Raw genomic sequence first — 57,671 nt, 5'->3', positions numbered from 1 at the left:
CAATTTTCACCTTGGGTAAACTGCCCCGGGCCGGTAACCAGCGAGCCAGAATCAATGCTTAAAATATCTCCTTCACCATAACCATGGCGCATTTTTGCTGTTGCTTTGGCTCGTGTGGCACGAACTTGCCCGGTAAGCGCGCCGCCGTCATCATAGTTTAGCTCAAGGTTAAAGTTCTTAGACGTTTCGTAGTTATTATTCACCTGGGTAAACGACTGCATCCGCCACGAATTAAGTTCAAATGCGTTTACCGCGCCCCATTCGTTGCCATCAGCATCTACGAAACTGTCATCAGTCCAGCCGTTTTCAGTAGGGTAGGCGTAATCATTAAAGGAGTACCAACGATTATTTTGTGAAAACCCGCGGCGGTGATTGAAGCGATCCTGGTCGGTATAAAATGCATCAAATACAAGTTCAAAGCCTTCACTGAGATCAGCCTGAAAGGAAAACTGCACAGCGTTGCGCTCGCGTTTTTCCCGTTTGTTAAATGCCGCGAATCCCTGCGGTACAACGTGATAAACTTCCTCACCACGCGGATTAGGGCCCCAGGTGAAATTGTTATTCGCCGCGCCGATACCGCCGTTTTCCGAGGTATCAAAATAGCCGTTATAGTCGGTTGCAAGATTGACCTCGGTACTGACGGCAGAAAGCAGTACACCGAATTTTTCTGCGTTATAACTGATCATGCCGTGGTAAGTCGGGTCGGTTTCTTCGCTAATAGAGCCTTGACTAACCTCGGCACCCACTGTGGAGGTAAACCCTTCTTCCATGTCAAACGGGCGGCGGGTTTTGAGATTAATGGCGCCTGAAATTCCCATAGCGGTGTTGCGCGCATCAGTCGATTTATAAACTTCAACGCCAGAAAACAATTGCGAAGGCAAATCACCAAAATCTGCGCCAGATGAATCGATAGTGGTAGCGCTCAAAAACACTTCGCCATTGAGCGTGGTGTCTACCTGAGGTAATCCACGAATCTGAATGGGACCGCCTTCACCAGCCGTACGTTCTATCTGCACGCCCGTAATACGCTGCAGAGAATCTGCAATGGTGACATCGGGTAACTTACCGATATCTTCTGCTGCGATCGCATCAACAATCGAACTGGAATAACGTTTTAAATTAATGGAAGCTTCGGTTGAACCTTTTATTCCCCGTACTTCAATTCGTTCCAGATCTGCTGGAGAGTTTTGTGCAAATACTGGCGCAGCAACAGCACTGCCAATAAGTACAGACAGATGTATGCACCGCGTAATTTTATTAAGTTTAATAGTGTTCATGAGTTCCCCTCGTCCGTATATTCGCAATGACAGCGCTGTCTTATTGGTTGTTTTAAAAAGCCGGTTACAGCTATGGCAACGTTGTCAAAATCAAACATAGCGTATAAATTTTAGCCGCGCAACATCTGATTAACGCAAATTAATAAGAATATGGCTGTTTCATTACAGCGTTGTCTTTTAATTCCGAGGGGGCGTGCGGGTCGAAGAGGGTGTTGACCAGTTCACAGTCCAGCGAGAGAATTTTCTATTGTTTCCCCCAAGGTCACAGCGTGAAATAATCAGTCGGGTAAATAAGTCGATTCGCGGATCACTAGTTCAGGATGGAAATGCACATGCTGTACTTTGCCTGAAGAACCGAATTTTACATTGCGCGCTGACTGAATAATATCAATTAGCGTTTGTGCTGCCTGTCGGGCTATCTGATCGGTGGGCTGCGCTGCAGTGGTCAGCTTTGGCCAGGTTTGACGAGAAAACGGGCTATTCTCAAACCCGGCAATGGCCAGTTTACCTGGCACGTCTATGCCGTTGAGTCTGGCGGCAAACAGTGTGCCCGAGGCAATCTCGTCATTACAGGCAAAAATTGCGCTCGGCGGGGTTTCTAAATCAAGTAAGCTTTTTAATCCTTTAACGCCGCTTTCAAAAGAGTAGCTGCCGTCTATTTCCAACTCTGGGTCAACACTCAATCCTCGATCGAGCAACGCCTCGCGATACCCCAGTTTACGTTCTTCCGTGGAGCGGTGGCCCTTATCTCCTGAGATAAACGCAATGCGCTGGTGGCCCAGTGAAATCATGTGATCAACGATATTTTTTGCCGCATCGCGGTCGTGTACAAATACACAGGGACGGTGGCTACGTTTGGTAGCGCTTCCAGAGACAATGCGCACGTAAGGAATATCCAGATCGTCCAGCACATCCATTACGCTCGCCATTTCCGATAATGGCGGAGAGAGAACCAGGCCAGCCAGTTGAGAGCGCTTTACCATCTGCAGAATTTCGTCAGTCACATTGGCACTGCTTGCGTTGCACGGGTGAATGATAAGTTCGTAACCCCGGTTACGACACTCATTCAAGATGCCATTTTGCATGTTGATAATATAGTATGCGTTAGGGTTGTCGTAGACATAACCGATAGCATACGCCTTGGTTCCGGCCAAATTGCGAGCGGCGGTGTTAGGTTGATAGTGTAACTGCGCGATAGCCTGATGAACTTTTTCAGCAGTATCCGGTTTGACCGAAGGCTCTTCATTAATCACCCTGGATACTGTTTTAAACGATACGCCTGCTAGTTTTGCTACATCTTTAATCGTTGTTTTCACACCATCTTTCCTCAGAATATACATCCCCTGGACAGGGAAAATCCGAAGGACTTAAGTTCGGATTGTTTTCCCGCGTGATTCTGCCATAAACCAGCACTAATGAGGACGATTTGTATTATAAAACTTTCGTCGAGTATGTGACGTGCCTGATTAATACTAACAGCTAAACATAGTGACTCCCTCAGGAGGCGTCCAGCAGTTTATACACAGCGCCGCTGTACACCGATGGCTGCGCCTGTCGGACCGATAGCTCAAGTTCGATAGCAACTGTGGTAGCGATTTACACTACTTCAGGGGAATGCTTCTTGTTTATGCCGAAGTATTAAAATTTCCCATCACAGGTTTGCAAATAGGTAACTGGTCAGGTATTGTGCTTTATGACAGCGTTGTCAGTTTTTTGTTGCATTTTCTCTTTGCTGAGAATAAGAATAGGAGAAGTAAAGACGCTGTAAGATGAACCAGCGCCAACAGCAAAAAACGTTTCCTGGTGTAAAATAGGGGAAGTCATAAAAAAATGAAGAAAGTATTAATCGCTCCAATGTTCGCTCGAGCAGCACACGAGTCAATTTGGCGGGATAAACTGCGGCCAGTGGCCCACACCTTATTGGCACCGCGCCTCATTTTCGATGTACTTCCTATCAAGTACAAAAGACATCCAATTCCTGCTACAGCATTTCTTACCGCAGTTGGCGATGTAGAATGTCGGTACGCTACCGACGGATTGTGGCAGAAATCATTACCTGCGCAAACGTTACTATTGAAAAACTTTTATCGCACAATACTGCCGCAGCTTCGTCGCATTCTTATGACATCAAGTGGCGTACAGAAAATCGCACAAAGCCACTTACGCGGCAGACGAGGACATTAAGTTGCAATCAAACATCACCTATTTTGTCGGTATCGATGGGGGCGGCACCAAGTGTCGCGCAGAGGTTTTCGACGAAAACGGCCTCTCATTAGGTGCGGGAGTTTCCGGGCCGGCGAATGTCGCGCGCCAGGGAGATACCGCTCGCAATTCTATTTTGCAAGCCGTGACTTTGGCGCTTACTAACGCCGGGTTAGACGCTAAAACTGAACTGGCTAATTCTGCCGTAGGCGCGGGACTGGCCGGCGCCAATTTGCCGTCTGCCAAAGCAGCGCTTAAAAATTGGCGTCATCCATTTGCAGGCTTTTCGTTCACGTCAGATCTACACGCCGCCATGCTTGGCGCTCACGGCGGCAGTAACGGTGCCGTATTAGTGGTAGGTACGGGTTCTTGTGCGGCAGCATTGGTGGAAAGCCAATTGTATCAGTATGGCGGTCATGGTTTTACTATAGGCGATAAAGGCAGTGGCGCATGGATGGGAAGGCAAGCGGCCATACACACTCTCGAAGCACTTGACGGCGTAGCCCCACGGGGCGCGTTGTGCGAAGCGGTTTGTGCGCACTATCAAACCAATTCCACAATTAAGCTGGTGGACCGGCTAAATCATGCGCCGCCAGCTGATTTTGGAGAACTGTCTCCGGCGGTAATTTCACTGGCCGAGCAAGGTGATAAGGTGGCAAGCGCTATTGTTATTACAGGAACAGACTATCTTACGGCCATTGCCCGAAAGGCACTGGCGCAAAGTCCAGGGAAACTAGTTTTAGTGGGCGGCGTAGCCGGTGCCATTGTGCCCTGGCTCGCAAAAGATGTGGCCGATGCCATTGTCAGCGCAAAGTACGGGCCGGAATGGGGCGCGTTTTATTATCAGCAATCGTTATTTCAGGAAGCCTAATATGTCCAATAGCATCATGGCGCAGGAGGCTGGCTCCAGTCCGGCCGTTATTGCCAACCAACGGGCCGAAAACCAACAAATATGTCGTACCCTCGGCGATAAGTTCCGTCAATCACCACCTGCTGGCGTTATGATGATAGGCAGGGGTACATCGGATCATGCCGGCGTGTATGCTAAGTATCTGTTTGAAATTGGCTGTAACGTGCCGGTTTTTGCAGCCGCGCCCTCTGTGGCAGGGGTTTATAATGCTACGCTGAACTTGCACAATTTTGTCGCTATCGTTATTTCGCAATCAGGGAAAAGCCCGGACATTCTGCATCAGGTAAAACTGGCGAAAGCAGGTGGCGCATTTTGTATCGCGTTGGTTAACGATACCCATTCTCCCTTAGTCGCTTTAGTCGATGCCGTTATTCCTTTGCATGCGGGCGAGGAAAAAGCCGTCGCCGCGACGAAAAGCTACTTAAGTAGTTTAAGCGCCATCTGCCAGCTTTACGCTTATTGGAAGCAGGACGACGATCTGAAAGCGGCTTTGCTTACCTTACCAAAACTAATGACGACAGCCGTTGAAGCATCACCACTTCTCACCGCTGACAAACTTGCAGGTGTGGCGCATTGTGTGGTGCTGGGCCGCGGTTTTGGTTACGCCATTGCCAGAGAAATTGCCTTAAAATTAAAAGAAGTGCTGGGGATTCACGCCGAAGCTTTCAGCAGCGCCGAGTTTCTGCATGGGCCCGTGACGCTGGTAGAGAATAAACTCTGTGTTTTGAATGTGTCCATAAACGATGAAAGCGCACAGGTGCATAACAAGCAGGTGGAGGACGTTATTCAGCGTGGCGCGCGGGTGGTGAATATAAACCTCTTATCTTCTTCGCATCCACGTATTCAGGCACTCGCCATTATGCAACGGTTTTATTTAGACATAGAACAAGTAGCGCAAGCGCGCGGCGTAGATCCTGATACGCCCCCGGGCCTGAAAAAAGTAACGGAAACAGTATGATGTTTATATGCAAGCAAGTACTCACCTCAGAAGGGTGGAAAGAAAATCAGCTTATTCGCATAGCAAACGGGCAAGTTGCAGGAATTGAAGATGCGCCCAATCAGGCGGACGTGCCTGTTTATCCTTATCGTCTTATACCCGGTTTTATTGATGTGCAGGTGAATGGCGGTGGCGGTGTGTTGTTTAATCAGCAGTGCGAAGCTGGTGCTTTGCGCAAAATGATGGAAGCGCACAGGGCTTTTGGTACTACTGCACTGATGCCAACCCTGATCACTGACACAACTGATGTCATGGTAGCGGCAGCACGCGCCATTAAAGACGCGCGGGTAGAGGGCGTGCCGGGAATTATCGGGGTGCATTTTGAAGGCCCCTGGTTGAGCAAAGCCCGTAAAGGCGTTCACAGTGAAAATTTTATTCGTTTGCCCAGTGATCAAGAACTCGCCATTCTCAATGATGACGCACTAGGCGTGGTAATGGTGACACTGGCGCCAGAATCGACGCCGGTAGAAATGATAAAGCAACTGACAGCAGCTGGAGTGCACGTTTTTTTAGGGCACTCCAACGCTACTTCAGAGCAGGTGAATGCAGCGCTTGAAGCTGGTGCGGTTGGATTCACCCATCTTTACAACGCTATGTCGCCCATGCAATCTCGCGCTCCGGGTATGGTTGGCGTCGCGCTGGCAAATAATAACGCTTACGCAGGCCTTATTGTTGACGGTTTTCATGTAGACGCGCAATGCTGCAAAGTGGCAATAAATGCAAAAGGCAAAGAGCGGATAATGTTGGTGACTGATGCGATGGCTGTGGCCGGTACCTCCTTATGCGAAGTGCCTTTTTTTGATACTAAAATATTGCGCGAAGGCAACAAACTCACTACGCCGCAGGGCACTCTCGCCGGTTCCTGTTTAACCATGATAGAAGCAGTCCAAAACACAGTGAAGTGGTGTGGTGTCAGTGTGGAAGATGCCATTGCCATGGCATCAAGTACTCCTGCTGCAATGTTAGGGGTTAGCGATCAATACGGTAGTATCGCGGTGGGGCAGCAAGCAGATTTTATGTGTGTGGATGACGATTTGAACATTCGTCACTTATGGCAACAGGGCAAACCTATTGCCCTGAGCAAGGAGTAATTTGTATGACAACCACCGTTACCCCATCACGTTCTGAACCGACCAGCGCGCTGGTCCCCATGATAGCTATTGGTACATTATTTTTTATCTTTGGCTTTATCACCTGGTTAAATGGCGCGCTTATCCCGTTCTTGCAGATCATCTGTGATTTGAGCGAAATACAAGCGCTGTTTGTTGCTTTTTGTTTTTACATCGCTTACGTGGTGATGGCACTGCCCATGTCGTGGATATTGGATAAAACCGGATATCAAAAGGGAATGGTGATTGGATTAGGATTGGTGGCACTGGGATTATTACTATTTGTTCCCGCAGCTAAAACTCATTATTTTTCGATTTTCCTATTGGCGCAGTTCGTTGTTGGCTCGGGGCTGACAATTTTACAAACCGCATCGAATCCGTATATCGTTAGAATCGGGCCTCATGAATCTGCAGCCGCGCGAATTGCGGTGATGGGATTGCTCAACAAAGCTGCTGGTGTGCTTGCTCCGATATTATTTACTCTCCTAATACTGTCAGACTTTCCTGATGTCAGTAAAGCCAGTGTGGATGCAATGAACGATGCTGCCCGCACAGCGACTGTTACTGAAATGGCGCAAAAAGTCATTGTGCCTTATGTTGGAATGGCCATTGCGATGCTGGTACTCGCGGCTGCGTTATTCAAGGTAAACCTGCCAGCTATTCGCGAAGAAGCACCCAGCGACGTACCCAGTCACGAGAGTATTCTGCGCTACCCACAACTGGTACTAGGCGCCCTAGCGTTATTCTTTTATGTTGGAGTGGAAGTAATTGCTGGCGACACTATTGGATTATATGGATCGTCCATTGGCATTAGTAACGTTACCAGTCTTACCGCCTACACGATGGCGGCCATGGTAATGGGATATTTACTGGGTTTAGTTTTAATACCCAAAGTGCTTACGCAAAACCGCGCTTTGTGTGCATCAGCAGCCTTAGGGCTGATACTCACAGTGTGCATCTTGTTTGCCAGTGACAACACAACGGTTATTTCAGACTTACTTTGGTCCAACTTCGGGGTTCCTGCCGTGCCTGATTCCGTTGCCTGCATTGCTTTACTTGGATTGGCTAACGCAATGTGCTGGCCAGCTATTTGGCCACTGGCGTTAGCCGATTTAGGTAAGTTCACTGCTCGTGGCTCAGCATTGTTAATAATGGGAATTGCGGGGGGAGCAATATTGCCCCTGGTATATGGTGGGTTGGCTAATATCGCCGGTCAAAAAGAAGCTTACGCATTACTGTTGGTGGGTTATGCAGCGATGGGTTGGTATGGCATGACAGGCTACAAAAAACGTAGCTGGTAATAAAAAGGCCTACAAGAGTAGGCCTTTGCTATAAATTTAGCTGTTTTGTGGATGCATGTCAGACGCAATCTCAGCCTCGCCAGTTTCGGCTTTTACGCGAGTAGGTAATGTATAGCGTTCTGGCCGGTGGTTAAGCGATATCACCATATTCAGACAAAAAGCGGCGAGTACAGAAACCAGTACCAGCGGCCAGGCGATAAAAATTAAGGCACTGGTAAGTATAATGCTGTCTACCAACAACTGAAATGATCCCGCACGAATCCCATAGCGAGACTGAAGAAAATACGCCAGAATCCCCACCCCCCCTAAGCTTGACGTATGGCGAAACATAATCAACATTCCTACGCCAATTAAGATGCCACCGAAAACTGCAGCGAAGAACGGGTTGGCACTACCGATATCCACAAACCTCGGAATCAGTTCCGTCAGCAGCGATACAGTGGATACAGAAATGAAGGTATTGATAGTAAAACGCTTACTGATTCGCGTCCACGCCAGAGCGTAAAACGGGAGATTAATCAAAAAAAACAGCATGCCGAAATCCAGATCAAATGCGTAGGTACTTAACAACGCCAAACCTGCCGCTCCTCCAATCATTAAATCCTGAGATTGGAACAGGTGCACCCCGAAAGCAACAAACAAGCCGGCGCACACAAGGGCGAAAATGTCTTCAAGAACACTATGATTTGTTTTATGCATAAGAAAGGGAAAAATGAATCAGTGAATCAGGCGAGGATTATACGTGGTAGGCTAGTTTGACGCAGGGGGTCATACATATTCCTGTTCAGACATAATAGGTTACGAGGTATCGTCTACTTTACAGATTTAAACAAATGAGTAAATGCGTTGTTGCGAGAGTGTAAACCTGCTCGGTGGTTGCACCACAATTGTACGAATACGGGCCCTCATCCGATATCGTACGCGCAAATGCTAGAGCAGGTGGGTGTATTGCTGGTAAAGTTCTTCATTAAAGCAAACCAGATAAATATCCTGGATGCTTTTCAACTGAGGGAGCCTGTGTTGAATTGCGGTTAGGGCGACCTGACACGCTTGATCGGTCGGATAACCGTAAATGCCACAGCTTATTGCAGGAAAGGCAATAGAAGAGAGTTGGTTTTCTTCGGCCAGATCCAGACAGCGACTGTAACAGCTTGAAAGAAGTTGCGCCTCGTTTTGCTTGCCGCCCTTCCATACCGGGCCTACAGTGTGAATAATAAATTGAGCCGGTAAGTTAAAACCCGGAGTAATTTTAGCATCACCAGTTGTACACCCATTCAACGATTTGCAAAATTCCAGCAGTTCCGGCCCTGCTGCTCTATGAATGGCACCATCAACACCGCCACCGCCCAACAGACTGCTATTGGCGGCATTGACTATCGCATCAACGTGTAACGTGGTGATATCTGCCGTTTGCAGATGGATTGTTGCCACTTATGACCTCTCGATTAAGAATCAGGTACAGGAACGCGTAAACTCGGCTTCTGGGAACAGGGTTCTGGCGTAGCTGGCGTTAGGGCCAATGAACCGCTGGGACAACCAAATTTCGATAGCGTTATTGCCGTCGGTAATAAGAGTAAGACACTCATCTGAAACTTCAATTTTACTGATATGCCCCTTTTGTACCAGCATCGCAAAGCCCGTAAAATAGCGGGAAAGAGCATTATGACGAATAGTGATGAAGTCATCTACATCGAGAAGCACATGGGAAGGTCTGTTAAAACACTGCGAACGCATAACCCATAAATAAAAAATGGTAAAAGCGACAACTACAAAAACAACAGCAGATAAATAGACTGACATAAACATACCTTTGCGTGTAATTAGGTACAGAACTTCCTGTTATCCGTGTCGCCTCTTTAGACGATAAAGTAAAGCATTTCCTTTAAGACATCAGAAGTGGTTATAAATTCGTTTTTTACTGCGCTTCCACAATGTTCACTCATTTGCCTATCGCAATAAGATAGCCAAAGCAGTGGTAAGTGACACCTTCAACAGTAAAAATATAACATAGTTATAATAATAATCATCAATAAAATCATCATTAATAAAACACTTTGTTAACACGTTGTGGCGATTGGTAAAACGCCAACTTATCTGTGAGGCGGGTTTCCTTGAATATGAGCTTTTACTATAGGAAGCGGGGCGGCTACGCTCAACGGATCCCTTTTTCTGCATAGCAATTTCGGGAACGGTCAGGTACCACCCCTCAGGGATAAATCGCGAATAATTTTAAGCGATAAGTGAAGATTTCTTAGCCGAGCTTCTGGAGCATGTATACTTTGCTTATACCCTGAGACTGCTGAATTTTCACTCATTCATGCACTTGCCCTAAGGTATCCGTTCATGAATGTGTCTTTCATTACACTTTCTGCTTTCTCTACGCTGATCACTTCTTGATGCGGTTCGACGTTACTTAGCGCTGGCCGGAAGCCAGCGCTAAGCGTGGCGCTATTTCTTTTCAGCTAGCTTCTTTTTCTTAAGTGCTTCGTACTCTTTAAAATCTACATAGCGTTGCTCATAACGCAAAACTTTAGAAGCAGGGTCCGCTATAACAGTATCTATAGGAGTAATAGGTAACTGCTGCGGGCTACTTAGATCAAGAGTGTGAACTTTTCCATTTACGCTTACCTCCAATGGCATGGGAAAGGGGAGGCCGCTATCAGTTTGCCACGCAAATGTTACGCTGGTATCGGTTCTGGTGACCAGTAACTTCGGTAACGGCGCGTGGTACAGGTAGACATCAAAAAACCAGTCCAAGTCCTGCCCGGTATTGCGGTTTACAATATCGATAAAGTCCTGGGTATTTTTAAATACGGGTGAAAAATTGCCGGGCTTGGGAGCGGGCGTGCCGTAGACAATCTCTTTTACCGAACGGAAAAATGCGTCGTCGCCTATCAGGTAACGTAAAGTATGCATCACCCAAGAGCCTTTATAGTAAATATCCAGTCCAGGCCCGTTTTCATATACATCTTCTTCTTTAAGACGTTTATTGCTGACAATCGGATGCTGGTTGATAATCCCTTTGCGCTGATTATTCAGGCTAGACATATAGGCAAGGTCACCATGAAGATACTGAGCATAAAGCGGCTGCATGTAGCTTCCAAGTCCTTCATGAAGCCACATATGGTCCCAGTCGTCATTGGTAAGCTGATTGCCGAACCACTCATGAGAAAATTCATGCTGCATTAGCCAGTCATAACCGTACTCGTCCTTTTTATAGTCGTTACCGTAGGCATTGATAGTTTGATGTTCCATGCCCAGATGCGGCGTTTGCACAATACCCACTTTTTCTTCGCCAAAAGGATAGGGGCCAATCATGCGTTCAAAAAAAGTGATCATTTGCGGAAGCTCATCAAACAACGCTTTAATTTGTTTGGTGTCGCCAGGCAAATGGTAATAGGTGATAGGAAAATGGTTGCCGTAGATGCTGGTAAATTCAGTGGTCATCACTTCGTAGGGGGCAATGTTCAAAGCAATGCCATAGGTATTGTGTAACGAAACCGTCTGCCAATGAAAGGTGTCTGCATCCTCCTTTTTAATTACCTCAACCAATTTGCCGTTACTTGCGGCCACTAATCCTTTGGGGACCGTTATTCTTAAATCAACAGTCGCGGGCTCGCCGAACGGTTGATCAATGCAAGGCCAGAACAAGTCACACCCTTCGCCTTGCACTGCAGTAGCAAGCCAAGGCGCGCCAGAAGGCGTTTTTTCCCACATTACGCCGCCATCCCACGGCGCGCGTATCGGCGTTCGTGGATGTCCAGAATACTGAATTTTTAGCGTAGCGGGAAAGGTGAATAGTTGATCCTGTGCAATGAATACTTGTCCGTCTGAATTGCTGTATTTTGAAGGCGGTAACAACGTATCGTTTACCCACAGCTTTTCAATGGCAAAGCGGGTATCCAAGTCTACAGATAGCCCCTGTTGCTGTGTATCGCTATGCAATGTCAGCGCGGTTAAGCCAAATAATATTTCGCTGTCAAAATCAAAAGAAAACGAAAGATCAGCATGACTGATCGTGAGATTTTTCTGCAGAGGTTCGATGTCGCCGCCGCTTTTTAATGTATAAGCGGTGGAAAGTTCTTTTTTGCTTTCCGCTTTTACAGTTTGTGAGTTGCCATGCGCAGTGCAGCCGCCAAGTAGCGCCAAGCCTGTAAAAAGAGCAAGAATTCTTTTAGCCATATAAGTTCCAGTAGTAGCGAGTACAACGCCTTATTATTATGTAGTTGGGATAGTGGACAATTTACCACAGCGTCTACAACCTTTATTCGGCTAACTCACTATTTAGCAGGATCGCTGTCGATACCCAGCTTTTTCCAGTCCATTTTTTACCGACTGTGGATAACCTGGGATGGCGAGGGATAACTAGATGACTTAAACGTAAAAGTGCAGAATTTCAACGCCTAATCTATGCATATTGTGGGTTGTGCAATGCCCTTGACAATGGGTTGCGAACAGCCGCATGGGTCATTGTTCTGACTGCAAAAGCCGGTGGTGATGGTACCTGCATCGACAAACTCTGATTGGCGTAAACAGCGCCCTTCACACTCTGAATGATCTTTACAGCTTTGACCTGCATCACTGAATGTTTTTACACAAGCTGGCATTCCCAAACGGCAAACTTTAGTAATAACGCCCCCATCGTCCAAGCAAGCCAACACATCAATTTCCTTTAAAGCTTGTTGTTTTAAATCGCCTTTCGATGCAGATTCTGATGAATCACTTTGAAAAGCACTACAGCCGACCAGAGAACAAATAAATAACGCAGTCAAAATGACTTTCATGTAACGACCTGACAATGTTTTGATAAGCATAAATGATAACGCGCAACAGTAGCAGCGGAATTTTTTGCTGAGGCCTGCTGCAATTGCAACTTCAGCAGGAACGGCTTTGTTATGATGTGTCTATCGCGACATCAATTCACATCAATGCGGATCAGTGTTACCGGTAAACACCTGGCGGCATGACGTTCATTATAGTATCACTTAATGAATACAAGCTTCTTCAATGTTCATTTCGGCGGCTTCAATCTCGTCGCTATCGTTTTTCGTTTGCGCTTCAACAAGTTCAAATCTTGCCTGCTTGCAAGCTTCAATTTGTACGCGCTCTTCATGGTAGGCGCCGCCTTCCTGCGTCTGTGAAGCAGATTGGCGACTATCGGCGCTTTGAGAACGTTGCGGGCTTTCCTCTGGAGAAGACGTTGTAGCGCTGCAAGCCAATAACGGAAGAGATAACGTACTGAGCACTAATGAACGAATCATAAAATATCCTTTGTAAGCAAAAGCGTAGGTTAGGTATTCAGAAGCCCGAATTGCAAAAAGCCACATACAGTTGATTAATGTAAAGCGGGTGATTAGCGTTCACTGTGTTGGCACAGGGCTGCAAATCATCCTGGTTAGAATATGTACTGATCGCGGGTGCGGTTGGGTCATTTCAGTGTTTGATTTAGAAACATAAGCCGCCGTCCGAGATGCTTATTTCGCGAAGAAGGTACCGTTGGCCAGTTCATTATTGCGGATGCAAAGGTCGGGGTGAAATAGTCAAAATTTTTCTCAGCTGATGGTTTTTTGCTCATTCATGCGGTTGCCCTGATGCAAAAGCGGGATTACGCCTGCGATAGCGGATTATGTTGAGTAAGCGGAATACAAATTATCAGGACTAAAGTTACTGCTTAACAATACCAGTTAATTACATAATGGGCCGTTAAACCTTAAACCAATCAGGCATTTTTCGTTTAGTCCATTTCGCAAAGTGCGCTTTTTCGCCAATGTAAAATTGACGATAGGCGCTTACAGGATCGTCTTTAACTTTATATTCGTCTGGCATTGCTTGTGCGAAAGGGCTAAGTCCCTTGCTGGAATAACGCAGATCTCTTATTTCATTAAGTACTGCGATAGATTTGTGGCCTTGTGCTTTTTCGTAGCGGTACTGGTATTCAGCGTTGAGTGCCAGAGTAAGATTGCAGAGCCACTGAAAATTATCATACGACTCTTCTACCCAATACACGCAAGGGTGCTTAACATGAGTGGATTTATAGGGGGTAGAAAACCCTTTTTTATTTAATGCCGTGCACAGTAACTGAACACTTTCTAAGATCATTTTTACTACGTGTTGATCGCAATGGTATTGAGCGCACTTTTCAATGTCAGTATCTAATACGAATATGTTCATATGCTTTTAAACGGGCTCTTTTTTATATTTAACCGGTTTTACATCTAATAATTAACCAATTATCGCAAGCATTCATACAAAGCGTCTCTTCAACTGTATTTTTTCAGTTACCTAACCCGGTTTCTTAACGCGGCGTGTAAAAGAATAGAAAATCGATGATGCTCAGCTGTTCGTATAGATTCCGCTAAACATTAAATAGGGATCAGTACAACCGCTTAGCAATAGACAACCCGGCCTGCAGTGACGACTAAGCGAAAATACGGCTGAACACACGCATGTTCACGCGGAGATAAGCTGCGGGCAGACTGTTGCTGTGATCTGAAATATTTTCGATAGTAATTGAGCTATGAAAGTAAAACTTACATCGACTTGAGAAGCAGCATGGACGATGGCAGTCTCATTTAAGTAGCTCGTCAGGTGAAAAATGATGTGAGTCCCCTCCGTATGAGGGCAACCGCATGAGTGAGCGAAAGACGAACAGCTGTGAAATCATGTAAAAGTTTCTTATCCGAAACGCCATAAAATCATCCCTGATGGCTCTGCTGGAGCACTGCGCTCCAGAAGTGCGACTAAGAAACTTTCACTTACTGTTTAATAAAATATCCACGATCTGTCATCCGGATGATCAATGGGATGCGGCAAAGAACTTTGCCGCTGGAGAAAACGGGCTTTTTTGGTGTAGTTAACAATAGCATTCGTCTCGCACCTGAAACGGTGTGGAAAAATTCGGACGGTTTGTTCCCTGGGATGACGTGCAGTCAAGCATTTAGTTGGCCGCCTATAGATGCGATTGCTTAAGGAATACCGATCCAAGCGAGGTTTACTGAAGTAAACATGCTACGTTAACGCCTGTCTGCCGTCATTCTGGTACTGGGGCTACGCAATATGCATTGAAATAACTGTGGTGGAGACAGCATCTTATACTAATCCACCTTGATCAGATGGATCCTCTATTTCTGAGCTGATCACGCATCAAAGCGGGTTAGTATTATGGCCAGAACACGCAGATTTTCGCGTTATTTAAGGAATTATATGAATACCAAACTGCTGGCGAAGCGTACTTTTATCCAAGCCAGTACCGCTGCGCTTGTCGTGCTTCTGGTATGGGCGCTGGTACATAGTGGAAAAATAGTATTAACCTTGTTTGGCGGGATGTTAATTGCAGTGCTGTTTCGAGGTTCAGCGAATTGGTTAGGAAAGAAAACTAACGTTTCGACCAAAATCTGGCTTCCGGTAACCATTATCGCGCCTTTTTTATTACTTGGTCTTTTCTTCGGATACACCGCGCCAAAAGTTGCCGCCCAGGCTAGTGAGTTAACCGATCGTTTGCCTCAGGCTGTCGATTATATTCAGGAACAAATCTCTGATCTACACTGGACAGATCAGCTCAACGACAATGTAAAAGATTTAAGCTCGTATGATCCGAAAGTCAGTACGATAGTAAACGCAGTTTCCGGGTTCTTTTATTCAGCCATAAATGGAATTGGAAATTTCATTTTTGCGCTTTTTCTCGGGCTATTTCTTGCAGTTAATCCTAAGGGTTATATTAATGGTGCTGTAACGCTTGTTCCTCCAATACATCGGCAGAGAGTTCGGGAGGTGCTTAATGGATGTGGATCTGCGCTAACAGGATGGTTTGTTGCGAAAATTGCTTCTATGATTTTAGTTGGCATACTGACCACTGGAGGTTTATGGGCGCTGGGCGTTGATTTAGCGTTAATATTAGGGATTATTGCAGCGCTGCTTTCCTTTATTCCTAATCTTGGGCCCATTATTGGTTTTATACCCGCAGCAATGATCAGCGTGATGAGTGGCGTGGATGCGCTTCTTTACGTTACCTCTTTATATGTCGCTGTACAGGCGGTGGAAAGCTACGTACTGACACCGGTACTTCAGGCAGAAATCGCCGATCTTCCCCCCGCGCTTACCCTGTTTGCGCAGGTAACGTTGGGCGGAATGGTTGGCTTAACTGGTATTCTGCTGGCGGCGCCGCTTATGGTTACATTAATGGTTATCGTGAGAATGTGGTACGTGGAAGATTTGTTGGAAGCCAAAACGGCAAAAGGGGCTTCATAGGAAGCCTTACTCCCAAAGCACTAAAAAATAATAAGAGCAAGCACGGCCAGTTTCGGTATTGTTTGGTTGAAGTACAGTATTAATTCACAACAAAACCTGTATAGAATTAGTTCAGTATAAACCAAAATTGCAAGGATGCAGTGATGATAAAATTGTCTAAACTTCTTTATATTCTTTCGGTATTTCTGTACCTCGCCGCTTTTTTCACATGTGCAGCATCGCCGATGCACGTTCAACTGGCTAATGTGTATGAGCAGGACAACGCCCGGCCTATTAGCGATTATCTGGTTAGTGAAAAATATGACGGTGTGCGGGCCATTTGGACGGGTGAAAAATTCCTGACCAGACAAGGCAACCCGATACCGGCGCCTGGCTGGTTTACTGCGCCATTACCTGCCGTCTGGCTTGACGGAGAACTATGGACACAGCGCCAGGATTTTGAAGGCCTCACTTCCATAGTACGAACTGAAACACCCAACGATGAGCGGTGGCGCCGAGTAAGTTATAAAGTTTTCGATATGCCTGATGCGCAGCTTCCTTTTGAGCAGCGGTATAAGAACTATTTAAACTTAATTAAACAAATTGATGCTGAGCATATTAAAGCGGTAAAACAGCAGCGCTTTTCATCAAATCACGCGTTAAGCGAACACCTGCAAGCATTAGTTGAAGCTGGCGCAGAAGGTCTGATGCTGCACCTGGCAACGGCCCGTCATCACTCCGGCAGAAGCAGCGCACTATTGAAGCTAAAGCCGTACTTCGATGACGAAGCCGAAGTAATCGCCTATTTGCCAGGCAAAGGCAAGTACACAGGGATGCTGGGCGCATTACGAGTGAAAAACACACAAGGGGTTGTGTTTTCAGTGGGTTCCGGTTTCACTGACAACGGACGCGCTAATCCCCCGCCTATAGGAAGTATTATCACCTATAAATATCATGGCTTCACCAATAATGGGCTGCCACGTTTTGCCAGCTTTTTACGGATTCGAAAAGACTTCGGATACGAATCAGGGTTTGCTGAGTTACCCCAACCATAAAAAGGCTTATGGCAGAGTTTGCAAACGCGGCTTGTGCGTGTACTAGTCTGTATCAAGAATTTGTTGGCGCTACTCTTTACGTCGGCTGCAGCGCTTAGTTATGCTAAATACCATCAAATACAGCGGACAAATTACCTGCTATATTTCCTCAATCTCTGAATAGCCGGAGGACATATCTCCTGACAGCCACTGCCCGGATTCTCTGAACTTCAGCCGACCATTCGGCAACAGCTCTGATGTGGATAGGCATCTTCCAAGCATTAGTTCGCCGGCTTTATTTATATGGTGGTACCGCATGTCTAACTCTCCATTTGGCAGTACCTTGGCTATTAAATGGCCATTCGCGATGCTGCCGCCTTGGTACGTCGCAGTAACGACATCTTTGTGCTGTTGATAATGGAAAATTGTATCAGCCCCAACTTCACCATTCCCGGTATTAGTAACAGAGCGAAAAACCTTTGTATGTAAATTGAGGTTCATTTGTTCTCCTTGTTTTAGTCCGAACAATTAGGCACAAGCTGTAGGCGTTGTACGATAGCATTCCGCTGGTAGGCCGCAACGAACCACGCGAGAATTTAAAATAGGCATCACTATTGCTGATTGTTAGTAGTTTGAACAACGTCTTTCAACACCAGAACATTTAAAAAATTTTTGCCACTGGCGCCATTCTCTACCCAATCCTTTACTTCGCATTCAAGGTTCGCCGCCAAGCCTCATGTGCTCCCCGAGGCCGAAGTTAATGACTTTAACGTTACGTCTCACTTTCTCCCGCACATCCTCTCGGAAGCCATGTTCCAATATTCTTGTGCTGTCGTCATATTTAATGATTTTCTACGAGTATTAATGTCTTCGATATTTTCTATAGGAAATGGTTTAAATTCATTCCCCTCGCATTTTCCCTGGGTCCCGTATAACTGCGGGCGGTGGATTCGATCGTATAAATAGGCGTAGTTCGCAGGAGCAATTTGATTATTCATAGCAAGAGGCTTCATTATTCTTAGCATCCTGCGCTGAAATTCTTTGTCATAATCGGCGTGTTGTACAATGATCCAGGCAGCCTGAGAAGCATCTTCTCCAACCATTTCTATCGTTGGCCATCCATAAGTAGAAACTATTTCCTCAACTCTTTTTGCGTGATCTATTTTTATAACATCAAAATCTAAATCGGTTTTCCCGTGCAAAGCCTTCTGATCTACATCCATCATATGATTCAATTCAGCGGCTAGCTCAGTAAATTCGGACGAGGCAAACGAATTGTTACTGCAGAATAGTAGCGCCAATATAAGAAAACTGAGAGTTAGAAGCTTAATCATTATACTCCTCCTTGAGATTAACGCCTTTACAGCAAAGGCATTGGCTTTAGCTGATGCGTTCCCGTTAGAGCCGTTAAACGGCTAATTACGCGTTAGTGCACCGCATGAGGTGGATGCCACCGACGTTTGACGTAAAGCCGAACCCCTCATAGAAGGATTCCATTTCTGGTAAGCAGTAAAGTTCGAAATGCTTAATTGAATGTAGCTTGGGATGTTCCTTAACAGCAATAATCAGCTTTTTACCAAGGCCTTTACCTCTGTGCTTTTCCGATACAATCACGTCAAAAATTATCGCTTTGAAAATGAAATCGGTAATAGCCCGCGCAAATCCTACCAGGTCTTCGTCATCAAAGAGCCCAACGGTAATTTGAGAACCTTTTATACAGTTTGCTGTTTGGTCGAGAGTCCTGTTTTCTGCCCACCAGGTTTCCTTGTAAAGAGAAAAGACTTGAGAGGCATAATCTTCAGTGAGGTCTAGTTTTACTTCCATGTTTATTCCTAAGTATGCAGTACCGTTCAGGCACAAAGTCGAGGGGCTATAGTCGCGAAGCGCCCATGTGATTTTTGCGTCCCAGTGACCGAAGGGAACGCCAACAGCGTTTTTTATGTACTGTGCCAATACTGCCTTATAACTATAAAGCCTGCTATAGCTAAAGAAATTACAGATGCGAAATACAAAGCACTTAAATATAAAACGACAGACGAGGCTAATACGAGAGAATAGCCAACTATGAAATTCAGAATGGTAAAGCCCGAGACTGCGGGAAACTTTAACCCAGAGTACAAACCCAAGCCGATAGAGCCCAGGCCCACGATTATAGCAAGAAAGTAACAAGTATCGACTAAATCTACATATTCTATTGGGGCAAAGATTTTTGCTGCAGACAAGGTAAAGGGAATCCAGCCAAGAGCATTCGCTATGAGAATTGTTAAGAGAATAATTTTTTGATTTCTAACTTCCATGAAATCCCTCTAAGTACATTGACACAATGACTCCCTGTGAAATGCTATTCTCCGCATTTTTCGTGGGTTAACTTTTCAGCCACCGGAGCGCCAGCCGAAACCATAATTAGTTTATTCAATACCAAATCAAATTGGAGACTAGCATGAACAAACATAGCATGATTTTTATCGTATTGGATACGCAAAACGAATTTCATTCAGCAGTGCAGAGACAGTGCATGCTCTTATCTGGGTGAGACTGGCCTCCCGGAGATCTGCTTTACGAGCGGTCGGTAACTACCGGTGAGGCTCTGATATACAAGTGCTTTGGCGCAGAGGAAATGCATCAACTACTGCGAGCGAATTCGATGCAAACCGATAGCGTCGCCACAGGTAACTATGGCGGTGATAAAGCAGAAGTCAGCAGACGGCATAGTAGCCAAACGCCCATCGTAACGGTTGGGACAGGGTGAAGGCCTGACCCTGAAAATCAATTAGGAGCCTGTGTAGCTCACTTGTTCCGTATCCGACGGGTTTAAGTACAGTGGCGCAAAATCAGAAGCCATAATTGGGCATGAGAGAGCTAATCGGCCATCATATTTTAAACGTTTTCAGGAAACGTCCTGTGCGGAGCCGCATGCAGGGGTTGTGGGGGCTGGAGGCTAGATACCTCCGGCTACCCGATTAGCTGCCCATACGATCTAAAGACTGTAAATGTTCAAGCCTTTCGGCCAGCCATACTTTAATAATTGATTGACGCGTTACTCCAACGCGACTAGCCTCTTTATCCAGTGAATTGATCATCCACTCAGGAATGTCAACATTGATCCTTTTCTGTTTTTGTAATGGACGCTTAGCTTTTGCCAAATCAAGGTGCTGAAGCACGTCATCGCTATTTTCAAACTTGTCTTCAAAGTCCTTAGCTTTCATATAAGTTTACCTCTGATTTTCTCGAGCGCCGAACAGATATAATCCTAATACTCTCACTTCTGTAAGTGATTACCGCTGTCCAGTGCTTCCTACCAATAAGACCGATGACGACATACCTTGGTTCATCTTCCGTTTTAGCGGGAATCTCGAGAAGCAAGGGATCATTCCAAAGTTTCTGTGCTTCAATAAAGTCGATCCCGCGCTTTGTGAGATTGGAATCACTTTTATTCTGATCGAATTCGAATGTGTGCATGAGTAAAAAATATACCTTTTTCACTCAAACAGCAAGGGTAAGAATCTTGAAGCGGCTAACATCCAACTTTTTTGTGTCCCAGCGAACGTGGGGAGTGCCAACAGTTGTTCGTTAGCTGCCACCGTTAAATTGAAAAGTGATAGCATATACGCTAGCATATAAAGTATGAATAAAGTAGTTATTGACACCAGTGTACTTATTAGCGCCCTGATTGGCAAAACAGGCCCTGCCCGAGAAGTGATAAGGCATTGCTTGTTTGGGCAGCTAAAACCGCTGATTAGCACGACCTTATTTTTGGAATACGAAGCAGTAAGTAAGCGGGACAAAATCAAAGAGCTGTGCCCGCTTACCGAGGATGAAGTGAATGAGTTGCTAGCAGCATTTTTTAGTGTTTGCGAATGGGTGCAGATACATTATTTGTGGCGTCCAAATTTAAAAGATGAAGGCGATAACTTTCTTATTGAACTTGCAGTAGCAGGAAATGCCGAGAGCATTATTACGAATAATCTAAAAGACCTGCGAAATGCGGAACTACAATTTGATGGTTTGAAAGTGTTAGCACCTGAAGATTATTTGAGAGGAGTTTAATATGTCCACTTTAACCGTACGTTTACCAGACGATAAGCATAATCGATTGAAGGCTTTGGCTGCGCATAAAAAGTTGAGCTTAAACAAATTGATAGAAGAATTGTCTACACAAGCGATAGCTGAATTTGATACTGAGGTAAGATTTAAGGCGATTGCTGCTACTGGAGACAAAAATAAAGGTTTAGAGCTTCTAGATAAGCTTGATTCACATTTTGGCAGCTAACGCCTGTATCTAACGAATCCCCTCATAAATTAAAGGAGATTCAATCACATAGACACGCATGGCGCGATTTGATCTAATTCATTTCGCCAAAAACCAACCAGACAACCCCACCATGCGTGATATCACTATCTTACACGATTTGCTTCAGTTTCAATGCCCGAATTTACATCAGAAGCGGCTTTGCTCTTTGATGGTGGCGGTCAAATCCTTGCTGGACGGGCAGCAGTTGTCACTGACAGAACTGGGTCGCGATATTGGCGGCAACGTTGCCGCGAAGCACAACATTAAGCGCATTGACCGCCTATTGGGAAATCAGGCGTTATACCAGGAACGGCTGGAGATTTATCGATGGCATGCGCGGCTGCTTTGCGGGGCCAACCCAATGCCCATTATTCTTGTCGATTGGTCGGATGTACGTGAGCAGATGCGCCATCAGACGTTGCGGGCTTCGGTATGTTTTGAGGGGCGGGCGGTGACGTTATATGAGCGGGTGTTTCCCTTTTCAGAATATAACTCTCCAGTCAGTCACAATACGTTTCTTCGGGAACTGGCGTCGATATTGCCGGATAAATGTTGCCCGCTGATTGTCACTGACGCAGGGTATCGCAACACATGGTTTCGTGAAGTTGAGACGCATGGCTGGTTCTGGCTTGGCAGAGTGCGGGGCGAGGTCGGGTTTAAGCGGCGAGGAAGCACAACCTGGCGCAGTAATAAATCATTTTATCCCTCAGCGAACGCGAAGGCGCGTTACCTCGGGCATGGTGACCTGGGACGTAAGCGCCCCATTGACGCCCATCTGCATCTGTACAAAGCCAAGCCAAAAGGGCGAAAAGACAGTCGCTCCTCCAAAGCAGGGAGGCACCATACCGCTCAGGCCAGTTACCGGGCTGGCAGCAAAGAGCCCTGGCTGCTTGCTAATAATTTACCTGCCTGCGCCATGACATCTAAACAGCTAGTTAACCTCTATGCCAAGCGGATGCAGATAGAAGAGAGTTTCCGGGATATTAAAAGTCCCCAGTACGGGTTGGGTCTGCGCCACAGCAACAGTCGTTGCACCAGGCGCTTCGATATCCTGTTACTCATTGCCATGCTCGCGGAATGGGTACTAAGGCTAATCGGGTTAATCGCCACCAAACACGACTGGTCACGCTGTTTCCAGGCCAACACCATACGCCACAGACCGGTTTTATCTTTAATTTGACTAGGCAGGGAAGTAAGGAAACGATGGCGAGACTACATCATCAAAAGTACAGATATTTCACTGGGCTATTGGGCATTACATAGAGCGGGTTCACCAGACTGGAATGCCAAAATTATGAGGGGATCCCCCAGCGCGGAGCTTTGCGGCAATTTTGGAACCGCGAAGCGGTGGAAAAATTGTCCGACAACAGCGAATTGTTATATTTCATGCCTCGTTCTCCACTCTGAAACTCTTTCACCATCTTCGGTGACGGACTCATAAGCCCTAACGTTGCTATGAGGGGCATCCAGATCGAACGGCCTCTCAAGGTCTTCCAAAAACAATATATGCTCTTGGAATATCAGTTCACCCTTAACGGGGTAACACGCCCAAGAACGAAAAAAATTTGAGATTATCGGTTCAGTGATGGAGGTAATAAATACAACCGGGAAACCTTCACCTAGAGCTTTAGCCGCTTGAGACCAATGACGCTCATAATCAGCTTTAGACCAGAATGAAAGATCGGATCGGAACGACTCTTTGAAGTCATCTATCTGAATTTTTCCGACTCCACTATCTGAGATACTTATCGTCCACATGGCTTAGCACCGAAAATATAAAACTTCCAACTTTGGGGCGCAGATACGGGGCTACAATCGCGAAGCGGCCCCGTGTCTGCGTCCCAGCCCGCGCCAGCGGGCGACAATAGTTGTTTGTTATACACAACCGACGTTGAACCGCCAGCATGTTTAACGGTTTTTAGAATATGGTACCGGCCAAGCAGGGTGATGATGCGGAGCTGTTACCAGTAATTTTACGACGACGCGATGCTGAAAAACGTATTGATGCACGACTCTTGGATTAACTGAATTAGTCCCAGAACATGCCGAAAGCGCAGCCTTGTTGCTAAAAAAAATCTTTGCCGCTGAACCCACTTTTTTATATTGAAAAAGGGTTTATGTATAACGCCCGCATAACGGACAATAACACGTAGGCTGAAATTAGAGCGAAGCGACTGAGCCTACGTGTTATTGTCCCGGCGAGCTTGCGAGCAAGTTTATGCGTTTGTTAGCTCTGCACCTTGCGCCTTCCTTGCAATAAATGCGACTGACCCCGAGTAAACATCCATAAATATGTGCGCCAATATAGCAACAACAATACTTTCGAAATACAAATATATACCGCACAGCAAAAGGCCTACAACAGCTGTTTTAGTAACATGCTTCCAACCAAGGTATGTGTGCCAAAGACCAAAAATGATGCTGCTACCAATAACGGCAACCAGCCCGCCTGTATGTTGCTCTATGAAGCTATACAAATACCAGCGGAAAATAAGCTCTTCGCACACTCCAGCACTAACTGAGACCAGTAGTGTAAAAAATAAAAACTCTTTATGCGACGTGGGCAATATCTCTACGAATGATTCACCGCCTACTTTAAATGCTTTTAAGACCTGAAGTCTAACACTTGCATCTTTATGGATTGAAGAAAGTACATATTTCATATACCCAATAAATACCGCAAACATAAAGATCGCCAAATAACCTTTCCAACTAGCAGACGGTAGATATTGAGGAGGATCTATTTTTAACACCCCAATTAAAAAGCAAAAAAACAAGAATCCCGTGACAACCCACAACATGACCGAGGTTTTTATATATTCAGCACACTTATTTCTGAATTTATATTTTTCCAGGACTAAATCGACTAATGGAAATAGTAGTAATGTAGACAGTAAAGCAATCTCCAACGTTTGCACGGAAATCATCCTCGTGTAGAGCTAACGCTAAGCTTTGGGGCGCAGGCGCGGGGCTATATCGCGAAGCGGCCCCGCGTATGCGTCCCAGCGACCGGAGGGAGTGCCAACAGCGTTTTGTTAGCTGCGTTTTTGCCAAGCCCTAGGAGCTCTACTTGTGTGAATAACAGCAAAAACAAGAATTTTGTGTCCATATATTTTGTAGAAAACACCAAACGGAAAGCGACTAATTAGCAAGCGACGAAACCCCCTATGAACTTCCTGATACATTTCAGGGTGTTCAGTGATTTTGTTAAAGGCTGCTTCAACAGAGATTATAAAATCATTGCCAAGGCCAACTTGGCATTGTTGATAATATGAATAGGATTCTCGGATATCTTCTTCAGCCTCTGGTCTAATGTATAAAGCAAATTTCATTAACCAGTTATTCTTCTTTTAACGTCAGACCAACTTGAACCGAAATCTTGGTCATCTTCAAATGCGTTTAGTCTCTCGTTTAAAAGTGTAGTTTGCTCCTTCGTTAACTCGATAGCACCTTGGTTCGCAGCTACTGAGTCCCAGATCTTCTGGGCAAGCTCTACTTTTTCTAAAGCTGTAAGATTTTCTATTTTCACAACTTATCTCCTGAGTAAGCGATTTCTACTAGTATAATGGCCTATCGGAGTAAAAGACATTTTTCATTCCTCCAAGTAGCTAACGCCCGCGTAAAGCGCGCGAGGTACGAGCGTCGCCTTTGACGCGTTTGTTAGCTACCGGACTCACGTAAACTGCCTGATGACACTGTTAAATAGGCTCGTATCATTCTTCAACGCGGCGTAGTCGTCATGCGATATCTGCCGGACTATGAAATTGGATGCGAAGTGACCGACGTCGAACTCGATAAAGCACCTGTGATCCTTGTCCACGAAAATTGACCAGTAGTTTCCGTAAAAGTAATCCAGATGTTCTGCGTGTTTCTTCCGCCTAGTTTCGGCTACCTGCTCATCTGTAGGATATACACCTTTTTTCATAGTGTAGAACTTACTCATCGAACTCTCCGACTCAAGGCAGCTAACTTCCGTTTAAGGGGCACAAACATGTGGGCGATAATCGCGAAGCGCCCACATGTTTTTGTCCCAGTACCCGCGCCAGCGGGTACACCTTGAAACGTTTGTTATCTTCTGCTGCGGTTGCCTATAAGAAGACCGCCAACACTTAGGTCTTCGTCAAGCTGTGGCCAGTGGATTCCTTCACCATCACCCAACAACTCCCAATCCTGTAACTGAGATTTGCTAGCCTGAGAAAGGCTAGGAAACCAAGACAAAGGTACGGAAATAGTTCTGCCGTCAATGAGCTCGACAATTAAAGAGCCATCGTCGAAAGACACCGACAAAGCTTGTGGGTGATGTTCAACTGCTAAAGTAGCCATTCCAAGCCTCCAAAAAAGCATCTCTATTATCGACAACTAGCTTTTCCAAATTCCTCAGCTCTTTGGGAGAAAAGCGAGTTGAACTTGCTAACGCGACTGGTCGAAGCCAGAATTTAGCCAGCATTCTTTCGCGTTGAATGTGAATGTGGGCAGGTTCGCCATTCTCGTTGCTATAGAAGAAAAAGCGATAAGGCCCTATTTTTAATACTGTTGGCATGTAGAAAGATTATATGAAAAGCGCTGGATTGCCAACGAGAAGATAACTTCCGTTTAAGGGGCGCAAACATGTGGGCGATAATCGCGAAGCGCCCACGTGTTTGTGTCCCAGTACCCGCGCAGCGGGTACGCCTTGAAACGTTTAGCTGATTATTTGCTCAGGAGTACAACTAACTCGTTAGGATTTGACACTATGAATTGAAATGTACTGCCATCAAGTAATGAAACTTCGATTGCATCAGATGTTATAGGCAGAATACCCGCACCTTTACCTAAACATTTTTCTACTTTTGAAATTGAGCTCCTTTCAATTTTAAGAGGCCCAAGCCCATAATCTTTATTATATGGGGCAAAATGAATATCAGTTTCAGTAATCCAAAATTTCCCATCTGCTTTTGCAACACCATTTTGAACTGTGGCTGTAATCGATTTTAAAGTGGCATCTTGCATTTATATTCCTTTTGAACGGTTGCACTAATCAGCTAACGCGAAGCACAGGGGCGATTGCTTGTAGGCAGCATTTTTGCTCTGCAAAAAAGATGACTGCGAGTAATTGTCCCGCTGCTGCGCTTTGTTAGCCCCACCATTGAACTGTCGCGGCTTGCCGCCAACAGATGCCAATACTGCCGTTTAATTAATTTGTTAAAACTTACTTTAAGACAACACCGCGCAGATTGAAACAACGTTGATACTGAAAAATGAAAATTGAACAGCAGGTTAGCAGAGAGGGCCCTGGTGGGCACACGATTGGTTTGAGCAACTGACGATGATGACTTTGGCTTACGAAGAACCGATAACCCAACCACCAAAATTTTGGTACTGACACGACCGTAATGCTTCCTTGTTGCCACTGCCATTAATCCTTTTTCTTCAGCCTTTCCCTACGGGAGCTAACAATTTACTATCTTTCAAAGTGGTGTGATATCCCGTACCACTTTGGTGTATTTTTACTGTTGATGCTTGCCAGTATGCCATAACTTTTTGACGTATCACCAAAAATTTAGGTGGGGCTTTTTAAACATGTGAAAAAGCACTAAAGCAGGTGTATATATCCGTGGGAGTTGTTGAACCTGTCTTAAAGCCAGTATTCGCTTTCTGCGAGAGAGCGTAAGATTAGCGCTTTTGGAAAGTCAGGCTGCAAATGAAGTCGCCATTTTTAAACGTTCTGTATGAGCATATGATGCTTAAGCGATATGCAAAGCGCACCATTCATACTTAGTTAACCTGGATTACAGACTATGTACGATTTCATGGTTATAAGCATCCATAAAAGTTAAATGCGACTGATGTTGAAGCTGATCTCACTCATTTATCGGTCAGGCGCAGGGTGGCAAAATCGACCCAGATAACAGCGTTGAATGCCTTGGTATTTTTATACAATAAATATCTTGGCCGGCCGCTTCCAGAAACTATGTGCTTTGTAGGTAGCCATAGAGAGCGTAAATTGCCTGTAGTACTTACCCAGGCAGAAGTGCGGGCGCTCTTGGCCAGGGTTGGGAAAAATCATTACCTTGCTGTCGCTATGCTCTACGGCAGTGGCTTACGGCTGATGGAGTGCATCAGGCTGCGGACGGGAGACATCGATTTTGACTACAAATGTGTGCGTATCTGGTTTGGAAAAGGCGGTAAACACCGAGTGGCGACATTATCTGAAGCGCTTATACCTCTGTTAAAAAACCAAATAATTCAGACTGGGGAGCTGCTAGGACGGGACCTGAATGTACCTGAGTTTGCTGGAGCATGGATCCCGCACGGGTTGCGCAGGAAGTATGCGAACAGAAACAAAACCCTGGAATGGCAATATCTCTTTCCCGCTCAGCATCTAAGTATCGACCCCGAAAGTAAGGTGTTGCGCCGCCACCATATCGATGAAAAACAAATTCAGCGAGCGGTGAAAAAGGCCGCGTCCGAAGCCAAAATAACCAAACATGTTACTCCTCACACACTGCGCCATTCTTTTGCAACCCATTTGCTGCAGTCGGGAGCTGACATCAGAACGGTGCAGGATCAGCTTGGTCACGCCGATGTCAGAACCACACAGATTTATACTCACATCCTACAGCAGGGGCAAGTGGAGTAATAAGCCCGTTATCCAGCCTGGTGCTTTAAGCGAAAGAGCCCGCAGGCTCTTTCTATAAATGCGAGTTACACCCGCTCAAATATCGTCGCGATGCCCTGACCTAACCCGATACACATGGTCGCCAGACCAACAGATTTATCGTTTGCTTCCATCAGATTAAGCAAGGTTGTGCTGATACGTGCGCCCGAGCAACCTAATGGATGCCCAAGTGCTATTGCACCGCCGTTTAAGTTCACGTGGTCGTCATACTTGTCCAGCCAGCCGAGTTGCTTAATGCAGGAAAGCGCTTGTGCGGCAAAGGCTTCGTTAAACTCTGCCAGCTCGATATCATCCATGGACATACCTGCGCGCTTTAGCGCCTTTAGGGTGGCCGGAACCGGTCCGAACCCCATAACGGCCGCGTCGCAGCCTGCCACGCCCATGGCGCGGATTCGTGCTCGTGGTGTTAATCCTAACGCCTTCGCTTTGTCAGCAGACATTAACAGCATGGCCGATGCGCCATCTGAAATTGCCGATGACGTTCCGGCGGTTACCGTGCCGTTAACAGGGTCAAACACCGGGCGCAACTGAGACAATGTTTCAACTGTGGTCTCTGGGCGAATGACCTCATCGGCAGTAATTTGCTTAAGCACGCCATCAGCATCATGCCCTTCTGTAGGCACAATTTCATTGTCCCAGCGGCCTTCAAGATGCGCTTTGTGAGCCCTTTGATGCGAACGCGCACCAAAGGCATCCTGCATCTCGCGGCTAATGCCGTTCTGACGTCCCAGCAGCTCCGCAGTCATACCCATATTGCCAGAAGCCTTCGCAGTATATTTGGCTAATCCAGGATGAAAATTCACATTGAATGTCATAGGCACATGGCCCATATGTTCTACGCCGCCAATCATAAAAATATCGCCGTTGCCGGTCATTATGCCTTTGGTTGCATCGTGCAGCGCCTGCATGGATGAACCACATAAGCGATTTACGGTGACTGCGCTGGTAGTGCGGGGAATATTAGTAAGCAGTTGCGCATTACGGGCAACGTTAAAGCCTTGCTCTTTGGTTTGTTGAACGCAGCCCCAGATAATATCTTCAATTTCTTTCGGATCGATATCCGGATTACGTTCCAGCAAGGTTGTCATTAAGTGTGCTGATAGCGTTTCTGCACGCACATTGCGAAATACACCACCCTTGGAACGACCCATGGGCGTACGAATACAATCGATAACTACGACTTCTTTCATGTTAGTCTCCTTGGGTTTAGGCGAAGTAAGATTTACCGTCGGCGGCCATTTGGCGCACGCCGTCAGTAACTTGATAAATCGGGCCTAGCTCAGCGTATTGATCAGCTAATTCCACGAACTTCGCTAGCCCCATTGTTTCAATCCAGCGGAAGATACCGCCACGGAACGGCGGAAAGCCTAAACCGTACAACAGCGCCATATCGGCTTCGGCCGCGCTGGCTACAATACCTTCTTCAAGGCAACGAATGGCTTCGTTTGCCATGGGGATCATAAGCCGGGCAATAATGTCCTGTTTCTCAAACGATTGTTGTTCCTTCACATGGGGCGCCATAAGTTCATAAGCTTCGTCGGCAGCATTTTTGGTGGGTTTACCGCGCTTATCGGTGCCAAAGTTATAAAATCCTTTACCGTTTTTCTGACCGAGCCGTTTAGCGTCATGCAATAAGGTAACAGGGTCGTTATCAATCTTATGCATTCGCTCTGGAATACCTTGTGACATTACATCCGCAGCGTGATCGGCGGTGTCCAGGCCTACAACATCAAGCAAATAAGCGGGGCCCATCGGCCAGCCGAAGTCTTTTTCCATCACTTTATCAACGGCGACAAAATCGGCGCCATCTAATATCAGTTTGCTGAAACCGGCGAAGTATGGGAACAGTACACGATTAACCAAAAAGCCTGGGCAATCGTTTACCACAATCGGGGTTTTACCCATTTTCAGCGTAGTGGCAACCACGGTATTAATGGTATCTTCTGAGGTGTCGTTGCCGCGGATAATCTCCACCAGTGGCATGCGGTGAACAGGGTTAAAGAAATGCATGCCGCAGAAGCGCTCGGGTTTATTTAAACTTTCCGCAAGGTGATTAATGGAAATGGTGGAGGTATTTGAGCAAATAATGGTGTCGTCGCTCACCGCTTCTTCAGTTTCTTTAAGCACTGAGCTTTTAACTTTAGGATTTTCGACCACCGCTTCAATAACCATATCTACATCTTTAATGGTGCTGTATTCAAGTGTGGGCGTAATGGCATTTAATGTTGTTGCCAGTTTGCTGGCATCAATTTTTCCGCGTTCAATACCTTTGCCGAGGATCTTGGCAGCTTCTGTTAAGCCAAGGTTCAGGGCATCGCGGTTAATGTCTTTCATAATGACCGGCAAACCTTTCACGGCGCTTTGATAAGCGATACCGCCGCCCATGATGCCAGCGCCCAGTACTGCGTTAAGCTTCACTTGTTTGTTGGCCGCTTTGGCCATTTTTTTGCCCTTGCTTTTTACCAGCTGATCGGCCATAAAAATGCCAATCTGCGCTTTTGCCGCATCGGTCTTCGCCAGCTTAACAAAGCCTTCATTTTCTAATTTCAGTGCGCCAGCTCTATCCTGCGCAGCGGCATTTTTAACGGTTTCGACCATCATATGCGGGGCGGGGTAGTGCTTTCCTGCCTGCGCTGAAACCATGGCCTGAGCCGTAGAGAAACTCATCATGGCTTCGTTCTTGTTCAATGTTAACGGCGCTTTCTTTGCCTTGCGACGTTTCTGCCAGTCAAGCTTATTCGCAGCTGCATCTTTTAACATTCTACGTGCGGCGGCGAGCAGGTTGTCAGGTTCTACTACCGCATCTACCGCGCCCTCATCCAAAGCTTTAGCACCGCTACGGTCTTTGCCTGTCGTCATCCATTCCAGCGCATTATCTGAGCCAATGATTCTGGGTAACCGAACCGTGCCGCCAAAACCTGGCATTAAGCCTAACTTAACTTCAGGTAAACCTATTGATGCGGATGTATCCGCTACGCGTAAATCGCACGCCAATGCCATTTCACAACCGCCGCCCAGGGCAAAGCCGTTGATAGCTGCTATGGTAGGAAAAGGAAGATCTTCAAAACGGTCAAATACCTGAGCAGTGTTGCCTACCCACTCTAATACTTCATCATCAGGTTTACTGAAAAGCGACATAAATTCAGTAATATCTGCACCCACAATAAAGGCCGACTTCGCGCTTCTTACTAACGCGCCTTTAATCTCGCTGTGAGAGGCCATGGCTTGCGTGGCTTCATCTAATTCTTTAACCGTCTGGCGGTCAAATTTATTAACTGAACCTTCGGCGTCAAACACCAGTTCAGCAAAACCATCGTCGGACAGCGACACCGTCAGACTTTTGCCTGTGTATATCATTATCATCTCCTTCGGCATTGGGCTCATACTTACAATAGGGTGGCTTGATTCTGACAATACCATGTAAAATTACAAGGATAAATTCAAACGGGCGTTTCAATTTTACTTGAGTTGGTGACGCAGAGGTTGAAAATCAAGCTCGAATTCGTTGTACTTGTTTGTATAATGGTAGTAGAAAGTGGTGAAAACCAATCCTAATAAAAAATTCCACCGCAGGTTGTTTTTAATATTCCGTTAAATCAAGCTGCTCTTCTGCCGATAATCTTGGCAGCTCTATTCATACGTAGGCAGTACTTGCCACGGATTTAGTCAATACACTACCGGTTGACGAATGACTGCGCGCGTGCAGGTGTTTCAGGGCTTTTCTGACGGGATGGCATTGATGCTAGTAAATGAACTATTACAACAGAAAAAATTTCTCTGCTGGCTCACGGCGGTGTTGTTGTGGTTATGCGTCTTTGGTATGGCAGGCGCAGCCGAACTTCTGCCGATAGATGATGATTCAACGCAACGCGAAAAGTTTGAAGCGTTGGAAAAAGCGATTCGGCACACCCCTGGGTCGCGGTTAGCGTCGCTGGATGCTGAATTTGAAGCGCTACAAAATTATTCATTATATCCGTATCTTGTTCGCCAGCGTTTATATCGTGATTTGACTATCAAACACCGCGATCAGGTAGAAGCCTTTTTAGCCCAGTTTGATGGCCAGCCCTTTACCTACGGTTTGCGCTCAAGCTGGCTGCGCTATCTTGCCCAAAACAAACAACAGTCGGCGTTTCTCGCAAGTTATCGAGACGGCATGGATTCTGAAATTACCTGTTATTATCTTCAATACCAGCTTCAGGATGCCACTGATCCCAACTATTGGTTAAGCAAAGTTGAGAAATTATGGCTAAGCGGCCAATCTCAACCTGATGCCTGCGATCCCATTTTTAAACAATGGGAAGCTGCCGGCATGCTCACTACTGAATTAGTGTTGGCGCGTTTGCAAAAAGCCGCGACCTCTGGAAATCCAAAGTTAATTCCTTACTTGCAGCGCAAATTGCCTGCTTCTCATCAGTATATAGCCGACTTATGGAAGGCGGTTTTGAATAATCCTCGTACTGTGCTGCGTCAAACAGCCTTTCCGTTACGGTATCCGAATTATGAAGCGCGGATTATGACCTATGGGCTGAACCGGCTGGCTTGGCAGCGTCCCGATGAAGCGGCAAAGGGTTATTACCTTTGGGCTCCCAAAGGTGTTTTTAATCCTCATCAAATTAATGCTTTACATCGTGCTATTGCGTTAAGTTTGGCTATTGATAACCAACCCAATGCTTTGGAATGGCTTGAGCGCGCAGACGTAAAAGAGGCCGACGAAGATGTCAAACGTTGGCATATGGCATATTTGCTGCGGGCCCGCGACTGGCAGGGTGTGTTAAACGTAATTGAAACGGCGAGTCCCGCCCGTCAGAACGAAGACAACTTTATGTACTGGCGAGCCCGGGCCTACGAAGCTTTGGGCGTTCCAGAACAGGCGGCTCCTCTGTACGAGCGGCTCTCAGGCGAACGACACTACTACGGGTTTATGGCCAGTGCCAAGGCAGGAAAAAAACCTGAAATTCTACATACGCCTACGCCAAGAGATCAATTGGCGATGGAGCAAATTGAAGCTTTACCGGCCGCTCAACGGGCTTATGAGTTTTTGCAGATGGGGCGATTGATTGACGCCCGCAGAGAGTGGCGTTACCTTATCACTCATCTTGACAGCGCCAGTATTAAAGATGCCGCCTTACTGGCCAGCGAGTGGGGTTGGTACGACCAAGCCATTATCAGCTTTACCCAAAGCGGTTATATGGACGACATCGATAAAAGGTTCCCGTTAGCGTACGCCACACAATTTTCCAGTATCGGGCAAACGTATAATATTCAGCCTGCGTTCGCCATGGCAATCGCTCGACGAGAAAGCTCCTTTATGGTTGACGCTGTTTCTCCTGCAGGAGCTACCGGTTTAATGCAACTAATGCCTGGCACCGCTCATTATCTCGCTGCCAAAAAATTAAACCGCAACGTACTGTTTGAACCCGATCAGAACGTCCAGTTAGGCGTGCAGTATTTGCGTTATCTTATGGATAAGCTGAATAACAATCCTGTGCTTGTATCGGCGTCTTACAACGCCGGATGGCGCCGTGTATTGGAATGGTTGCCAGAGAGCAACAGCTTACCCACCGATATATGGATTGAAAATATTCCCTACCGCGAAACCCGTCATTATGTGAAGGCAGTGCTGGCTTACCGTTATATCTACGAGCACCAGCTAGGCACGCCGAGCGAACTGTTTCCACAGTTGGCAACCACAGATATTCCCTCTGCTGAAGCCCTATCAAATGCTCAAGGTAACAGTACTGTGCAGTTGGCGCCTAAATAATAAGGTAACCGGGAAAGACGGTACTTTCTGGGGGTTTACCATTTGCCGCGCATTCCCTGGTTGGCATGATAAACTATGGCAATGAGCGACATTATTGTTTCACATATTGATACTGCCGCAACGCATCCTGCCTTCGCTGATTTGAGCTTTAACCCGATTGAAGAGGTAGGGTACGCGTTTATTCCGGTTCAAGGTACGTAACTAAGACAGAAACGGTGTTGTACAGTGACAGCTTACAACAGAAGAAGAAGAGGATCTATGACACAACATTCAGCAAATTTTCAGGAACATATACAGGTTTTACAGGCTCGCACCCGGGAAGCCTTGCAACGTGATGGGCTGGAAGGCCTTGTCATCCATTCAGGCCAAAGCAAACGGTTGTTTCTCGACGATAACCACTATCCGTTTAAGGTAAATCCTCAGTTTAAAGCATGGCTGCCAGTGGTGGATAATCCTAATTGCTGGCTGGTAGTCAATGGTGAGGATAAGCCCAAGCTAATATTTTATCGGCCTGTGGATTTTTGGCATAAGGTTCCGCCCGAACCTTCAGAATTTTGGGCAGACAGCTTTGATATCGTACTGCTTAAACAGCCCGATGCAGTTGAAAAATATTTGCCTTATGATAAACAGAAATTTGCTTATATTGGTGAATATATCGAAGTGGCAAAAGCGTTAGGGTTTGAAAATATTAATCCGGATCGCGCACTTCACTATCTACATTATGAGCGGGCCTGTAAAACAGATTACGAACTGGATTGTATGCGCGAAGCCAATAAACTGGCAGTCGCTGGTCATAAAGCCGCGCAAGCTGCATTTTTAGAAGGTAAAAACGAATTTGATATAAATCTGGCCTATAGTGCAGCTACTCGCCAAAGCGACAACGATGTACCCTACACCAGCATCATTGCGTTAAACGAGCACGCTTCTATTTTGCATTACATGCAGTGCGATACACAGGCCCCCGCTGAATCCCGTTCTTTTCTCATTGATGCTGGCGCCAGTTATCATGGCTATGCCGCAGATATAACGCGTACTTACAGTAAACAAAATAATCGTTTTGCTGAACTTATCGCCGCAGTGGATAAAGTGACCGTCACATTGGGTGAAGCATTGAAACCCAGCATTGCGTATACCGATATCCATTTATTGGCCCATGATGGCATTGCGCAAATTCTGAGTGATACGGGATTAGTAAACCTGAAGCCCGAGGAAATCGTCGAACAGGGCATTACCCGTACCTTTTTCCCTCACGGTATTGGCCATTTTTTAGGGCTGCAAGTTCATGATGTAGGTGGATTGGTTAACGATGATAGGGGCACACCGAAACCAGCGCCAGAAGATCATCCATTTTTGCGCTGTACCCGTTTAGTTGAGGCCAGACACGTTTATACAATTGAACCCGGTCTATACTTTATCGATAGCCTGCTTGCCGATTTAAAATCTTCGTCAGCGTCAAAGTATGTAAACTGGGCTGCCGTTGATCATTACCGTCCCTTTGGTGGTATTCGAATAGAAGACAATATTATTGTTCACCGAGACCGCAACGAGAATATGACGCGAGATCTTGGCCTGAAATAGCGAGGCTCCTATCGATGCTTGATCAACAAATCTTTACTTTGGTTCTTATTGCTACCATTGCAGGCATGGCTATGCCTGCCGGAGCATTATTAGCATCGATAGATCGTATCCAGCCTCGTTGGCTTGAACAGGAAATCAGGCACGGCGTAATTGCATTGGGCGCGGGAGCATTAATTTCGGCTGTTGCGCTCGTGCTGGTGCCCGATGGTATCAAGCACCATTCACCTTTTACAGCGACTTTGTGCTTTGCTGGCGGCGCACTTTTTTTTATGGCCCTTGATATGTATCTCGCAGCGCATAATACGCCAGCGAGTCAACTCGCCGCTATGTTGGGCGATTTCATTCCTGAATCTATTGCTTTGGGCACAACCGTCGCTTTGGGTGGCGGCGGAACCGTGTTGCTGGGTTTATTAATAGCAGTTCAAAACCTTCCTGAGGGCTTTAACGCTTATCGTGAAATGGAATCGGCAGGGCCCAGACGCCCAAAAAACCTGATCAGAAAATTTACTATGCTGGCATTGCTGGGGCCGCTAATGGCGCTGGTAGGTTACTATTGGTTATCGCACTATCCGGTGTGGACCGGCGGCATTATGTTATTTGCTGCCGGCGGAATTCTCTACTCAGTATTTCAGGATATAGCGCCACAAATCCGCATGAACAAGCGGTGGCTACCGCCGATGGGAGGAATTATAGGGTTTTTAATTGGTATGGTGGGTTTTATGGTGGAAGGCGGTTGAAGGTGGGAAGATTCTACAGCTTGTAGAACGTGTAGTGCTGCAGATTCCAGGCAGGTAAAGCAAACTTGCTAAACCAAGTACCACGTTTTTGAAGATAGAGGCCGAAGGCAGAACTTGTTTAAGGTGTATCAGTAATAATTGCCAGCCATACCTGAAAATTCATACAGCGGTGTAGCTACTGTTCATCTACCATCGTGAGCGGTAGCGCAGGCTAGCTTCTTTAGTTGGGGTAGTGTCTGCAAACAGCTAACGTTTTACCCTCAGTCGTGAAGCTACCTCAGGTTATTTTGTGCGCTCCACCGCAATGTAAGCAAGAGAAATCAATGCCTGCTTGTATTCTGAATCGGGAATTACGCTAAGACTGGAGACAGCAAGTTCCACTTCCTTATCAGCGCATCGCCGGGTGTATTCCAGTGCGCCCGTATTTGCCATAACGTCCTGAATACGGCGCAAGTGGGGCAGGCCGTTGGCTTTTTCTATCGCTTCACGAATTAATTCTTTATCACTAGACACTTCAGCGTGCCACATAGCGTACAACAGTGGCAAAGTCGGCTTACCTTCAGCCAAATCGTCACCAACATTTTTACCCATTTCCGCTGCATCAGCGGCATAATCCATTATGTCATCTACCAATTGAAATGCGGTGCCCAGGTGTTTGCCGTATTCCTGCATGGCGACTTCAATAGCTTTAGGCTGCTTTGTAAGCACGGCAGCCAATTGAGTGGCAGCCTCAAAAAGTCGCGCAGTTTTACCGTAGATCACGTCGAAATAACGTTCTTCTGTGGTGTTTGCGTCATTACAGTTCATTAGCTGTAATACTTCGCCTTCTGCTATCTGGTTAGTCGCTTCAGACAGAATTTCCATCACCCGCATGTTATCCAGGCTTACCATCATCTGAAACGACCGGGTATAAAGAAAATCTCCAACTAACACGCTGGCTTGATTGCCAAAAATCGCGTTTGCTGTTTCACGGCCACGTCTGAGGGTAGATTCATCAACAACATCATCGTGCAACAATGTGGCAGTATGGATGAATTCGATAATCGCAGCCAGGGTATGATGCTGTTCTGAAGAAATTCCCATGGCTCTTGCGGCCAATACGGACAATAACGGCCGCAACCGCTTGCCACCGCTGTTTACAATATAAAAGCCCAGTTGATTAATTAGCGCCACTTCAGAATCAACCTGCTGCTGAATCAGTTGATTTACGGCGTGCATGTCCGCTGACGTCAGGTCGCGAATTTTTTCTAAGTCCATTTGCATAGGTGGAAGCTATTCATACCAGAGAAAAAACAGATGGCTGATTGTACCTGAATATGCTGCGGTATCCACCTTGTCATTCTAAAAAGCCGTGAGTTACTTTCTTTCGCCGATAAAACGTTAATAAACAGTGCTTTTGACCAGGCTTTATGAAAGGATTTTTAGGTAAAAAGAGAGTTTTGTCATCCTCATCCTGAACGTTCAGTGGCGATAGAAATTGAATTCAGATTGGTAGTAAATTTCGCGGGATCAGACAGATCCAGTCTCCCTGAGGCTCCACAGATCCCAAATCCGGTTTCCAATTTTAAAGATAATAATGGCTTTTTTTTCAAAGGGTTAACCGGTTCGGTTATGGCGAAATAAAACGAAATCTGTTTCGTCCGAAAAATAATCAAATATTATGTAAACCGGGGTTGTGATTCGGGGATGTTTCACGTACAATTCGCGCCCTGTTTTTTGAATTAAGAAGCGTCAAGTGACGCAGAGCGGAGTAAGATATGTACGCGGTTATCCAAAGTGGCGGTAAACAACACCGTGTGGCTGAAGGCCAGACCGTTCGTTTAGAAAAAATCGAAGTCGCGCCGGGCGAGAGCGTTGAATTCGGTGATGTTTTGATGGTTAGCAACGGTGACGATGTTAAAATCGGTATGCCTTTTGTTGCTGGTGGAAAAGTGACTGCTGAGGTTGTTAATCACGGTCGCGGCGATAAAGTTAAAATCGTAAAATTCCGTCGTCGTAAACATTCACGTAAGCAAATGGGTCATCGTCAGTGGTTCACGGAAGTGAAAATTACTGGCATTAGCGCATAAGAGGAGCACGAACACATGGCACATAAAAAAGCTGGTGGTAGTACCAAAAACGGTCGTGATTCAGAAAGTAAACGACTTGGCGTAAAACGTTTTGGTGGTGAATCTGTACTTGCAGGTAACATCATTGTAAGACAACGTGGAACGCGCTTCCACGCAGGCGATAACATGGGTATTGGGAAAGATCATACTCTTTTCGCCCTGAAAAGCGGTAAGGTTCAGTTTGAAGTAAAAGGACCTAACAACCGTAAGTTCGTGAGCATTGTTGCCGAATAAGCGCGACTAGCTCTACGCCGAACAGGCTAGGAAAACCCCGCGCTTGCGGGGTTTTTTGCGTTTGATGGACAGAGATTAATTGTGCATTGCCTGCCAAAGCATGGTTTTTTAAAATCGGATTCCCATGTCGAATTCGTAGCAATAGTGTAAACTTGTAAGAGCATTAAGGCCGTTCAGAAGGCTAATCCTTTGTCTGATCCTTCGGCCCAAGAACGTGCCAATACAGTAAAAAAACAGACAGGTCTTAGTGACTCGGAGTAAGAAATGAAATTTGTAGACGAAGCTGATATACGAGTTGAAGCCGGTGATGGCGGCAATGGCGTTATTGGCTTTAGACGGGAAAAATACATCCCCAAAGGCGGCCCCGATGGTGGTGACGGTGGAGACGGCGGCAGTGTTTATCTGCAGGCTGACGAAAACCTTAACACGTTGATTGACTATCGATTTGAACGTTTTCATCGTGCTGAGCGCGGTAAAAACGGTCAAGGCAGTAATTGCATTGGCCGCGGTGGCGCGGATCTGGTTTTAGGTGTACCTGTGGGTACACGGGCAACCGATAGCGACACCGGAGAAGCCTTGGGCGATCTCACCCGTCATGGACAAAAACTGAAGGTCGCCCAGGGCGGTTTTCATGGTTTGGGTAACGCGCGTTTTAAAAGCAGTACCAACCGCGCACCGAGACAGAAAACGGACGGCTCACCGGGCGAAATTCGTAATCTTAAGCTTGAGCTGATGCTACTTGCCGACGTCGGTTTGCTAGGGATGCCGAATGCGGGTAAATCTACTTTCATTCGTTCTGTTTCTGCGGCTAAGCCAAAAGTAGCAGATTATCCGTTTACCACCTTAGTACCTAACTTAGGTGTGGTGCGTCAGGACGCTCAACGCAGTTTTGTTATTGCTGATATTCCCGGGTTAATCGAAGGTGCTGCCGATGGCGCGGGCCTGGGAATACGGTTTCTGAAGCATCTTGAGCGTTGTCGTGTATTGCTGCACATAGTCGATTTACTGCCGATGGATCAAAGCGATCCTGCTGAAAATGCCAAAGCAATTGTGGCTGAGTTAGAAAAATATAGCCCTAAACTGGCAAGTAAACCGCGCTGGCTGGTGTTCAACAAAGTTGATTTGCTGCTAGAAGAGGAAGTGGAAGAGCTGGTTAAAAGCATAGTTGAAAAACTGGACTGGAAGGGGCCTGTCTATCAGATTTCGGCGTATCAGAAACTGGGTGTTGAAGTGTTGTGTCGCGACGCAATGAACTATATTGAGACGCTTCCTGTAGATATTCAACCAGAAGAGTCACCAGAAGATATCGAGTTTAAGTGGGACACATACCGCAAAGATGCCACTTCAGCTCAACATGATGTAGAAGACGACCTGGATGACGATGATTGGGATGAGGACGACTACGACGTCGAAGTAGAATACAAAAAATAGCCGGAGGCACAATGAAAATTGCAATGATTGCCGCTATGGCTCACAACAGAGTTATTGGTGCAGACAATGGTATGCCCTGGCGTTTGCCCGCCGACTTGCGCCATTTTAAGCAGAAAACTGTGGGTAAGCCTATTATTATGGGACGAAAAACCTACGATTCTATTGGCAAAGCGTTACCCGGCAGAACCAATATTGTACTATCTTCAAAGCAGGGTTTTTTGCTACCTGATGCCTGTGTAGTACCAACACCAGATGATGCAATAGATCAAGCCATGACGCTAACGCCTCACGATGAAGAAATCATGGTGATTGGTGGCGGCAAAATATATGAAGCATTTATGCCATTAGCCAATACGCTTTATCTTACATTTATTGACTTAGCGGTAGAAGGTGATACTTATTTTCCCGACTATCTCGCACAAGGAAAATGGAACGAAACGGCGAGAGAAGCTTTTAGTCCAGATGACAATAATCCGTACCATTATGAATTTGTGACCTTTGAGCGCGTCAGCTAAGACGCGCTCTTTTATCTCCTTTGGTTTAGTAACAGCACCGACCGGCAGTATTCTATCCCGGTTTCAATAGCAGCAAAATAAGCTGACAGTCGATTCCTACTCAACCCGAATTTAAGTTGCTTATTCGCTTACTTGTCTTCATCGTGTACTTAACGCAGACTGTCACTTTGTTGGTTACTAATACCTTTCGCCCTGTGAAAAAGGAATATTTTAAAATGGGTTCGGAAATCGGGTTTCTTTTTTACTTCTTCTTAGTCGTAGTGGCTGCTCTCACGTTTCGAAATAAATCAAAAATCAACGTATTATTTGAAGAGGTAAAGCGACTAAAAGCAGAAGTAGCGGTTCAGAAAAAGGAAATTGGTCAACTTAAAGAGCAGCAAACGGTATCGCCTGAGCCGGCCACTGATCCCACTTCAGTGAAACCGGAAGTGTTGGAGAAAAGGCCAGCAGACCTGCCGTCCTTGCCAGTAGCTCCTATATCGCCAGCTTTACAGTCAGGTAAGAAAGCAAAACCTTCAACCTCGGGCAAATCTTCTAAAGCCATATTTCTGGATCTGGAACGCTTCCTTAACGGCAATGGTCTGTTATGGCTTGGCGCGCTAGTGCTAGCCTTTGGTGGAATATTTTTAGCAAAATATTCTATTGAAACAGGGCTTTTATCCGCCGCTGCCAGAGTATCTATCGGCGGAATTTTTGGCATTGCCCTGATTGTCGTGGCTGAATATTTGGAACGACATAAAAAGCGATTTGATATTCACTCTCCGTACGTCAGCGCGGCGCTCGCCAGCGGGGGCGTGATCACCTGCTATGCCTTGATACTGGTCTCTTTCAACTATTACACATTCCTGGTACCTACAGTCGCATTTACGCTGCTAGCCATTGTTTCTTTAACGGCCAGCTACCTTGCTTTACGATTCGGCCCGTTGCTGGCGTGTATCGGATTAATTGGAGCCTATGCAGTGCCTGCTCTGGTACCGGGCGATTCCGACAACATTATGATCTTGGTAGGGTACCTTGCTTTGGTTTCTGCTTCGGCAATCTGGGTGGCGGAATCAGTAAAAAGAAACTGGTTGTGGTGGTTAAGTTGGAGCGGTCACTTTCTGTGGTTTTTCACCACCGTAGCAACGTCAGATAACTTTTGGGCTTTAGTGTTGCTGAGTCTGTTTACGATTTACTTGTTTGCGCTGTTGCCGACGTTAGGGTGGCGGCTGCAACATCGGCAAATTAGCCCGGTCACCAGTAAACGGCTGATTATGTTTGGTAAAGCGCAATGGGGCGGAGTGCTGCCGTTGCTGGGTATGGGAATTTTTTTACTTTTTAATCCGGTAGATAGTCACGTCATTGCCTCAAATCTCGTTTTCGCATGCGTGTATTTACTCCTACCTAAACGACACAGCATTTTTGACGGCTGGCCTTTTCTTATGCTGGCGTTCGCTCTTTTTTCGTTCCCGTTTCTATCATCAATAGAAAATGGAGAACAATTGCAGATGGCCTTTCAAGGCAGCTATTTGTTTATTCAGATTTCAGTTATCGCAGCATTGGCTTACTGCATTTGGATGCTCAGACAGTTTCCTCGAAGGAGCAGCTTTCTGTTGTTGCTGGTGCTGGCGCCGTTGCTGCTGTACGGGTGTAGCTATACACTCTCCACTGATGCAATGGAAGATACGCTTTATCCACTTTGGGCGCTGGAATTGGCTCTCATTGCCATTGGAGCATCGTTGGCCGGAATGAAAACCAAGACAAATCTGCCACGCGTCTGTTATACCATTTTGGCTAACGGATGCTTAACCCTGTGCCTGACAATGTTCCTTTCTGCAAGCGTGTTGACGCTGGCGTTCACTGCGCAAATTGCGGCAATGAGCTACATATCAAATCGGGCGCAACTGACATTGCCTGACTGGCTTTATAAAATAGCGCTAACGGTGGTCGCCGTTCGTTTAACGATTGCGCCCTGGCTGGAGTTTTATACGGACGAAGAGATCTTGTCGGTGCATTGGACCGCCGTGGTTTATCCTTTAGTGTTAATCACTATTGCTGTCGCGAAAAGGTTTAATCCGTCCTCAGAACTTCAACCCTGGCTCACGGGCATGTTTTTGCATGTGGTGGCGTTACTTATTACTACAGAAACGACCTATGCATTAGTGGGGCATTATTCCAATCCAGCAGATTTGAGCTTTAAAGAGACCATCATTCTGGCCCTGAACTGGTGGATTTTGGCGGTGGTTTATTTATGGCGCGCAAACGAATTAACTCGTTTGCGGCTGCTTTATGAAAGTTTTGGTGGCTTGTTGTTGATGTTGGGCGGACTACTTCACATCGACATTCTTTTGAACAGCAATCCCTACTTTGAACCAATATCCGTCGGCGAACCGTTATTGCTTAATTGGTTATTGCCATTATGGGCAGTACCAGCGGTGTTATTAGGTACCATTCTCTATTTCCAACTACTGCCTGTGAGATTGAAACGCACTGTTGAGGCAATTTTTGTGATACTGGCTTTTTTATATATTAATGGTGAAATACGCGCGGCGTTTAACGACGGCTTTGTGGTGCTGCTAAATCCTCCAGGGCAAGCTGAACTATACACCTACTCAATTGTTTGGTTATGTATCGCTACAATTACGCTTTTTTGGGCCCAAAGCCGCCAGTTACAGCGTGTAATTAACGCCGGATTTTGTGTTTTAGCCGCTGTTATTTTAAAAGCGTTTCTCATTGATATGGCTAATCTGGAAGGTCTCTACCGCGCTATTTCGTTCATTGGACTAGGGCTGTGTCTGGTCGCGTTGGGATGGTTATTTCAGAAATTCAGAAACAATAGCGATAAGAAAGAATCCGAAGCGGAGTTACCACTGTAATAAATTGTTGTCGAAGCGCGATGATCGCTATGTGAGAAGTTTAAGCTTCGCGTTTCAATCTGAATTATTTGTGGCGCTGATTATGACCTGTCCGCTGGGGCGGCAATTTTAGTAGAACCATAGATGCATTACGAGGATGTAAAAGATGAATATTGAAGAAGTGGAGATAGATGGCCAGTTAATTACAGTCAAACCACCAGTTAGTGGTATCAGCATCAACGAGACTACGGTGACTTATCAGGACGCTACCGGAAGCTCAAGCGCTAACTTCAGTTCCGAAAAAATCGCTAAACAATTTGCGTCATGGCTGTCGGCTCAGAAAATATAGATTCTGGTAGTTAAGAAAGAAACCGCTCATGTTGGCGGTTTCTTAGCGATAGAATTTAAAACCACTTCTCCTAAACCAGGAAAAACGAAGGGCAATTATTCACCCATCTGATCGAACAGGTTTTCCAGTGTCAGCCCTTGATGGCCTAACATGTCCCGCAGACGGCGCAGCGCTTCCACCTGAATCTGCCTGACACGCTCACGGGTAAGACCAATTTCAGCGCCTACATCTTCTAACGTTGAAGGTTCATAACCCATTAAACCAAAGCGGCGCGCTAATACCTCGCGCTGTTTAGGGTTAAGATCTTCCAGCCAGTGAATGATATTTGACTTGATATCGGTATCCTGAAGGTTTTCCTCAGGACCGTATTCTTTACTATCAGCCAAAATATCCAGCAGCGCTTTATCGTTCTCTCCACCAATTGGCGTATCAACAGACGTAATACGCTCATTGAGCCTCAACATCTTCGTTACTTCATCAACAGGTTTATCAAGAGCAAAAGCAATTTCTTCTGCGGTTGGCTCATGATCCAGTTGCTGAGACAGCTCCCTTGCTGCACGTAAATAAACATTCAGCTCTTTAACCACATGTATAGGAAGGCGAATCGTGCGTGTTTGATTCATAATCGCACGTTCTATGGTCTGACGAATCCACCATGTGGCATAGGTTGAGAATCTGAATCCTCGCTCGGGATCAAATTTTTCGACAGCACGAATGAGTCCCAGGTTTCCTTCTTCAATGAGGTCAAGTAGCGCCAGCCCTCGATTGTTGTAACGTCGTGCGATTTTAACAACCAGACGGAGATTGCTTACTATCATGCGTTTGCGGGATGCTTCGCAACCTTTAAGCGCGAGTCTGGCAAAGTATACTTCTTCTTTTGCGGTTAGTAGGGGGGAAAATCCGATTTCACCGAGGTAAAGCTGGGTGGCATCGAGGTTTTTGGGAAGCTCTTCCTGGTTGAAGAGTACGTCTTCATTTGAATCATCCAGGTCATCGTTCAGGGTTGCGTCAGCCTTTACTGCATCTGGCACGGCGACAGCGTTATCCTCTTTACGAAAATTTGATTCGATTACAGTGGTTTTTAGTTGATCCACAACTGCATCTCCTGCTCTGTATGGTTACCTTATGATGTTCGCTCCTTTGAATTTCTTATTATTGTTTATTGTTAAGGTTTCGCTTTTGGCAGGTACCGCAGAGGATCTAACGACTTCCCGCGATACCTAACTTCAAAATGAAGTTTGACCGAATCTGTTCCGCTTTTACCCATGGTGGCAATTTGTTGACCGGCTGTCACCCACTGCTGTTCTTTCACCATGTTAGTATCATTATGTGCATACGCGCTTAAGAACGAATCGGTGTGTTTAATAATAATTAAATTACCATACCCTCTTAAAGCGTTGCCTGAGTACACCACTTTTCCCGCTGCTGAGGCATTTACGCGAGTGCCGTGTGGAGCACTTATTTCTATTCCTTTACTCCCAGATTCTACCTTGCTGAAAGTGCCAACCAACTTTCCTTTTGCCGGCCAAACCCATTGTTGGACAGTGGCTGGGAAAGAAGAGGGCGATTGTTTTGCGACATTTTTTGCCGAATTTTCAACCGCCTTAACTCTCTGGTTGTTAACATTATTTTCACTTTCACCATACGCTTGCTTATTTTGTGGGTCAACAACAGATGTAGATTTCTTCGTCGAGGTCGGACCACTACGGCCTTTTATGGCGGAAGAAGAGGGTGACTTAGCTGTTCGTGGTGCGACTACCCGCAGTGTTTGCCCGGGGTAGATAGAGTAGGGAGCGCGTAAGTTGTTATAACGCGCAATATCACGATAATCGTTGCCGGTATACCAGGCAATAGCGAATAAGGTATCTCCGGATTTTACCGTATACGTATCACCGCTGTACCCTTCATCGGCAACGTCAGGTTGGCTGTTTAGTAACACCACTGGTGCGGGGCGATGATCACTGCTACAACCACCTAACGCCCCTAAGACAATTAAAAGCTGCAGGGCTCTGTAGGCTGAGGAGACACCTGAAAATGCCATGCTACCTAAGGATTATATAGGCAGCTATCGCAATTATGACAACGGCCCAACCCAATACTTCCACATACTGTCGTAACTTTGCTTCCATTGGTGCTCCGCCCCAACGCATTAATGCTGCCACTAAGAAGAACCTGGCGCCTCTGCCAATAACCGACGCTAAAATGAAAGGCAGAATTGCCATTTGTAAGACGCCGGCGCTGATAGTGAATACTTTATAGGGAATAGGGGAAAAGCCTGCCAGAAAAACAATCCATACGCCGTAAAGTTCAAACCATTCCATAACAGTAGTAAGTTTTGACTCATATCCAACTGACATTACGTAAGGCTGTATCAAAGCTTCGAAAGTAAAGAAGCCAAGAAGGTAACCGCCTATTCCACCTAACACCGAAGCGATAGTAGTCAATAATGCAAAACGCCACGCGCGAGTGGGTTGAGAAAGAGACATTGGCGCTAGCATGACGTCCGGAGGAATAGGAAAAAACATAGATTCAGCGAAACTCAGAGCCCCCAAATAACGGGTGGCATGAGGATGCTTTGACCACCGTATCGCTAAGTCATAACACGCCTGGAATATTCTCACATTAGCTCTCCTGCTATTAAAGGTACAAACCGTACTGCTTCAATTGTGTCGGTTTGAAATTCTCCGTTTATACGGTCAATACATAACAGTGATTGCTGCTCGTGCCCCACCGGAATAATCAGTCTTCCACCCTCACTTAATTGCGCGCACAGCTCTTCAGGTAGGTGACTGGCTGCCGCAGTAACAATGATCGCATCAAAAGAACCTTTGGAAGCCCAGCCTTTCCACCCATCACCATGCTTCATGGAAATGTTATGAAGATGAAGTTGGTTCATGCGCCGCTTAGCCTGGAACTGCAGCGTCTTAATACGTTCCACCGAATAAACATGGTTGAAAAGTTGTGCAAGGATTGCTGTTTGAAAACCTGAGCCCGTGCCAATTTCCAGCACCTTTTGCGGTGGGTTGGGAGACTTTAACAACAACTCGGTCATTTTCGCGACTATGTAAGGCTGCGATATTGTCTGCCCCTGACCAATAGGAAGCGCTGTATTTTGATAGGCTTTATGGCGTAAAGCATCGGGTAAAAAGATCTCACGCGGTGTTGACGCAATAGCATTCAGTACCCGCTGGTTTTTCACTCCTTCCCTGAAGAGCAGTTCAGCGAGTAATTCCCCTTTTCTCGATGGTCTCATAGCAGTGCTTGCTTTCCTGTAAGTACGAAACGTATTTTTAGTTTTGGTTCTTGGATAACCATTCTTTCATTTCATCCAGGCTTTGATAAGCCGTCATGTCTACGCTAAGTGGTGTAACGGAACAATATCCTTCGGCAATGGCGTTGAAATCAGTACCTGGGCCAGCATCCTGTTCACCGCCCGCGGGGCCGTACCAATAAATTACGCGGCCAAATGGATCGGTACTTTGTACCATGGCTTCTGCCCGATGTCTGCGGCCTTGACGAGTAATTTTTACACCGTTAAGCGAATCATAAGGAACATCAGGTACATTCACATTTAAGATTTGATTGGCTGGCAGAGGATGATGCTGCAATTTTCGAATTATATCCATTACCACCTGCGCAGCCGTCTCAAAATGCTCGCCTTGATGGCTGGTAAGGGAAACTGCAATAGCCGGTAACCCCATGTACCGGCCTTCCGTTGCCGCAGCAACAGTACCAGAATAAACCACGTCATCGCCAAGATTGGCACCGTGATTAATACCAGAAACCACCAAGTCTGGCTCTTCTTCTAAAAATCGGTTGACGCCCAAATGAACACAATCGGAAGGCGTTCCGTTGACCGAGTAGAAGCCATTTTCCATCTGCTGAATTCGTAACGGCTGGTGCAGTGAAAGGGCATTGCTGGCGCCGCTACAGTTGCGGTCAGGTGCGATCACGGTAACATCGTGTTCACTCGCCAGTGCGGCGTGAAGCGTGATAATACCTTTAGCAAACACGCCATCGTCGTTACTCAATAGTATTTTCATAAAGACTCCGGTAAATGAGTTTGCGGCGGATCCATCAGTTGCACACATTCTCGTAACACAGATGTCGCAAAACAGCCGCTTGGCAAACCAAAAGAAAGGGTCAATGTATCATCAACAAGTTGCCATTCAAGGCGCTCAGGCCAAATTTTTATGGGTCTGCGCTCCTGTTTTAGCCCTGCCTGCTCCAGATATTGTGTTACCTCAGGAAAAGCTGCAGTGATAGTGGATTCTAACGCTAAAGCCTGCGCAGTCACTGCCAATTTGCCTTGGCCCCAAAGTGGTGCTGTAGGCGCCAGATCCTGCTGTTGATATCGGGTATTCACTGTGGTGTCGGATCCGTCTTCAATAAAAAAGCTATTGGAGCCTTTGAGCATCAGGGCATCTCCGGCAAGTATGTTGTCAAAGTCACCTTGTCCAATGCGCACAGAAATACACTCATTAAACAGCCAACTGCGTAGTGCCGACAGTGCCATAGAGCGCTTGTTGCGATTGCGGATAGCTTCGCCTGCCACCATCCGTTGCGCCAGCGCCAAATTACCGCCTTCCTGACGTTTGCCGTTTTCATCTACCCGCATCACGCCGAAGCGTTGCTCACCAAAGTAGTTTGGAACGCCGTGACTGCTGATACGTTCAAGCCGCTGAATAATAGTGGCAGGCTGGGTAATATGGCGAAGCGTGATAACAAAGTCGTTGCCTTGTAATTGCCCGGTTTTCAACTTCCTGTTGTGTCGGCTGTGTTGACAAATCTTCACCCCCGGCAATGTGAAGCCAGAGAAGTCAAAATTCGGCTTTCCCGGAGCGTGAAGGCCAAACCACTGCCGGGTAAGGGCAAATTTGTCCTTACGTCCTGCGTACGTTACGTTGCGAAGTGGCAGTCCAGTAAATTTGGCAAGCTGTTCAGCGACAAACGCGGTGTTGAGGTTAACTTTTTCGATAAACAAAAACTGGTGCTCTCCTTCACCAGCAGGTTCGTAGCCCAAAGCTTCAATTACCTGAAAGTCCTCAGGTCGTGTTTTGAAGGCGCCAGTGGCTACAGGCTCGTCCCACACGTATTGCCAATGTTGAGTAGATAAATTTTTCACGCTACATGCTCAATCAGTACAACAGCGTGAGCAGCAATACCTTCTTTACGCCCAACAAAACCGAGCTTTTCCGTCGTCGTAGCTTTTACATTAATATTAGCGATAGCAGTATCACAATCTGCGGCAAGTCGTTCACGCATGGCATCAATGTGGGGCGCCATTTTAGGCGCTTGGGCTACTATGGTCATATCGGCATTGCTTAAGATGTAACCGCGGTCTTTTAGTAAACTGACCACATGACGCAGTAGCACACGGCTATCTGCATTTTTGAAGGCGCTGTCGGTGTCGGGAAAATGTTTGCCGATATCGCCCATTGCGGCCGCACCTAGTAAGGCATCACAAAGTGCGTGAATTAACACATCGCCATCAGAATGAGCAAGAAGCCCCTGTTCATAATCAATACTGACGCCACCGACGATAATGGGGCCGTCGCCGCCAAATTTGTGAACATCATAGCCGTGGCCAATTCGCATAAAATTCCTTATTGATTCTGTAGTGAAATCTGCTGCAGGTAAAAAGCAGCCAATGGCATATCTGCCGGACGAGTGATTTTAATGTTTGCAGGATTGGCGTCAATTAAAGCCACGCGGTAACCGGCAGCTTCCATAGCTGAAGCTTCATCTGTAATTGCCAGATCTTGGCTAAACCCCTCTGCCAGCGCCTGCCGTAGCTCGCCAGCGCGAAAGAGTTGTGGCGTCAGAGCATGCCACAGATTCTCACGAGACTCTGTATGCCTTACTACTGGATCTCCTCCTGACACCTGCGCCCGCTTCATGGTGTCGCGCACCGGTGTGGCAAGTATGCCGCCAGCAACTTTACTATCTTCGATAACCATAAGCAGGTTATCGATATCATGGTGGTCAAGACACGGCCTGGCCGCATCGTGCACAAGCGCCCACTCATGCTCGCATAACGTGATTACAGCAGCATGTACCGAGTCAGCACGCTCACTTCCGCCGGTAACCACGGTTAACCAGGGTGCATTTGCAACCGGAAGGCTAAAAAAGTAGGGGTCGTCGGCGCTGATAGCCACCACCACACGGGACACCGCAGGATGAGAAATCAACGCATTGAGCGTATGTTCGAGGATGGTTTTGCCATTCAGCAGTAAATATTGCTTTGGGCGGTCAGCCTGCATACGGCTTCCTACGCCTGCGGCGGGAACTACTGCGACAACAGTCTGCTGGTTCTTCATGATCAATCGTTTTCGGCTGGAAGGATCCGGTAGAAGGTTTCTCCTTCTTTAATCAAACCCAACTCGTTGCGGGCGCGTTCTTCAATGGCTTCAAGGCCTATTTTTAAATCGTTGATATCGGCTTTCAGCAACACGTTGCGCTGGTTAAGGTTGGCATTATGAAGAGACTGAGTGTGCACTTCTTTTTTTAAAGCGACATAATCAAGGATGCTGTTTTTACCCAACCACAGCCGATATTGCAGTAAACCCAGCAATATCAGCAGTACGATTGGAACCCATTTATCTCGCCACACAACGGCCACCTGTTTTTTATTCTGGATGTATTATGCCGTCTAAGTTCGTCCCTGCCTAGGGCCTGTTGACGTTTGCTGTTCAATTGTGCGCTGGCAGAAGGGTTCGTTATTTATAGCAAAATTCGGATAGCAAGTGCGAACAGGCCTTAGACTTTGCCAGCACAACGGCATGATTGGCCTGTCGCCAGCCAATCATGCCGATCATCCTAACTCTGATTAATTTTCTTTTTCAGCTTTTCCAACAGTTTTTCTTTTTGATTATTTACTACTCCGGAGAGTTGCGTTTTTAATAATTCGTCAAGTGCGGCACTATCGCTTTGGGCAAGGTTCAGTATCTTGTTTATATCTACCAATTGAGACGATGCCGCATCTTGCTGGTTAGCTACCATGGCATTGAGTTTGGTGGTTAACTCGTTCAGCTTATCTTGTTGCGATGCGCTTAGTTGCATTAATGCAGACTGCGCCAGTTTGTTGTCTAAATCTGATTTAATACGGAAACCGGGATTATTGACAGTGCCATCAAGCGTCATCGTCATCGCTAAGCTGGTTAACGACGCCAACGCGTTGGCGATGGCGGTGGTAACGTTATTTGTTCCAGTTGCCTGCATTGCCAAATCGGTAAGGTTTATTTCCCCGGTTCCTGATAGCCTATCATTCGTAACCGAAAGCGAACCCGATGTGTTAAGAAGAGCATGTTGCAATGCGGCGGAAAGCTTTTCATCTTTGGCAAAAGGAATATCGGTTAAATCTACGCCCGCTAAATTCCAGCTTTGGCTGGCATCTACACCGTTGTCGTCTATCCAGAATTGGCCGAAGGATTCAAATTGCTTTAATAACTGGCCGGCAGCAGAAATAGTGAAAGTGGTGGGCTCGCCAACTAAAGGATGCGTATTGGTAATATTTTTCCAGACACTGTTAATGCGTTCGTCCTTCCAGCTGACCGACACATTCGCCAACCTTACAAGAATAGAAGGCATTTCCCCTCCGGCCTCCTGTGGAGCGCGGTCATCGCCCTGAATCAGCGGCAGCACAATCTGAATTGCCGACATCAAATATTCGGTATACTCGGCGGCTTTCTCCCCAAAAACAAACTGAGTAACTTGTTGCAGCGCAGCCTGATCGCCAGCAACAACGCCTTTCAACAGAGCATAATCTTCTTTTGGCGCCTGCTTTAGCATGGCCACACTTTCACTAAGCGCTTGCTTAGCATCTTTGGCTTTTGCGGTGAATGTAGTAATTTTTTCCCTGTCTTGCCTCATTTCGACTTTCAGATTGTCCAGCGTCTCTTTGGCGCCGAGCAGAACCTGAGGATCTTTATAATTAATGCTCTGAAGTTGTTTAATCTGGTCTTTGTAATAGTTCAGGCGGGTTTGATCAGGCAGTGTCTGATAATCGTTCTGTAACCCTTCAGCGTAGACAGAATACACTTTCTGAGCCTGCTGGACGGCGGCTGTTGTCTGTAGCGGCGAACGCGCCAGCAGCTCGTCTACAGTGGGAATGGCTTCTTTTGCCTTATTTTTAATTTCTTCAAAAGAAAGAGCATGAGTTGGCTGACGATAAACTTCTCCTGGCGTCTGGCGAGCCTGGTCAAACTTTACATCCAGCATATCCAATTGAGTTATCACGATGCGTTCAGATAGCAGGGGCAGTAATTCAACGTCGGCTTTGGCGGTGCCTATCACGACTTGATTGCGGTCAGGCTGCGCTGCATCGGTCATACCGATATCATACAGTTGTACGCCAACAGGAAACAGACTGTGGTCAAACTCACCGATATCTACCTGTGCACCGTAAGCTTCTGAAAGTTTGGATTCAAGAATGCCTTTAATAATGGGATTGGCAAAAAGCAGGTATGCCACAATAATCAGAACGAGAAACAACAGCGCTATATAACGCTTACGAAACCCTTTACTTTTGCTCATTATTCACTCCTTGTGCAGGTGTTTGACCTAACCTCAACGCCCTAGTCTACGACACCGGGTTGTAGCGACGCAATTGTCGTAGTGCTATTGCGCCGCATTAGTGGTTTGTCGTGGTGAACGTCGGGCCAGCTTTTTTTTGTTCCGGCGTAGCGTGAGTTATTTACAGTTTAAAACGTTCGACAATTTCGTGCATAACCGTAGCGCTTTTTTCCAACGCGTCGCTCGCTGTGGCTAATTCTGCGGCAGTGGAAAGATTATCCTCAGCCGAATCAGAAAGTTCATTTACCCGCAGATTTACTTCATTAGCCGCATCAGCTTGCTGTTCGGTAGCGCGGGCTATCTGGCTGTTCATGGAAGATATATCCGCAATCAGGCTGTCCAGCGTTTGCAACGTGTTGTTGGCTTCCGTGGCATTATCAACAGTGCTGCCTGCTGCCGCCTGGCTTATTTGCACAGCATCGACGGCAGCCTGAGCACCGGATTGTAACTGTTGAATCATGGCGCGGATCTCGTCGGTGCTATGGCCGGTTCTGCAGGCCAGAGTACGAACTTCATCAGCAACAACCGCAAATCCTCTTCCTTGTTCACCCGCGCGGGCAGCTTCAATGGCGGCATTTAATGCCAGCAGGTTAGTTTGTTCGGCAATTCCGCGAATGACATCTAACACCAGCCCTATTTTTTCGCTTTGCTGGGCAAGCTGCGTTACCACGGTACTGACCGACTCAATATTGCCAGTGAGTGAGTTTATCTGCGCCACGGTTTGCTTAACGGCAGCCGTGCCCAGGCTGACATTTTGTCGAGCAGATACCGCAGCCTTATCCGCTGTCATCGCATGACTGCTTACATCGTGAATCTGCGTTGTCATTTGTTCCATCGCTGACGCCACCTGAAACGTGCTGCTGCTTTGGGATTCAGACTGTGCATTGCTTCTCTGGCTGGCGGCGGCAAGTAGCCCCGCGTTTTCTGATACTTCCTCGACAGTACCTTTTACCTCAACCAGGGAAACACGCATTTTGCTGACAAACCGGTTGAAATAACGCGAAAGACGAGCTACTTCATCCTGTCCTTCATCAGACAATGTACGAGTAAGATCGCCTTCTCCCAGGGCAATATCTTTCATGCGCTCAGTGACTTCTTACAGCGGTTGTACAACGCTGCGACCAATAAGGGAAGCCGCCACAATCACCAAACCACGCTGACAATTCCAAAGACGATGAAAATATTTCTCATGTGGGCGAAAGAGGCGTCCAGGCGACTTAAATAAATACCCGTTCCGATAGTCCAGCCCCACGGCACGAAACGTTTTACATAAGAAATCTTTGCGGTAGGGGTTTCCTCTCCGGGAAGCGGCCAGACGTAGGGCACAAAGCCGCCGCCTTCGCGGTTAACCAGGGTAGCCATTTCCTTGAAAAACAGCTTTCCATTGCCGTCTTTGAAGGCGCTCAGATCCTGGCCATTAAGTGCAGGTTTAAAAGGATGCATGATCATGGCGGGAAGATCGCTTTGAATCCAAAAGTAGTTGTCACTGTCATAGCGTAGCGCGTTAACAGCGGCTAGAGCCTGGGCCTCTTGTTCGGAAAGTAAACCTGCACGCTGCTGCTCTGCAAAAGCCCCTAACAGGGTATGAACCACTTCGACCAGATGCATGGTTTCTTCCTGGGCCTTTTCTTTCTGCGCATCATAGTGGCGGTTGAGCATTACCGACGTTAAGATCAACAAAATGACTACGACAAGAGCGACAATCATTGCTAAACGTTGCTTCAAACTAAAACGTCTTAACCACAACATTGCTAGCACCTCATTAATTATTTTTAATAAGTGTAGTCGGCAAGACGAAAAAAGTTCGGATTTCGACCAGAGCTAAGCTTCGCTGCCTGCCAGATTGCTTGCCAATATAGCGTTACAAATTCACTCTTAAAAACTTGTACATTTAAGGGATTTTAGGCGGTCAAATTTATGCTAGTATCCGCGGATTCTCACTGTTTGCATGATCTACAACTGTGTTTAGAGAGTTAAAACAGCTAACTAGCTGTTCATCTTCTTGTTAATCGGAGTTTGCATAATCATCACTCAGAAATGCAGTAGCATTTGGAATAACTGAAGATAATTGCAGTATATTTTTCGGCCAGATACATTAGATAAGGGTATTAATGCTCACTCACGACAACCTCAACACCTTGACGTCAATTCGGCAACGTATCCGCGACCATTATCGAATTAATGAGTCGCTTGCCATTGATCAAATTTTACCTGTAGCAGAAGTTAACCCCCGTGCCCGCAGTCGAGCCTGGGAGCGTGCCCGCAAGATGGTACTGCAAATTCGTCGCGAGCAGGAAGGCCACGGCGGTGTTGATGCACTGCTAAACGAATATTCGCTTTCTACTGCCGAAGGGGTAGTGCTGATGTGTTTGGCGGAGGCCCTGTTACGGGTTCCCGACCAACGCACCCAGGATGAACTCATTCGCGACAAGTTATCCCAGGGAAAGTGGACACCTCATTTAGGCAACTCTGATTCCTTGTTCGTTAATGCATCTGCCTGGGGCTTGCTGCTCACCGGCAACATGGTGAATTACGCTGACAAGCGTAAAAGCGAACAGTTCGGTTTATTGAAGAAAACGCTTGGGCGGATGGGGGAACCCGTCATACGGCGGGCGATGAATATTGCCATGCGGGTCATGGGTCGCCAGTTTGTTATGGGCGAAACGATAGAAGACGCTGTTGAGCGGGCCAAGGAAAAAGAAAAAAAAGGCTATGTTTATTCTTACGACATGCTGGGCGAAGCTGCCCGCACCATGGAAGATGCAGAAGGCTTTTATGATGCCTACGTGAGCGCCATTAAAGAAATTGGTAAAGCCGCCAATGGCCGCGGGCCAAAACGCTCTCCCGGAATCTCTGTCAAGCTTTCGGCTATTCATCCCAGATTCGAGTTTTTACATCATAAGCGCGTGATGGAAGAAATTCCGCCGCGACTTAAAGCTTTGTGTGTTATGGCTAAAGAATATGACATAGGCCTTACCATTGATGCGGAAGAAGCCGACCGGCTGGATGTTTCTTTAGATGTCATTGAAAATGTATTTCGCGATCCGGATCTGGAAGGGTGGAGCGGTTTTGGTATTGCGGTGCAGGCTTACCAGAAACGCGCTATTCATGTTATCGAATGGATCCGTAAGCTGACGCTTGAAACAGGCCGTACCATGATGGTTCGGCTGGTTAAAGGCGCTTACTGGGATACCGAGATTAAGTTAACTCAGCAAGCTGGCGTTGAAGAGTTTCCGGTATTTACCCGTAAGTCTTCTACTGACGTTTCTTATCACGCCTGCGCCAATAAGTTGCTGGATTACCGCGACACGATTTACCCGCAATTTGCCACTCACAATGCTTATACTGCCTCGGTAATTATCGAGTTGGCAGGTGATGATAAAGACGGTTTCGAGTTTCAGTGTCTGCATGGCATGGGGGATACCCTTTATGATCAGGTGGTAACCGAAGATAAAATTCAGTGCCGTGTTTACGCCCCTGTGGGTGAGCATGAAGACTTGTTGGCTTATCTTGTGCGCCGTTTATTGGAAAACGGGGCCAACTCTTCATTTGTAAATGCCATTGTCGATGACAATAAACCGGTGGAATCGCTACTTGAAGATCCGGTAGAAAAAACTCAGCGCCTTAAACACCGTTACAACGTGCAGATCAAAAAACCACGGGAACTCTACGCTCCCGAGCGACATAATTCCCGCGGGCTGGACTTAACCGACGTCAACGCCGTAAATGCCTTGTTGCACGAGCTAGTCCGTTGGAAGCAGCACTACAAAGTTGATCAAAGCCAGATACCAGAAGGCGCAACGCCGGTCGTTAGCCCTACTGATCGAAACGATTTTGTCGGCTATCACATTTACAACACTAAAGAAGACATGCTTAAAGCTCTGGACATCGCGCATGATGGATTTGGAGCCTGGTCAAAACGTTCGGTACAGGAACGGGCAGAAATTCTTGTTCGCAGCGCCGATGCTCTTGAACGGCATATGGCTGAACTTATCTCTATCTGTATTCGTGAAGCCGGTAAGGTGACGCAGGACAGTATTGATGAAGTTCGGGAAGCCGTCGATTTCCTTCGTTATTATGCTGCTCGGGCGCAAGAACTTGATGAAGATCATCGCTTGCTACCTCGGGGCGTGGTGCTATGTATTAGCCCGTGGAACTTCCCGTTAGCAATTTTTATCGGTCAACTTTCCGCAGCTCTGGTTACAGGTAACACCGTTATCGCCAAACCCGCTGAGCAAACCAGCATTATTGCGAAGCGCGCCATTGAAATTATGCATTCAGTAGGCTTGCCTGAAGAAGCGTTGCAGTTAATTATCGGCCCAGGGAAAGAGGTTGGCAGCACGTTACTTCCGGATGATCGGATTAAAGCGGTAATGTTTACCGGCTCTACACAAACCGGCACTCTGATATCTCAGACTTTGGCTGGCAGAGGCGGCGAGCAGGTACCGTTAATCGCCGAGACTGGCGGACAGAACTGTATGATTGTTGATTCTACTGCTCTGCCAGAACAGGTTGTTGATGATGTCGTACATTCCGGTTTTCAGAGCGCAGGACAGCGCTGCTCAGCTTTGCGCGTGTTGTTTGCACAGGAAGATATTGCTGACAAACTAACGCACATGTTGATTGGCGCCATGAAAGAGCTTGAAGTGGGCGATCCCGCGCACTTACACACTGATATCGGCCCGGTAATAGACGACAAAGCGCTAAAGAGCCTGACGGACCATGAGAAATTTATGGAAGGCAAAGGTAAATTGCTTTATCGCACCAAAATGCCGGAATCTACTGAAAAAGGCACTTTCTTCCCCGCCACGCTTTATGAAATTGACAGCATTGATGTGCTGGAGCGCGAAATCTTCGGGCCGGTAGTTCATATCGTGCGGTTTAAAGGAAAAGACATTGATAAGGTGGTAGAACAAATCAATAGTACCGGCTACGGTCTTACGATGGGAATTCATTCGCGTATTGAAGACAGAGCCTACGAACTGGCTGCGAAAAGTCGCGCAGGAAATGTGTATATCAATCGCAATATGATTGGCGCAATTGTTGGCGTGCAGCCGTTCGGCGGTCGCGGTTTGTCCGGCACAGGCCCTAAAGCAGGTGGGCCGAACTACCTTCGTCGCCTCATGGCAGAACGCGCCACACCTAAACCTTCGCAGGTCGAAGATATAGAGCACCTGGACAGCGCTCTTATTGGCTCTGCAAAAGAAGAAAAGGCCGCATCCCGGTTAATGTCTACCGCACTGGATGTTGAAGCAAAGTGGCGTCACACTGCGCTGAACGACAGATTATCGATGGTGCGTCAGTTACTGGCAAAAATTGCGAAAGTCGAAATTGTTGAAGAGTTAGCTGATGATTTAAACCGCACGCTGGCGACGTCACGTCAACAGTTAACCAGTATCGAACGCAAGCTGGGTAAACCTGTTCAGCTTCCAGGACCCACTGGCGAGTCAAACAAACTTTACCTCGAACCACGGGGAATTTTGGTCTGTTTTGCGGATAAAAGTGTGCAATTTGAATACTGGACGCTTTCTATTGTGACCGCACT

At 46.6% G+C, this 57,671-nt stretch carries 56 protein-coding genes and 3 pseudogenes (2 of these 59 running past the window's edge); 23 read left to right on the top strand and 36 right to left on the bottom strand.

Annotated features, from left to right (window positions below; translation table 11 throughout):
* Positions 1 to 1,277 carry the beginning of a TonB-dependent receptor gene (locus CA267_RS06530; protein WP_075608234.1) on the bottom strand. 1,759 nt of this gene lie to the left of the window's left edge, so 1,277 of the gene's 3,036 nt are visible here — the first part of the coding sequence; its start codon is at positions 1,275 to 1,277; the stop codon falls past the left edge of the window.
* A 278-nt stretch (positions 1,278 to 1,555) separates the two neighbouring features.
* Positions 1,556 to 2,593 carry a LacI family DNA-binding transcriptional regulator gene (locus CA267_RS06525; protein ID WP_232367608.1) on the bottom strand — a complete coding sequence of 346 codons (1,038 nt, stop codon included), beginning with the start codon at positions 2,591 to 2,593 and terminating at the stop codon, positions 1,556 to 1,558.
* 514 nt (positions 2,594 to 3,107) lie between these two features.
* Here CA267_RS06525 and CA267_RS06520 point away from each other — a divergent pair.
* Genes CA267_RS06520 through CA267_RS06500 form a run of 5 tightly spaced genes read left to right on the top strand, consistent with a single transcriptional unit; the run spans position 3,108 to position 7,796 of the window.
* Positions 3,108 to 3,461 (top strand): hypothetical protein, encoded by a 354-nt coding sequence (locus CA267_RS06520; RefSeq protein WP_075608236.1) that lies wholly within the window; start codon positions 3,108 to 3,110, stop codon positions 3,459 to 3,461.
* A 1-nt stretch (position 3,462) separates the two neighbouring features.
* Complete coding sequence (locus CA267_RS06515; RefSeq protein ID WP_075608237.1) at positions 3,463 to 4,350, top strand: BadF/BadG/BcrA/BcrD ATPase family protein; 888 nt, start codon at positions 3,463 to 3,465, stop codon at positions 4,348 to 4,350.
* A 1-nt stretch (position 4,351) separates the two neighbouring features.
* On the top strand, positions 4,352 to 5,347 hold the full coding sequence (nagB-II, locus tag CA267_RS06510; RefSeq protein ID WP_075608238.1) for a glucosamine-6-phosphate deaminase NagB-II: 996 nt from the start codon (positions 4,352 to 4,354) through the stop codon (positions 5,345 to 5,347).
* Positions 5,344 to 6,477, top strand: a complete 1,134-nt coding sequence (gene nagA, locus CA267_RS06505; RefSeq protein WP_075608239.1) for an N-acetylglucosamine-6-phosphate deacetylase — start codon at positions 5,344 to 5,346, stop codon at positions 6,475 to 6,477. Before nagB-II ends, nagA begins: the two co-directional genes overlap by 4 nt.
* A gap of 5 nt (positions 6,478 to 6,482) precedes the next feature.
* On the top strand, positions 6,483 to 7,796 hold the full coding sequence (locus CA267_RS06500; RefSeq protein WP_075608240.1) for a sugar MFS transporter: 1,314 nt from the start codon (positions 6,483 to 6,485) through the stop codon (positions 7,794 to 7,796).
* A gap of 36 nt (positions 7,797 to 7,832) precedes the next feature.
* Here the strand turns inward: CA267_RS06500 and CA267_RS06495 are convergent, their stop codons facing one another.
* From CA267_RS06495 to CA267_RS06465, 7 genes are all read right to left on the bottom strand, one after another.
* The gene (locus CA267_RS06495) at positions 7,833 to 8,495 is read right to left on the bottom strand and encodes a YitT family protein (RefSeq protein ID WP_075608241.1); all 663 of its coding nucleotides are present in this window, start codon (positions 8,493 to 8,495) and stop codon (positions 7,833 to 7,835) included.
* Positions 8,496 to 8,726: 231 nt separating this feature from the next.
* Positions 8,727 to 9,227: an O-acetyl-ADP-ribose deacetylase gene (locus tag CA267_RS06490; RefSeq protein WP_075608242.1), complete on the bottom strand. Its 501-nt coding sequence runs from the start codon at positions 9,225 to 9,227 to the stop codon at positions 8,727 to 8,729.
* 21 nt (positions 9,228 to 9,248) lie between these two features.
* Entirely contained in the window at positions 9,249 to 9,596 is a 348-nt protein-coding gene (locus CA267_RS06485; RefSeq protein WP_097349127.1) for a hypothetical protein, read from the bottom strand.
* 648 nt (positions 9,597 to 10,244) lie between these two features.
* Complete coding sequence (locus CA267_RS06480) at positions 10,245 to 11,978, bottom strand: M1 family metallopeptidase (RefSeq protein WP_075608244.1); 1,734 nt, start codon at positions 11,976 to 11,978, stop codon at positions 10,245 to 10,247.
* A gap of 221 nt (positions 11,979 to 12,199) precedes the next feature.
* Positions 12,200 to 12,580: a hypothetical protein gene (locus tag CA267_RS06475; protein ID WP_075608245.1), complete on the bottom strand. Its 381-nt coding sequence runs from the start codon at positions 12,578 to 12,580 to the stop codon at positions 12,200 to 12,202.
* A 201-nt stretch (positions 12,581 to 12,781) separates the two neighbouring features.
* A complete protein-coding gene (locus CA267_RS06470; RefSeq protein ID WP_075608246.1) occupies positions 12,782 to 13,057 on the bottom strand; it encodes a hypothetical protein in 276 nt (91 codons plus the stop codon).
* A gap of 442 nt (positions 13,058 to 13,499) precedes the next feature.
* Positions 13,500 to 13,967, bottom strand: a complete 468-nt coding sequence (locus CA267_RS06465; protein WP_075608247.1) for a pyrimidine dimer DNA glycosylase/endonuclease V — start codon at positions 13,965 to 13,967, stop codon at positions 13,500 to 13,502.
* Between the two features lie 1,032 nt (positions 13,968 to 14,999).
* Here CA267_RS06465 and CA267_RS06460 point away from each other — a divergent pair.
* Both CA267_RS06460 and CA267_RS06455 read left to right on the top strand, forming a co-directional pair.
* The gene (locus CA267_RS06460; RefSeq protein WP_075608248.1) at positions 15,000 to 16,043 is read left to right on the top strand and encodes an AI-2E family transporter; all 1,044 of its coding nucleotides are present in this window, start codon (positions 15,000 to 15,002) and stop codon (positions 16,041 to 16,043) included.
* A gap of 143 nt (positions 16,044 to 16,186) precedes the next feature.
* Positions 16,187 to 17,077: a DNA ligase gene (locus tag CA267_RS06455; protein WP_075608249.1), complete on the top strand. Its 891-nt coding sequence runs from the start codon at positions 16,187 to 16,189 to the stop codon at positions 17,075 to 17,077.
* A gap of 138 nt (positions 17,078 to 17,215) precedes the next feature.
* On the opposite strand, the gene CA267_RS06450 is transcribed toward CA267_RS06455, so the two are convergent.
* From CA267_RS06450 to CA267_RS06435, 4 genes are all read right to left on the bottom strand, one after another.
* Positions 17,216 to 17,557 carry a n-acetylglutamate synthase gene (locus CA267_RS06450; protein WP_075608250.1) on the bottom strand — a complete coding sequence of 114 codons (342 nt, stop codon included), beginning with the start codon at positions 17,555 to 17,557 and terminating at the stop codon, positions 17,216 to 17,218.
* Positions 17,558 to 17,835: 278 nt separating this feature from the next.
* Positions 17,836 to 18,390 (bottom strand): DUF6624 domain-containing protein, encoded by a 555-nt coding sequence (locus CA267_RS06445; protein WP_075608251.1) that lies wholly within the window; start codon positions 18,388 to 18,390, stop codon positions 17,836 to 17,838.
* An 85-nt stretch (positions 18,391 to 18,475) separates the two neighbouring features.
* Positions 18,476 to 18,880 carry a GNAT family N-acetyltransferase gene (locus CA267_RS06440; protein ID WP_075609966.1) on the bottom strand — a complete coding sequence of 135 codons (405 nt, stop codon included), beginning with the start codon at positions 18,878 to 18,880 and terminating at the stop codon, positions 18,476 to 18,478.
* A gap of 113 nt (positions 18,881 to 18,993) precedes the next feature.
* The gene (locus CA267_RS06435) at positions 18,994 to 19,353 is read right to left on the bottom strand and encodes a hypothetical protein (RefSeq protein WP_075608252.1); all 360 of its coding nucleotides are present in this window, start codon (positions 19,351 to 19,353) and stop codon (positions 18,994 to 18,996) included.
* 320 nt (positions 19,354 to 19,673) lie between these two features.
* Here CA267_RS06435 and CA267_RS19115 point away from each other — a divergent pair, with 320 nt between their 5' ends.
* Positions 19,674 to 19,805 carry a hypothetical protein gene (locus CA267_RS19115; RefSeq protein WP_269748480.1) on the top strand — a complete coding sequence of 44 codons (132 nt, stop codon included), beginning with the start codon at positions 19,674 to 19,676 and terminating at the stop codon, positions 19,803 to 19,805.
* A 211-nt stretch (positions 19,806 to 20,016) separates the two neighbouring features.
* Here CA267_RS19115 and brnA read toward each other — a convergent pair whose 3' ends face one another.
* Both brnA and CA267_RS06425 read right to left on the bottom strand, forming a co-directional pair.
* Positions 20,017 to 20,262 carry a type II toxin-antitoxin system BrnA family antitoxin gene (gene brnA / locus CA267_RS06430; RefSeq protein WP_075608253.1) on the bottom strand — a complete coding sequence of 82 codons (246 nt, stop codon included), beginning with the start codon at positions 20,260 to 20,262 and terminating at the stop codon, positions 20,017 to 20,019.
* Positions 20,252 to 20,515 (bottom strand): BrnT family toxin, encoded by a 264-nt coding sequence (locus CA267_RS06425; protein WP_075608254.1) that lies wholly within the window; start codon positions 20,513 to 20,515, stop codon positions 20,252 to 20,254. Before CA267_RS06425 ends, brnA begins: the two co-directional genes overlap by 11 nt.
* A gap of 165 nt (positions 20,516 to 20,680) precedes the next feature.
* Between CA267_RS06425 and CA267_RS06420 the strand changes: the two genes are divergently transcribed.
* From CA267_RS06420 to CA267_RS06410, 3 genes and pseudogenes are all read left to right on the top strand, one after another.
* Entirely contained in the window at positions 20,681 to 21,103 is a 423-nt protein-coding gene (locus CA267_RS06420; protein WP_075608255.1) for a putative toxin-antitoxin system toxin component, PIN family, read from the top strand.
* Position 21,104: 1 nt separating this feature from the next.
* Positions 21,105 to 21,326, top strand: a complete 222-nt coding sequence (locus CA267_RS06415) for a toxin-antitoxin system HicB family antitoxin (RefSeq protein WP_013785563.1) — start codon at positions 21,105 to 21,107, stop codon at positions 21,324 to 21,326.
* A gap of 112 nt (positions 21,327 to 21,438) precedes the next feature.
* Positions 21,439 to 22,645 (top strand): annotated as a pseudogene (locus CA267_RS06410) (IS4 family transposase).
* Between the two features lie 79 nt (positions 22,646 to 22,724).
* Here the strand turns inward: CA267_RS06410 and CA267_RS19220 are convergent.
* The 7 genes from CA267_RS19220 to CA267_RS06375 form a co-directional block, all read right to left on the bottom strand.
* Entirely contained in the window at positions 22,725 to 23,105 is a 381-nt protein-coding gene (locus CA267_RS19220) for a hypothetical protein (protein WP_083638296.1), read from the bottom strand.
* A 458-nt stretch (positions 23,106 to 23,563) separates the two neighbouring features.
* Positions 23,564 to 24,265: a CPBP family intramembrane glutamic endopeptidase gene (locus CA267_RS06400; RefSeq protein WP_075608256.1), complete on the bottom strand. Its 702-nt coding sequence runs from the start codon at positions 24,263 to 24,265 to the stop codon at positions 23,564 to 23,566.
* Between the two features lie 117 nt (positions 24,266 to 24,382).
* Positions 24,383 to 24,679 (bottom strand): type II toxin-antitoxin system RelE/ParE family toxin, encoded by a 297-nt coding sequence (locus CA267_RS06395; RefSeq protein ID WP_075608257.1) that lies wholly within the window; start codon positions 24,677 to 24,679, stop codon positions 24,383 to 24,385.
* The gene (locus CA267_RS06390; protein ID WP_075608258.1) at positions 24,679 to 24,876 is read right to left on the bottom strand and encodes an addiction module protein; all 198 of its coding nucleotides are present in this window, start codon (positions 24,874 to 24,876) and stop codon (positions 24,679 to 24,681) included. Before CA267_RS06390 ends, CA267_RS06395 begins: the two co-directional genes overlap by 1 nt.
* A 539-nt stretch (positions 24,877 to 25,415) precedes the next feature.
* Entirely contained in the window at positions 25,416 to 25,670 is a 255-nt protein-coding gene (locus CA267_RS06385; protein ID WP_075608260.1) for a DUF2442 domain-containing protein, read from the bottom strand.
* Entirely contained in the window at positions 25,651 to 25,887 is a 237-nt protein-coding gene (locus tag CA267_RS06380; RefSeq protein ID WP_075608261.1) for a DUF4160 domain-containing protein, read from the bottom strand. Before CA267_RS06380 ends, CA267_RS06385 begins: the two co-directional genes overlap by 20 nt.
* 149 nt (positions 25,888 to 26,036) lie before the next feature.
* Positions 26,037 to 26,336 (bottom strand): hypothetical protein, encoded by a 300-nt coding sequence (locus CA267_RS06375; RefSeq protein WP_075608262.1) that lies wholly within the window; start codon positions 26,334 to 26,336, stop codon positions 26,037 to 26,039.
* Positions 26,337 to 27,114: 778 nt separating this feature from the next.
* Between CA267_RS06375 and CA267_RS06370 the strand changes: the two are divergent.
* Positions 27,115 to 27,995, top strand: a pseudogene (locus tag CA267_RS06370) (integron integrase).
* A gap of 36 nt (positions 27,996 to 28,031) precedes the next feature.
* Here CA267_RS06370 and fadA read toward each other — a convergent pair.
* Both fadA and fadB read right to left on the bottom strand, forming a co-directional pair.
* Entirely contained in the window at positions 28,032 to 29,195 is a 1,164-nt protein-coding gene (gene fadA, locus CA267_RS06365; RefSeq protein ID WP_075608264.1) for an acetyl-CoA C-acyltransferase FadA, read from the bottom strand.
* A 16-nt stretch (positions 29,196 to 29,211) separates the two neighbouring features.
* Positions 29,212 to 31,362, bottom strand: a complete 2,151-nt coding sequence (gene fadB, locus CA267_RS06360) for a fatty acid oxidation complex subunit alpha FadB (protein WP_075608265.1) — start codon at positions 31,360 to 31,362, stop codon at positions 29,212 to 29,214.
* A gap of 331 nt (positions 31,363 to 31,693) precedes the next feature.
* Between fadB and CA267_RS06355 the strand changes: the two genes are divergently transcribed.
* The 4 genes from CA267_RS06355 (at position 31,694) to CA267_RS06345 (ending at position 36,081) form a co-directional block, all read left to right on the top strand.
* On the top strand, positions 31,694 to 33,766 hold the full coding sequence (locus CA267_RS06355) for a transglycosylase SLT domain-containing protein (RefSeq protein ID WP_232367606.1): 2,073 nt from the start codon (positions 31,694 to 31,696) through the stop codon (positions 33,764 to 33,766).
* A gap of 75 nt (positions 33,767 to 33,841) precedes the next feature.
* A complete protein-coding gene (locus tag CA267_RS19110) occupies positions 33,842 to 33,967 on the top strand; it encodes a hypothetical protein (RefSeq protein WP_269748479.1) in 126 nt (41 codons plus the stop codon).
* 57 nt (positions 33,968 to 34,024) lie between these two features.
* Entirely contained in the window at positions 34,025 to 35,344 is a 1,320-nt protein-coding gene (pepQ, locus tag CA267_RS06350; RefSeq protein ID WP_075608266.1) for a Xaa-Pro dipeptidase, read from the top strand.
* Between the two features lie 14 nt (positions 35,345 to 35,358).
* Positions 35,359 to 36,081 carry a ZIP family metal transporter gene (locus CA267_RS06345; protein ID WP_075608267.1) on the top strand — a complete coding sequence of 241 codons (723 nt, stop codon included), beginning with the start codon at positions 35,359 to 35,361 and terminating at the stop codon, positions 36,079 to 36,081.
* Positions 36,082 to 36,363: 282 nt separating this feature from the next.
* Here CA267_RS06345 and ispB read toward each other — a convergent pair whose 3' ends face one another.
* A complete protein-coding gene (gene ispB / locus CA267_RS06340) occupies positions 36,364 to 37,338 on the bottom strand; it encodes an octaprenyl diphosphate synthase (RefSeq protein ID WP_075609969.1) in 975 nt (324 codons plus the stop codon).
* Between the two features lie 500 nt (positions 37,339 to 37,838).
* On the opposite strand from ispB, the gene rplU reads away from it, so the two are divergent.
* The 6 genes from rplU (at position 37,839) to CA267_RS06310 (ending at position 43,552) form a co-directional block, all read left to right on the top strand.
* Entirely contained in the window at positions 37,839 to 38,150 is a 312-nt protein-coding gene (gene rplU, locus CA267_RS06335) for a 50S ribosomal protein L21 (RefSeq protein WP_075608268.1), read from the top strand.
* 15 nt (positions 38,151 to 38,165) lie between these two features.
* Positions 38,166 to 38,423: a 50S ribosomal protein L27 gene (gene rpmA, locus CA267_RS06330; RefSeq protein WP_075608269.1), complete on the top strand. Its 258-nt coding sequence runs from the start codon at positions 38,166 to 38,168 to the stop codon at positions 38,421 to 38,423.
* A gap of 264 nt (positions 38,424 to 38,687) precedes the next feature.
* On the top strand, positions 38,688 to 39,854 hold the full coding sequence (gene cgtA, locus CA267_RS06325; protein ID WP_075608270.1) for an Obg family GTPase CgtA: 1,167 nt from the start codon (positions 38,688 to 38,690) through the stop codon (positions 39,852 to 39,854).
* Positions 39,855 to 39,865: 11 nt separating this feature from the next.
* Positions 39,866 to 40,369, top strand: coding sequence for a type 3 dihydrofolate reductase (folA, locus tag CA267_RS06320; protein WP_232367605.1), 504 nt, complete (start codon positions 39,866 to 39,868; stop codon positions 40,367 to 40,369).
* Positions 40,370 to 40,584: 215 nt separating this feature from the next.
* Positions 40,585 to 43,224: a DUF2339 domain-containing protein gene (locus CA267_RS06315; RefSeq protein WP_075608271.1), complete on the top strand. Its 2,640-nt coding sequence runs from the start codon at positions 40,585 to 40,587 to the stop codon at positions 43,222 to 43,224.
* 145 nt (positions 43,225 to 43,369) lie between these two features.
* Positions 43,370 to 43,552, top strand: a complete 183-nt coding sequence (locus CA267_RS06310; RefSeq protein ID WP_075608272.1) for a hypothetical protein — start codon at positions 43,370 to 43,372, stop codon at positions 43,550 to 43,552.
* A gap of 95 nt (positions 43,553 to 43,647) precedes the next feature.
* On the opposite strand, the gene rpoS is transcribed toward CA267_RS06310, so the two are convergent.
* From rpoS to CA267_RS06255, 11 genes and pseudogenes are all read right to left on the bottom strand, one after another.
* On the bottom strand, positions 43,648 to 44,646 hold the full coding sequence (gene rpoS, locus CA267_RS06305) for an RNA polymerase sigma factor RpoS (RefSeq protein WP_083638300.1): 999 nt from the start codon (positions 44,644 to 44,646) through the stop codon (positions 43,648 to 43,650).
* 71 nt (positions 44,647 to 44,717) lie between these two features.
* The gene (locus tag CA267_RS06300) at positions 44,718 to 45,593 is read right to left on the bottom strand and encodes a peptidoglycan DD-metalloendopeptidase family protein (protein ID WP_075608273.1); all 876 of its coding nucleotides are present in this window, start codon (positions 45,591 to 45,593) and stop codon (positions 44,718 to 44,720) included.
* Position 45,594: 1 nt separating this feature from the next.
* A complete protein-coding gene (locus CA267_RS06295) occupies positions 45,595 to 46,173 on the bottom strand; it encodes a YqaA family protein (RefSeq protein WP_075608274.1) in 579 nt (192 codons plus the stop codon).
* On the bottom strand, positions 46,170 to 46,805 hold the full coding sequence (locus tag CA267_RS06290; RefSeq protein WP_075608275.1) for a protein-L-isoaspartate(D-aspartate) O-methyltransferase: 636 nt from the start codon (positions 46,803 to 46,805) through the stop codon (positions 46,170 to 46,172). Before CA267_RS06290 ends, CA267_RS06295 begins: the two co-directional genes overlap by 4 nt.
* A gap of 37 nt (positions 46,806 to 46,842) precedes the next feature.
* Positions 46,843 to 47,595, bottom strand: coding sequence for a 5'/3'-nucleotidase SurE (gene surE, locus CA267_RS06285; RefSeq protein ID WP_075608276.1), 753 nt, complete (start codon positions 47,593 to 47,595; stop codon positions 46,843 to 46,845).
* Positions 47,592 to 48,677: a tRNA pseudouridine(13) synthase TruD gene (gene truD / locus CA267_RS06280; RefSeq protein WP_075608277.1), complete on the bottom strand. Its 1,086-nt coding sequence runs from the start codon at positions 48,675 to 48,677 to the stop codon at positions 47,592 to 47,594. Before truD ends, surE begins: the two co-directional genes overlap by 4 nt.
* Positions 48,674 to 49,150, bottom strand: coding sequence for a 2-C-methyl-D-erythritol 2,4-cyclodiphosphate synthase (ispF, locus tag CA267_RS06275; protein WP_075608278.1), 477 nt, complete (start codon positions 49,148 to 49,150; stop codon positions 48,674 to 48,676). Before ispF ends, truD begins: the two co-directional genes overlap by 4 nt.
* Positions 49,151 to 49,158: 8 nt before the next feature.
* Entirely contained in the window at positions 49,159 to 49,872 is a 714-nt protein-coding gene (ispD, locus tag CA267_RS06270) for a 2-C-methyl-D-erythritol 4-phosphate cytidylyltransferase (protein ID WP_075608279.1), read from the bottom strand.
* 2 nt (positions 49,873 to 49,874) lie between these two features.
* Positions 49,875 to 50,165, bottom strand: a complete 291-nt coding sequence (ftsB, locus tag CA267_RS06265; protein ID WP_075608280.1) for a cell division protein FtsB — start codon at positions 50,163 to 50,165, stop codon at positions 49,875 to 49,877.
* Between the two features lie 206 nt (positions 50,166 to 50,371).
* Positions 50,372 to 52,087, bottom strand: a complete 1,716-nt coding sequence (locus CA267_RS06260; protein ID WP_075608281.1) for a TIGR03545 family protein — start codon at positions 52,085 to 52,087, stop codon at positions 50,372 to 50,374.
* Between the two features lie 160 nt (positions 52,088 to 52,247).
* A pseudogene (locus CA267_RS06255) lies at positions 52,248 to 53,875 on the bottom strand (methyl-accepting chemotaxis protein).
* 362 nt (positions 53,876 to 54,237) lie between these two features.
* Here CA267_RS06255 and putA point away from each other — a divergent pair.
* A protein-coding gene (gene putA / locus CA267_RS06250) for a bifunctional proline dehydrogenase/L-glutamate gamma-semialdehyde dehydrogenase PutA (protein WP_075608282.1) crosses the window boundary here: on the top strand, positions 54,238 to 57,671 show its 5' portion. 370 nt of this gene lie beyond the right edge of the window; 3,434 of the gene's 3,804 nt are visible here — the first part of the coding sequence; the start codon lies at positions 54,238 to 54,240; the stop codon falls past the right edge of the window.

This window comes from Alteromonas pelagimontana, from assembly GCF_002499975.2.
Classification (GTDB): domain Bacteria; phylum Pseudomonadota; class Gammaproteobacteria; order Enterobacterales; family Alteromonadaceae; genus Alteromonas; species Alteromonas pelagimontana.
Note: the sequence above shows the minus strand (reverse complement) of the source record. Positions and strands in the feature narration are given on the sequence as shown.

Bases quoted from the DNA above. Each gene is read 5' to 3' on its own strand.
- CA267_RS06520 (WP_075608236.1), top strand. From the start codon at position 3,108: ATGAAGAAAGTATTAATCGCTCCAATGTTCGCTCGAGCAGCACACGAG.
- nagB-II (WP_075608238.1), top strand. From the start codon at position 4,352: ATGTCCAATAGCATCATGGCGCAGGAGGCTGGCTCCAGTCCGGCCGTT.
- nagA (WP_075608239.1), top strand. From the start codon at position 5,344: ATGATGTTTATATGCAAGCAAGTACTCACCTCAGAAGGGTGGAAAGAA.
- CA267_RS06500 (WP_075608240.1), top strand. From the start codon at position 6,483: ATGACAACCACCGTTACCCCATCACGTTCTGAACCGACCAGCGCGCTG.
- CA267_RS06495 (WP_075608241.1), bottom strand. From the start codon at position 8,495: ATGCATAAAACAAATCATAGTGTTCTTGAAGACATTTTCGCCCTTGTG.
- CA267_RS06485 (WP_097349127.1), bottom strand. From the start codon at position 9,596: ATGTCAGTCTATTTATCTGCTGTTGTTTTTGTAGTTGTCGCTTTTACC.
- CA267_RS06480 (WP_075608244.1), bottom strand. From the start codon at position 11,978: ATGGCTAAAAGAATTCTTGCTCTTTTTACAGGCTTGGCGCTACTTGGC.
- CA267_RS06475 (WP_075608245.1), bottom strand. From the start codon at position 12,580: ATGAAAGTCATTTTGACTGCGTTATTTATTTGTTCTCTGGTCGGCTGT.
- CA267_RS06470 (WP_075608246.1), bottom strand. From the start codon at position 13,057: ATGATTCGTTCATTAGTGCTCAGTACGTTATCTCTTCCGTTATTGGCT.
- CA267_RS06465 (WP_075608247.1), bottom strand. From the start codon at position 13,967: ATGAACATATTCGTATTAGATACTGACATTGAAAAGTGCGCTCAATAC.
- CA267_RS06460 (WP_075608248.1), top strand. From the start codon at position 15,000: ATGAATACCAAACTGCTGGCGAAGCGTACTTTTATCCAAGCCAGTACC.
- CA267_RS06455 (WP_075608249.1), top strand. From the start codon at position 16,187: ATGATAAAATTGTCTAAACTTCTTTATATTCTTTCGGTATTTCTGTAC.
- CA267_RS06450 (WP_075608250.1), bottom strand. From the start codon at position 17,557: ATGAACCTCAATTTACATACAAAGGTTTTTCGCTCTGTTACTAATACC.
- CA267_RS06445 (WP_075608251.1), bottom strand. From the start codon at position 18,390: ATGATTAAGCTTCTAACTCTCAGTTTTCTTATATTGGCGCTACTATTC.
- CA267_RS06440 (WP_075609966.1), bottom strand. From the start codon at position 18,880: ATGGAAGTAAAACTAGACCTCACTGAAGATTATGCCTCTCAAGTCTTT.
- CA267_RS06435 (WP_075608252.1), bottom strand. From the start codon at position 19,353: ATGGAAGTTAGAAATCAAAAAATTATTCTCTTAACAATTCTCATAGCG.
- CA267_RS19115 (WP_269748480.1), top strand. From the start codon at position 19,674: ATGCATCAACTACTGCGAGCGAATTCGATGCAAACCGATAGCGTCGCC.
- brnA (WP_075608253.1), bottom strand. From the start codon at position 20,262: ATGAAAGCTAAGGACTTTGAAGACAAGTTTGAAAATAGCGATGACGTG.
- CA267_RS06425 (WP_075608254.1), bottom strand. From the start codon at position 20,515: ATGCACACATTCGAATTCGATCAGAATAAAAGTGATTCCAATCTCACA.
- CA267_RS06420 (WP_075608255.1), top strand. From the start codon at position 20,681: ATGAATAAAGTAGTTATTGACACCAGTGTACTTATTAGCGCCCTGATT.
- CA267_RS06415 (WP_013785563.1), top strand. From the start codon at position 21,105: ATGTCCACTTTAACCGTACGTTTACCAGACGATAAGCATAATCGATTG.
- CA267_RS19220 (WP_083638296.1), bottom strand. From the start codon at position 23,105: ATGTGGACGATAAGTATCTCAGATAGTGGAGTCGGAAAAATTCAGATA.
- CA267_RS06395 (WP_075608257.1), bottom strand. From the start codon at position 24,679: ATGAAATTTGCTTTATACATTAGACCAGAGGCTGAAGAAGATATCCGA.
- CA267_RS06385 (WP_075608260.1), bottom strand. From the start codon at position 25,670: ATGGCTACTTTAGCAGTTGAACATCACCCACAAGCTTTGTCGGTGTCT.
- CA267_RS06380 (WP_075608261.1), bottom strand. From the start codon at position 25,887: ATGCCAACAGTATTAAAAATAGGGCCTTATCGCTTTTTCTTCTATAGC.
- CA267_RS06375 (WP_075608262.1), bottom strand. From the start codon at position 26,336: ATGCAAGATGCCACTTTAAAATCGATTACAGCCACAGTTCAAAATGGT.
- fadA (WP_075608264.1), bottom strand. From the start codon at position 29,195: ATGAAAGAAGTCGTAGTTATCGATTGTATTCGTACGCCCATGGGTCGT.
- fadB (WP_075608265.1), bottom strand. From the start codon at position 31,362: ATGATATACACAGGCAAAAGTCTGACGGTGTCGCTGTCCGACGATGGT.
- CA267_RS06355 (WP_232367606.1), top strand. From the start codon at position 31,694: ATGACTGCGCGCGTGCAGGTGTTTCAGGGCTTTTCTGACGGGATGGCA.
- CA267_RS19110 (WP_269748479.1), top strand. From the start codon at position 33,842: ATGGCAATGAGCGACATTATTGTTTCACATATTGATACTGCCGCAACG.
- pepQ (WP_075608266.1), top strand. From the start codon at position 34,025: ATGACACAACATTCAGCAAATTTTCAGGAACATATACAGGTTTTACAG.
- CA267_RS06345 (WP_075608267.1), top strand. From the start codon at position 35,359: ATGCTTGATCAACAAATCTTTACTTTGGTTCTTATTGCTACCATTGCA.
- ispB (WP_075609969.1), bottom strand. From the start codon at position 37,338: ATGGACTTAGAAAAAATTCGCGACCTGACGTCAGCGGACATGCACGCC.
- rplU (WP_075608268.1), top strand. From the start codon at position 37,839: ATGTACGCGGTTATCCAAAGTGGCGGTAAACAACACCGTGTGGCTGAA.
- rpmA (WP_075608269.1), top strand. From the start codon at position 38,166: ATGGCACATAAAAAAGCTGGTGGTAGTACCAAAAACGGTCGTGATTCA.
- cgtA (WP_075608270.1), top strand. From the start codon at position 38,688: ATGAAATTTGTAGACGAAGCTGATATACGAGTTGAAGCCGGTGATGGC.
- folA (WP_232367605.1), top strand. From the start codon at position 39,866: ATGAAAATTGCAATGATTGCCGCTATGGCTCACAACAGAGTTATTGGT.
- CA267_RS06315 (WP_075608271.1), top strand. From the start codon at position 40,585: ATGGGTTCGGAAATCGGGTTTCTTTTTTACTTCTTCTTAGTCGTAGTG.
- CA267_RS06310 (WP_075608272.1), top strand. From the start codon at position 43,370: ATGAATATTGAAGAAGTGGAGATAGATGGCCAGTTAATTACAGTCAAA.
- CA267_RS06300 (WP_075608273.1), bottom strand. From the start codon at position 45,593: ATGGCATTTTCAGGTGTCTCCTCAGCCTACAGAGCCCTGCAGCTTTTA.
- CA267_RS06290 (WP_075608275.1), bottom strand. From the start codon at position 46,805: ATGAGACCATCGAGAAAAGGGGAATTACTCGCTGAACTGCTCTTCAGG.
- surE (WP_075608276.1), bottom strand. From the start codon at position 47,595: ATGAAAATACTATTGAGTAACGACGATGGCGTGTTTGCTAAAGGTATT.
- ispF (WP_075608278.1), bottom strand. From the start codon at position 49,150: ATGCGAATTGGCCACGGCTATGATGTTCACAAATTTGGCGGCGACGGC.
- ispD (WP_075608279.1), bottom strand. From the start codon at position 49,872: ATGAAGAACCAGCAGACTGTTGTCGCAGTAGTTCCCGCCGCAGGCGTA.
- CA267_RS06260 (WP_075608281.1), bottom strand. From the start codon at position 52,087: ATGAGCAAAAGTAAAGGGTTTCGTAAGCGTTATATAGCGCTGTTGTTT.